Annotated in this window: 57 protein-coding genes and 2 riboswitches (2 of these 59 running past the window's edge); of the genes, 10 read left to right on the forward strand and 47 right to left on the reverse strand. The window is 40.6% G+C overall.

Features of this window, described 5'->3' with window-relative positions; translation table 11 throughout:
* The 3 genes from CSV75_RS05605 to CSV75_RS05615 all read right to left on the reverse strand — a co-directional run.
* Positions 1-212, reverse strand: the 5' portion of a protein-coding gene (locus CSV75_RS05605) for a hypothetical protein (protein ID WP_099631545.1). The gene continues 94 nt to the left of window position 1, outside the view; the window shows 212 of its 306 coding nt (coding positions 1-212); the start codon lies at positions 210-212; its stop codon lies beyond the left edge, outside the window.
* Positions 213-360: 148 nt separating this feature from the next.
* Positions 361-1,800, reverse strand: a complete 1,440-nt coding sequence (locus CSV75_RS05610; protein WP_158231608.1) for a RecQ family ATP-dependent DNA helicase — start codon at positions 1,798-1,800, stop codon at positions 361-363.
* Complete coding sequence (locus tag CSV75_RS05615; protein ID WP_099675049.1) at positions 1,800-2,828, reverse strand: YpbB family protein; 1,029 nt, start codon at positions 2,826-2,828, stop codon at positions 1,800-1,802. Before CSV75_RS05615 ends, CSV75_RS05610 begins: the two co-directional genes overlap by 1 nt.
* A 113-nt stretch (positions 2,829-2,941) precedes the next feature.
* Here CSV75_RS05615 and CSV75_RS05620 point away from each other — a divergent pair, with 113 nt between their 5' ends.
* Entirely contained in the window at positions 2,942-3,199 is a 258-nt protein-coding gene (locus CSV75_RS05620) for a ferredoxin (protein ID WP_099675050.1), read from the forward strand.
* 372 nt (positions 3,200-3,571) lie between these two features.
* Here the strand turns inward: CSV75_RS05620 and CSV75_RS05625 are convergent, their stop codons facing one another.
* From CSV75_RS05625 to CSV75_RS05680, 12 genes are all read right to left on the reverse strand, one after another.
* Complete coding sequence (locus CSV75_RS05625) at positions 3,572-4,153, reverse strand: ECF transporter S component (RefSeq protein ID WP_099631541.1); 582 nt, start codon at positions 4,151-4,153, stop codon at positions 3,572-3,574.
* Positions 4,154-4,343: 190 nt separating this feature from the next.
* Positions 4,344-4,478: riboswitch (FMN riboswitch) on the reverse strand.
* A gap of 72 nt (positions 4,479-4,550) precedes the next feature.
* On the reverse strand, positions 4,551-5,750 hold the full coding sequence (locus tag CSV75_RS05630) for a GerMN domain-containing protein (RefSeq protein ID WP_099675051.1): 1,200 nt from the start codon (positions 5,748-5,750) through the stop codon (positions 4,551-4,553).
* Between the two features lies 1 nt (position 5,751).
* Positions 5,752-6,279, reverse strand: coding sequence for an RNA polymerase sigma factor SigX (locus CSV75_RS05635; RefSeq protein ID WP_099675052.1), 528 nt, complete (start codon positions 6,277-6,279; stop codon positions 5,752-5,754).
* A 45-nt stretch (positions 6,280-6,324) separates the two neighbouring features.
* Positions 6,325-8,115 carry an ATP-binding protein gene (locus CSV75_RS05640; protein ID WP_099675053.1) on the reverse strand — a complete coding sequence of 597 codons (1,791 nt, stop codon included), beginning with the start codon at positions 8,113-8,115 and terminating at the stop codon, positions 6,325-6,327.
* Positions 8,112-8,831, reverse strand: coding sequence for a response regulator transcription factor (locus tag CSV75_RS05645; RefSeq protein ID WP_085133365.1), 720 nt, complete (start codon positions 8,829-8,831; stop codon positions 8,112-8,114). The genes CSV75_RS05640 and CSV75_RS05645 overlap by 4 nt, the downstream gene beginning before the upstream one ends.
* Positions 8,832-8,935: 104 nt before the next feature.
* The gene (gene ccsB, locus CSV75_RS05650; RefSeq protein WP_099631537.1) at positions 8,936-10,120 is read right to left on the reverse strand and encodes a c-type cytochrome biogenesis protein CcsB; all 1,185 of its coding nucleotides are present in this window, start codon (positions 10,118-10,120) and stop codon (positions 8,936-8,938) included.
* The gene (gene resB, locus CSV75_RS05655; protein WP_099675054.1) at positions 10,111-11,769 is read right to left on the reverse strand and encodes a cytochrome c biogenesis protein ResB; all 1,659 of its coding nucleotides are present in this window, start codon (positions 11,767-11,769) and stop codon (positions 10,111-10,113) included. The genes ccsB and resB overlap by 10 nt, the downstream gene beginning before the upstream one ends.
* A 15-nt stretch (positions 11,770-11,784) precedes the next feature.
* Complete coding sequence (resA, locus tag CSV75_RS05660) at positions 11,785-12,246, reverse strand: thiol-disulfide oxidoreductase ResA (protein WP_233191617.1); 462 nt, start codon at positions 12,244-12,246, stop codon at positions 11,785-11,787.
* Between the two features lie 173 nt (positions 12,247-12,419).
* Positions 12,420-13,151, reverse strand: a complete 732-nt coding sequence (locus CSV75_RS05665) for a pseudouridine synthase (RefSeq protein ID WP_099636002.1) — start codon at positions 13,149-13,151, stop codon at positions 12,420-12,422.
* Positions 13,152-13,258: 107 nt separating this feature from the next.
* Entirely contained in the window at positions 13,259-14,263 is a 1,005-nt protein-coding gene (locus CSV75_RS05670) for a D-alanyl-D-alanine carboxypeptidase family protein (protein ID WP_233191592.1), read from the reverse strand.
* On the reverse strand, positions 14,260-14,871 hold the full coding sequence (gene scpB, locus CSV75_RS05675; protein ID WP_369802714.1) for an SMC-Scp complex subunit ScpB: 612 nt from the start codon (positions 14,869-14,871) through the stop codon (positions 14,260-14,262). Before scpB ends, CSV75_RS05670 begins: the two co-directional genes overlap by 4 nt.
* A gap of 13 nt (positions 14,872-14,884) precedes the next feature.
* On the reverse strand, positions 14,885-15,616 hold the full coding sequence (locus CSV75_RS05680) for a segregation/condensation protein A (RefSeq protein ID WP_099631532.1): 732 nt from the start codon (positions 15,614-15,616) through the stop codon (positions 14,885-14,887).
* 37 nt (positions 15,617-15,653) lie between these two features.
* Between CSV75_RS05680 and CSV75_RS05685 the strand changes: the two genes are divergently transcribed.
* Positions 15,654-16,163: a DUF309 domain-containing protein gene (locus CSV75_RS05685; protein ID WP_099675056.1), complete on the forward strand. Its 510-nt coding sequence runs from the start codon at positions 15,654-15,656 to the stop codon at positions 16,161-16,163.
* Here the strand turns inward: CSV75_RS05685 and CSV75_RS05690 are convergent.
* From CSV75_RS05690 to CSV75_RS05745, 12 genes are all read right to left on the reverse strand, one after another.
* Positions 16,160-16,534 carry a GNAT family N-acetyltransferase gene (locus CSV75_RS05690; RefSeq protein WP_099675057.1) on the reverse strand — a complete coding sequence of 125 codons (375 nt, stop codon included), beginning with the start codon at positions 16,532-16,534 and terminating at the stop codon, positions 16,160-16,162. The genes CSV75_RS05685 and CSV75_RS05690 overlap by 4 nt on opposite strands.
* 180 nt (positions 16,535-16,714) lie before the next feature.
* Positions 16,715-18,040 carry a diaminopimelate decarboxylase gene (gene lysA / locus CSV75_RS05695; RefSeq protein WP_099675058.1) on the reverse strand — a complete coding sequence of 442 codons (1,326 nt, stop codon included), beginning with the start codon at positions 18,038-18,040 and terminating at the stop codon, positions 16,715-16,717.
* Positions 18,041-18,126: 86 nt separating this feature from the next.
* A complete protein-coding gene (locus tag CSV75_RS05700; protein WP_099675059.1) occupies positions 18,127-19,584 on the reverse strand; it encodes a spore germination protein in 1,458 nt (485 codons plus the stop codon).
* Position 19,585: 1 nt separating this feature from the next.
* Entirely contained in the window at positions 19,586-20,374 is a 789-nt protein-coding gene (locus tag CSV75_RS05705) for a SigF/SigG family RNA polymerase sporulation sigma factor (RefSeq protein WP_099631528.1), read from the reverse strand.
* Positions 20,375-20,377: 3 nt separating this feature from the next.
* Entirely contained in the window at positions 20,378-20,824 is a 447-nt protein-coding gene (gene spoIIAB, locus CSV75_RS05710) for an anti-sigma F factor (protein ID WP_099631527.1), read from the reverse strand.
* Positions 20,814-21,167, reverse strand: coding sequence for an STAS domain-containing protein (locus CSV75_RS05715; RefSeq protein ID WP_233189525.1), 354 nt, complete (start codon positions 21,165-21,167; stop codon positions 20,814-20,816). Before CSV75_RS05715 ends, spoIIAB begins: the two co-directional genes overlap by 11 nt.
* A gap of 505 nt (positions 21,168-21,672) precedes the next feature.
* Positions 21,673-22,971 (reverse strand): pyrimidine-nucleoside phosphorylase, encoded by a 1,299-nt coding sequence (locus CSV75_RS05720; protein ID WP_099675342.1) that lies wholly within the window; start codon positions 22,969-22,971, stop codon positions 21,673-21,675.
* Between the two features lie 7 nt (positions 22,972-22,978).
* Positions 22,979-24,172 carry a phosphopentomutase gene (deoB, locus tag CSV75_RS05725; protein WP_099675061.1) on the reverse strand — a complete coding sequence of 398 codons (1,194 nt, stop codon included), beginning with the start codon at positions 24,170-24,172 and terminating at the stop codon, positions 22,979-22,981.
* A gap of 24 nt (positions 24,173-24,196) precedes the next feature.
* Positions 24,197-25,087: a site-specific tyrosine recombinase XerD gene (gene xerD, locus CSV75_RS05730; protein ID WP_099675062.1), complete on the reverse strand. Its 891-nt coding sequence runs from the start codon at positions 25,085-25,087 to the stop codon at positions 24,197-24,199.
* A 44-nt stretch (positions 25,088-25,131) separates the two neighbouring features.
* Positions 25,132-25,608, reverse strand: a complete 477-nt coding sequence (gene fur / locus CSV75_RS05735) for a ferric iron uptake transcriptional regulator (RefSeq protein ID WP_099631523.1) — start codon at positions 25,606-25,608, stop codon at positions 25,132-25,134.
* 96 nt (positions 25,609-25,704) lie between these two features.
* Positions 25,705-26,217: a hypothetical protein gene (locus CSV75_RS05740; RefSeq protein ID WP_099675063.1), complete on the reverse strand. Its 513-nt coding sequence runs from the start codon at positions 26,215-26,217 to the stop codon at positions 25,705-25,707.
* A 64-nt stretch (positions 26,218-26,281) separates the two neighbouring features.
* Positions 26,282-26,815 (reverse strand): NUDIX hydrolase, encoded by a 534-nt coding sequence (locus CSV75_RS05745; RefSeq protein WP_099631521.1) that lies wholly within the window; start codon positions 26,813-26,815, stop codon positions 26,282-26,284.
* Positions 26,816-26,887: 72 nt separating this feature from the next.
* Here CSV75_RS05745 and CSV75_RS05750 point away from each other — a divergent pair, with 72 nt between their 5' ends.
* Positions 26,888-27,787, forward strand: coding sequence for an aldo/keto reductase (locus CSV75_RS05750; protein WP_099675064.1), 900 nt, complete (start codon positions 26,888-26,890; stop codon positions 27,785-27,787).
* A gap of 44 nt (positions 27,788-27,831) precedes the next feature.
* Here CSV75_RS05750 and CSV75_RS05755 read toward each other — a convergent pair whose 3' ends face one another.
* From CSV75_RS05755 to CSV75_RS05765, 3 genes are all read right to left on the reverse strand, one after another.
* Complete coding sequence (locus CSV75_RS05755) at positions 27,832-29,187, reverse strand: nucleobase:cation symporter-2 family protein (protein ID WP_099675065.1); 1,356 nt, start codon at positions 29,185-29,187, stop codon at positions 27,832-27,834.
* Positions 29,184-29,771, reverse strand: a complete 588-nt coding sequence (locus CSV75_RS05760; RefSeq protein ID WP_099675066.1) for a xanthine phosphoribosyltransferase — start codon at positions 29,769-29,771, stop codon at positions 29,184-29,186. The genes CSV75_RS05755 and CSV75_RS05760 overlap by 4 nt, the downstream gene beginning before the upstream one ends.
* Before the next feature lie 130 nt (positions 29,772-29,901).
* A riboswitch (purine riboswitch) is annotated at positions 29,902-30,003 on the reverse strand.
* Between the two features lie 227 nt (positions 30,004-30,230).
* Positions 30,231-31,160: an AEC family transporter gene (locus CSV75_RS05765; RefSeq protein WP_099675067.1), complete on the reverse strand. Its 930-nt coding sequence runs from the start codon at positions 31,158-31,160 to the stop codon at positions 30,231-30,233.
* Positions 31,161-31,234: 74 nt separating this feature from the next.
* Here CSV75_RS05765 and CSV75_RS05770 point away from each other — a divergent pair, with 74 nt between their 5' ends.
* Entirely contained in the window at positions 31,235-32,464 is a 1,230-nt protein-coding gene (locus CSV75_RS05770; RefSeq protein WP_099675068.1) for a CynX/NimT family MFS transporter, read from the forward strand.
* 202 nt (positions 32,465-32,666) lie between these two features.
* Here CSV75_RS05770 and CSV75_RS05775 read toward each other — a convergent pair whose 3' ends face one another.
* Positions 32,667-33,512 carry a VOC family protein gene (locus CSV75_RS05775; protein ID WP_099675069.1) on the reverse strand — a complete coding sequence of 282 codons (846 nt, stop codon included), beginning with the start codon at positions 33,510-33,512 and terminating at the stop codon, positions 32,667-32,669.
* Between the two features lie 36 nt (positions 33,513-33,548).
* Positions 33,549-33,971, reverse strand: a complete 423-nt coding sequence (locus CSV75_RS05780) for a DoxX family protein (RefSeq protein WP_099675070.1) — start codon at positions 33,969-33,971, stop codon at positions 33,549-33,551.
* 1,079 nt (positions 33,972-35,050) lie between these two features.
* On the opposite strand from CSV75_RS05780, the gene CSV75_RS05785 reads away from it, so the two are divergent.
* Positions 35,051-35,581 carry a helix-turn-helix domain-containing protein gene (locus CSV75_RS05785; protein WP_099675071.1) on the forward strand — a complete coding sequence of 177 codons (531 nt, stop codon included), beginning with the start codon at positions 35,051-35,053 and terminating at the stop codon, positions 35,579-35,581.
* A gap of 169 nt (positions 35,582-35,750) precedes the next feature.
* Here the strand turns inward: CSV75_RS05785 and CSV75_RS05790 are convergent, their stop codons facing one another.
* The 3 genes from CSV75_RS05790 to CSV75_RS05800 all read right to left on the reverse strand — a co-directional run bounded on the left by CSV75_RS05790 (position 35,751) and on the right by CSV75_RS05800 (position 38,630).
* Positions 35,751-36,509, reverse strand: a complete 759-nt coding sequence (locus CSV75_RS05790; RefSeq protein ID WP_099675072.1) for an exodeoxyribonuclease III — start codon at positions 36,507-36,509, stop codon at positions 35,751-35,753.
* A gap of 20 nt (positions 36,510-36,529) precedes the next feature.
* Entirely contained in the window at positions 36,530-37,441 is a 912-nt protein-coding gene (locus CSV75_RS05795; RefSeq protein WP_099675073.1) for a pseudouridine-5'-phosphate glycosidase, read from the reverse strand.
* A gap of 64 nt (positions 37,442-37,505) precedes the next feature.
* Positions 37,506-38,630, reverse strand: a complete 1,125-nt coding sequence (locus CSV75_RS05800; protein ID WP_099675074.1) for an NAD(P)/FAD-dependent oxidoreductase — start codon at positions 38,628-38,630, stop codon at positions 37,506-37,508.
* Between the two features lie 130 nt (positions 38,631-38,760).
* Here CSV75_RS05800 and CSV75_RS05805 point away from each other — a divergent pair, with 130 nt between their 5' ends.
* Positions 38,761-39,861: a branched-chain amino acid aminotransferase gene (locus CSV75_RS05805; RefSeq protein ID WP_369802713.1), complete on the forward strand. Its 1,101-nt coding sequence runs from the start codon at positions 38,761-38,763 to the stop codon at positions 39,859-39,861.
* Positions 39,862-39,910: 49 nt separating this feature from the next.
* Here the strand turns inward: CSV75_RS05805 and CSV75_RS05810 are convergent, their stop codons facing one another.
* The 9 genes from CSV75_RS05810 to CSV75_RS05850 all read right to left on the reverse strand — a co-directional run bounded on the left by CSV75_RS05810 (position 39,911) and on the right by CSV75_RS05850 (position 50,320).
* The gene (locus CSV75_RS05810; protein WP_099631017.1) at positions 39,911-40,708 is read right to left on the reverse strand and encodes an ABC transporter ATP-binding protein; all 798 of its coding nucleotides are present in this window, start codon (positions 40,706-40,708) and stop codon (positions 39,911-39,913) included.
* A complete protein-coding gene (locus CSV75_RS05815) occupies positions 40,683-41,726 on the reverse strand; it encodes an ABC transporter permease (protein WP_099675075.1) in 1,044 nt (347 codons plus the stop codon). Before CSV75_RS05815 ends, CSV75_RS05810 begins: the two co-directional genes overlap by 26 nt.
* 21 nt (positions 41,727-41,747) lie before the next feature.
* Positions 41,748-42,758: an ABC transporter substrate-binding protein gene (locus CSV75_RS05820; RefSeq protein ID WP_099675076.1), complete on the reverse strand. Its 1,011-nt coding sequence runs from the start codon at positions 42,756-42,758 to the stop codon at positions 41,748-41,750.
* A gap of 243 nt (positions 42,759-43,001) precedes the next feature.
* Positions 43,002-43,751 carry an amino acid ABC transporter ATP-binding protein gene (locus CSV75_RS05825; RefSeq protein ID WP_099675077.1) on the reverse strand — a complete coding sequence of 250 codons (750 nt, stop codon included), beginning with the start codon at positions 43,749-43,751 and terminating at the stop codon, positions 43,002-43,004.
* Between the two features lie 12 nt (positions 43,752-43,763).
* Entirely contained in the window at positions 43,764-44,423 is a 660-nt protein-coding gene (locus CSV75_RS05830) for an amino acid ABC transporter permease (protein ID WP_099672021.1), read from the reverse strand.
* A 109-nt stretch (positions 44,424-44,532) separates the two neighbouring features.
* On the reverse strand, positions 44,533-45,336 hold the full coding sequence (locus tag CSV75_RS05835) for an amino acid ABC transporter substrate-binding protein (protein ID WP_099675078.1): 804 nt from the start codon (positions 45,334-45,336) through the stop codon (positions 44,533-44,535).
* 168 nt (positions 45,337-45,504) lie between these two features.
* Entirely contained in the window at positions 45,505-46,896 is a 1,392-nt protein-coding gene (locus CSV75_RS05840) for a SpoVR family protein (protein WP_099675079.1), read from the reverse strand.
* Positions 46,893-48,053 carry a sporulation protein YhbH gene (yhbH, locus tag CSV75_RS05845; protein ID WP_099631010.1) on the reverse strand — a complete coding sequence of 387 codons (1,161 nt, stop codon included), beginning with the start codon at positions 48,051-48,053 and terminating at the stop codon, positions 46,893-46,895. Before yhbH ends, CSV75_RS05840 begins: the two co-directional genes overlap by 4 nt.
* Before the next feature lie 368 nt (positions 48,054-48,421).
* Complete coding sequence (locus CSV75_RS05850) at positions 48,422-50,320, reverse strand: PrkA family serine protein kinase (protein WP_369825342.1); 1,899 nt, start codon at positions 50,318-50,320, stop codon at positions 48,422-48,424.
* Between the two features lie 160 nt (positions 50,321-50,480).
* Between CSV75_RS05850 and CSV75_RS05855 the strand changes: the two genes are divergently transcribed.
* A complete protein-coding gene (locus CSV75_RS05855; RefSeq protein ID WP_099675081.1) occupies positions 50,481-51,344 on the forward strand; it encodes a YitT family protein in 864 nt (287 codons plus the stop codon).
* A gap of 39 nt (positions 51,345-51,383) precedes the next feature.
* Here the strand turns inward: CSV75_RS05855 and purU are convergent, their stop codons facing one another.
* The 3 genes from purU to fdhF all read right to left on the reverse strand — a co-directional run bounded on the left by purU (position 51,384) and on the right by fdhF (position 55,842).
* Positions 51,384-52,292 (reverse strand): formyltetrahydrofolate deformylase, encoded by a 909-nt coding sequence (gene purU / locus CSV75_RS05860; protein ID WP_099675082.1) that lies wholly within the window; start codon positions 52,290-52,292, stop codon positions 51,384-51,386.
* 118 nt (positions 52,293-52,410) lie between these two features.
* Complete coding sequence (locus CSV75_RS05865; protein ID WP_099675083.1) at positions 52,411-52,899, reverse strand: helical membrane plugin domain-containing protein; 489 nt, start codon at positions 52,897-52,899, stop codon at positions 52,411-52,413.
* A gap of 18 nt (positions 52,900-52,917) precedes the next feature.
* Entirely contained in the window at positions 52,918-55,842 is a 2,925-nt protein-coding gene (fdhF, locus tag CSV75_RS05870; protein ID WP_099675084.1) for a formate dehydrogenase subunit alpha, read from the reverse strand.
* A 261-nt stretch (positions 55,843-56,103) separates the two neighbouring features.
* Between fdhF and CSV75_RS05875 the strand changes: the two genes are divergently transcribed.
* The 3 genes from CSV75_RS05875 to CSV75_RS05885 all read left to right on the forward strand — a co-directional run.
* The gene (locus tag CSV75_RS05875; protein WP_099631004.1) at positions 56,104-56,445 is read left to right on the forward strand and encodes a Na-translocating system protein MpsC family protein; all 342 of its coding nucleotides are present in this window, start codon (positions 56,104-56,106) and stop codon (positions 56,443-56,445) included.
* Between the two features lie 11 nt (positions 56,446-56,456).
* The gene (gene fdhD / locus CSV75_RS05880) at positions 56,457-57,275 is read left to right on the forward strand and encodes a formate dehydrogenase accessory sulfurtransferase FdhD (protein WP_099675085.1); all 819 of its coding nucleotides are present in this window, start codon (positions 56,457-56,459) and stop codon (positions 57,273-57,275) included.
* 205 nt (positions 57,276-57,480) lie between these two features.
* Positions 57,481-57,671, forward strand: partial view of an L-lactate MFS transporter gene (locus CSV75_RS05885; protein WP_099675086.1) — the 5' end (the start) only. Its footprint extends 1,090 nt past the window's final position; only the first 191 of its 1,281 coding nucleotides appear in the window; it begins with the start codon at positions 57,481-57,483; its stop codon lies off the right edge, out of view.

Here is a 57,671-nt window from a genome sequence, read left to right on the forward strand (position 1 = left end):
GAATAAAGATCCGATAATACATAGAGTAGTATAATAATAGGTATTAAAGTGAAAATCGCCAGAAAAATATTGATGACTTTCACACGGCCATATTTCTCTTCTTTCTTCTTTCCATGTACTTCTGCACGGGAAGGAAGTTTATCGACAGTCACTTTTTCTTTAATCTCTTTTCGCTGCTGTTCAAAATCCACTTTATACTGATCGTTTAACATATCTAATTTCTCCTTCACACCGCATAATGTCTGTTGCTATTATATGATGCAATTCCTCTATTCATCCGTGAAAAGTACGTCCGTTCACAAACTCATCTTCTTCTATTATGCCGAATTTTGTCTAGAATGTAAATACACACAGCCTGCTTCAACCTAATAACTGGTGCAGACGTTCATGCCATTGTAACGTTTCATTTTCTTGTTTAGTTGATGCTTCTGACTTAATTAGCCAGTCATCATCAAGATTTTGACAGTTTGAACAGCAATCCTTTTCTGCCGGAAAAATATTTTCACCGAAAAATTGTACCAATTTTTCACGCAAACAACTATCACTTTTTACATAGCTCTCCATTTCCGCAATTTGCTTCTCTTTCACTTGATATATTTGTTGGATTTGTCGAATAACATTTTCCACATCAAATTGCTCCAAATAATAATCAAGTAAACGACTAGCTATTTCCGATAGTCCAGCTTGCTCGGCAGCCAATTGACTCCCCGTACCTGATTGCAGTAAAGAATGATAATACAAGATTTGCTGTTCATCTGGCAGATCCTCATAAACTATGAACTTTACTTTCTGACTATCACGCTCACTATACAAAAGAGTGACCGCGGCTTTATCCCCGTCACGTCCTGCACGTCCTACTTCTTGAATGTATGCGCTTGGCGTAGCAGGTAGATGTTCATGAATAACTTGCCGGATATCATCTTTATGGATTCCCATACCAAATGCATTGGTAGCACAAATCCACTCGAGCTCACCTTGTATAAATTGTTCTTGAATAATGGATCGTTCATCCTGTTCTTTGCCGCCATGATAACTTGCTGTTGGGATTCCTCTCTCTCGAATTATGGCCGAAAGTTCATCCGCACGTTTTCGTGACGCCACATAAATAACGCCAGGCCCAATCGTCGTAGCTAGTCTTTCACTAATCCACTCAGTTTTTGCCGATTCATTATCCACATGCACAATACGATAGGATATAGCAGGACGATCCATCGGCTGTCGTTGTATGTGAGGATTTCTTAAGCGTAAGTAAGTGATGATGTCTTCTACTACCTTTTTATTCGCAGTAGCAGTTAATGCCAATACAGGTGCTCTTTCTGTGAATGAGAACAGTTCTTTTAGCCGTAAATAGTCTGGCCGAAAGTCAAACCCCCACTCCGAAATACAATGAGCTTCATCTACTACAAAAAAAGCAATCTGCAGTTGTCGAACTAGCTGTCGGACATGTTGTTGCATCATCATTTCAGGCGATAAGAAAATGAACTTATACTGCGCCATAGTAGAGAGCGCCAACTCCTTTTCCTTCCTAGATAAAAATGAATTGATAGCGACCACACGTTTTTCTTTATGTTTTCTCAAATTGGCCACTTGATCTTCCATCAACGCAACGAGCGGAGAGATGATGATCACTACTCCATCAAGCAAGTAGGCGGGTAATTGATAGCAAAGTGACTTCCCCATACCCGTTGGAAAAATTGCCACAGTATCTCGTCCAGCCAATAACTCCGTAATCACTTCTTGTTGGCCAGGTCGAAATGATTCATAACCAAACTTTTGATGCAATACTTTCTGAAGTTCCATCAGCTCTCTCTCCCTTCCATGATGATGATTAATCGCAGTTGAAAATACGACAATTCCGGGCATTGCTGTTTCAACAAACGCAATCGTTTAGTCTGCAACTGTTCAACATGACGCCAAACCGTAACCATTTGTTCTTTCGTTACAAATTCTTCATATGGAAAGTTATCCATATTGGCCGCTAATTCAATGAAATGATCCTCTATAGTACTCAATTTCAAATTTCGTAGTGAGGCAATTTGCTCCAGCGAATAGCCTCGCTCGAATAGTTTCCGTGTCCGTTCAGTAGATTGTGTCAAATATGTGTCCACTCTGCAGTCCGCTGCTAATTCTGTCAGCAATGGCATGTTCCGTTGCTGGAGTAGGAAATCGAGCAAGATATGTAATGCTTCTAAATAGTAAAGTTGTATAGTCTTAGCCGATACGTTTAGACTAGCCGTCAGCTGTTCCCAAGTAGATGCAGTAAGCCCGTATCCCGTCAATCGACTAGTCACTATCGTACGCTGCAAACCTGATAATGAGGAATGAATTAACGCGTGTTCCAATTCTTTTCGCAATGATGTGGATAGATTAGTCATGCTATTTGATTGATTACGTAAAAGTCCTTTAATAAATTGCTGGGTAGGCAACTCCTTTTGGATTGGCATGAACATCGTCTCACCGCTGCGTAAATTGGACAACGTCTGTACTAGCAAGGCCAACCGTCTTCCGAACTCTCTTTCACGTCCTCGGTAATTCCAGCCATTAAATCGCCACATTTCACTACCCGTCGCCATCTGACCTTTTGCTGTCACATAGACGAGTTCATTTATTAAGATTAGTCCGTCAGCTTGCATTCGCTCTAACGCTTGCTGGAATTCGCTTGCCGTCAATTGTGGCAACAATGCATAGTATGATTTAACTTGATAATATTCAACGTCTTGTAACGTCTGCCCTGACCGTTTTCCGCGAAGTATATGATAGACACCTTGCGCTGAACGCTCACCATGGAGGCGTTGAAAGATGGTTAATAAGATTGAATCCAAACTCATTTGCGCGCCCTCCTTGAAGAAATTGCGTATTTTTGTTGAAAAGTGATGAAAACAGCTTTAGAATAGAGTAGATACAAAATAGGTTGAGTGAATGGAAGAAGGGAGAAAGACAAATGTCTAGCAAAAAGTTTACGATTGTCGATCAGGATACGTGTATAGCCTGCGGGGCCTGCGGGGCTGCTGCGCCGGATATCTATGATTATGACGATGAGGGAATTGCATTTGTTATTTTAGATGATAACACGGGAAACACTGAAGTTCCAGAAGAACTGATGGAGGATCTCGAGGATGCATACGATGGTTGCCCTACAGATTCAATTAAAATTGCGGATGAAGCCTTCGAAGGCGATCCATTAAAATATGAAGATTGATTCAGTCCTCACAACACTTCCTCCCATATGGAAGTGTTGTTTTTTATTTGTTGAATAGAATATAGGTGCAACTAGTAAGCGAGTGCATAACAAATTCCCGTATATAGAATAAACTGACGGGATGTTGGGATCGGGATTTTCACTGAAATACGTTCAAAGAGCACAATGCGTAACCCACCGTAGAAAGTGAGTGCACTATGTCCATCCACTACAAACGTAAGTTTCGGTCAAAAAACTCGGTCGACCCCAGCTTGCTCTTTCGGAAAGCGTCCTCAGGTGGCGCTTTCACTCCTTCGTACTCACTTGCCAATCCTCTATTTACAGTAAAAACGCCAGCCTCCCATATATTCAGGATGACTGGCGTTTATTTGTTTAAAACGATAATTTCTTTTGTTGCTGATTAATCCACTTCTCCATGCTTCTATATAACATCAACGTGATGACTAATAGCATTACACCTTTGATTAAGTTGAACGGTAAGATCCCCAATACGATCATCTGATACAGCGAATCTCCTGTAACTGCTGGCATACCTAGGAAATATGTGTACATCGGCAAGAACACTAAGTAATTTAATATGCTCATACCTACTGCCATGGCTACTGTACCTGCGATCAAACCTGATGCAAGACCTTTAGCTGAACGATACTTCATAAAGATCCAGTAGATTGGCATGATAAATAATACACCTGTCACAAAGTTTGCGACTTCCCCTACCGGTACACCTGTTGGGCTTCCTGATAAGAACCAATGCATGACGTTCTTCAATAACTCTACGCCTATACCTGCAACAGGTCCCATTGTCATGATAGCCAGTACAGCAGGAATCTCACTGAAATCGATCTTCAAAAATCCAGGCATTGCCGGGATTGGAAAGTTGAACTGCATTAACACAGTTGAAATACTTCCCAAAATAGCCACCAAAATTAGCTTACGTAACTTCTTATTATTCATTTGTTCCTCTCTCCTTTTGCGATTCACTTCAAAAGAGGAAAGGCTGGCTCATCCATTGTTCCGCTAAAAATCCCTAAAGCAAATTATGCTTTAGGGAGAATAAAATGCACTGTTAAGAACAGATAAATCACACAAACTTATCCGTCAGGTAACAAGCACCACTTTTGCGTACACAAAAAGATGGCTGCACCTTCACCTTCTCCCATCCAGACTATACTGTCGGCTCCGGAATCTCACCAGAATCAGCTGTTAAGCTCGCGGGCTAAAAGTAGTATTCTACTTCATTTCCGCCGGTCGGGAATTACACCCTGCCCCGAAGATGAATCAATATTTAGTTATGAACCTATTATAACGCAAAAAAACTGTTTTGTAAACTTCACAAGTTTACAAAACAGAATTATTCGTTAATTAAATACTTTGGATTTACACCAATGGGTTTTTCCAATGGCTGAGTGAAATCAAATCCCATCCATTGTTCTTGTGCGACTCGTTCGAATTTTACGTAGTTATCGAAACTTGCCGCTGTCATCAAGATGCCTTCTATCAATTGCAGCGCTTCTTCTTGTTGCATCTTTTCTAAATCAAGTACTTCAGTGAATTTCACGTTGACCATATCTTTTTCTACTTTAACCGTGAAGTTAATTCCTTCAGGGACCACAGTCGAATACATATCATTCGGTGACTTTTTCATGTCAATCAATGCTTGCTCTACCGTAGGGGAAGTTTTGCCGAAATTAGTGGACAGTACTACTTCCCCATCTGACTTCATGTATCGATAGTATGCTTGATGCGAAACCGTACCTAACAAAGTGATCGGTTCCTTTACTTGACCTACTTGATCCAATGTAATTGCAGAAGCATCTTCTTGTAGCCACACGATTTCATCATACCCTTGAAACGTATCTAGTAGGGACAAATTTAACATCTCAAGTGTCGCACTCGACACGTCATAAGTATGATCTGTGGCAAACTTCATTTGAACTTGATGACCATGTGAAGAAATGATCGCTTTATAAGGATGATATTCTATAAATCCAAGCGCCTCTTCATCTATTTTATTTGCATACTCGTTATAAAGTGTCACTGCATCCGAAGAGCCCCCTAAGCGTTCATGCAAGCTTTCATTCGGTAGTAGGAACGTAACTGGAACAACGGTCGCCTGATCGGTAACCAGGCCAATATGAAACGCTGTGTGATCCACGACATTGGCAGGATAGGCCGCGTACGACAGTGGTGCTGTGACCTGTCTTGTAAACACAGATGCATCACTTGCTTCGCTCGATTGCATTTCTTCATTACTCTCCACCTTGATAGCATCAGCTGAATCTTCCGTCGGTGCTTTATCCATTGATACTTCATTACTCTGTTGAATGAATATCGGCAGGATGATGGTGAGCAATAAAATCGCTGCAACAATTGCAATAAGTGAAGACCATTTAGGTTTGAAAGGCTTTTTTATAGGCTGATTCGCTCCAGAAAGTCTTGAATCACTTTTTAACCGCTGCATAATCTCATCTTTGGAACGCTGATCTTTCACGACCGGCATGTCACGTAAACGTTTCTCGAGATTGTCTTCATTCCATTTATCTCTGCTCATGTCATCTATCCTCCCCGACCGAACGCGCTTCCAATTTCGCCTTTAATGCTTTGATTGCCCGATGTTGTGTTGTTTTCACTTTGCTTTCGGTCCAGCTTAAAACCTCAGCCGTTTCAGCAATCGATAGATCCTGGAAGAACCGCATAAGGATGACCATTTTCTGATCACCCGTACATGTGTGTAACGCTTCAAGCACTTGTTTCTGCTCTTCGCCCGCTTCAACTAAATGTTCGGGCGAGTGGTCTATTGAAATTAATTGCTCTGTTTCCCAATTGAAATGAATATTTGTATGTTTCCTGCTGGTCGATTGTTTTCGGAAAAAGTCGATGGAGACATTTTTCGCAATCGCAAATAACCAAGTTTTCTCAGAACTCTTCCCTTCAAAACGGCCGTATGATTTGAGAACACGCACATATACTTCGTGCATCAAATCTTCCGCTACCTCCCGATTGCGAGTCAAATAAGTGAGGAAGTTGAATACGTCACGGTTATAGTCTTCATATAATCGCTGAAAAACGGAGTCATCCATTCAATCCCCTCGCTCTATAGTAGTCGTTTCAATCTAAGAGAAGTTTCATGTGTTTAGTGCATCAAATGGTAGTGAACAAATAAAGATGGTTCCTTTTTCATCTCCACGTGTCGCTAAAATCGAACCGTTATGGGCTTCCATAATATTTTTTGCGATTGCCAAACCAAGTCCTGTACCGCCTTTTCCTCTTGTTCTAGCTTTATCCGCCTTATAGAAACGCTCAAAAACAAATGGCAAATCTTTTTCAGGAATACCGACACCTGTATCAGCTACTGTTATATCAAGCATTCCGGTAGACCGGTAGACGGATAGCGTCACGGCTCCACCGTCCGGAGTATGACGAATGGCATTGTCAATCAAATTAGTGAATACTTGCTCTAGACGATCTTCATCAGCCGTTATCATTAGGGTATTCAACTCATCTGTTTTCAAAGACAAGTCCACTTTCGCGTCTTTTGCCACTTGTGAGAACTTTGTCACTATACGTTCTAAAAACTCCACAATTGATAGGGGGCTTTTATTCAGTTGAATATAGCCTGACTCCATTCTTGCTAAATTCAACAAGTCCGTGACGAGGCGGCTCATACGCTTGGATTCATCATGAATAATCTGGACCATTTCCATACGTTCTTCTTCACTGCTCACTACATCATCTATGATGGCTTCACTGTATCCTTGCAACATCGAAATGGGTGTTCGTAATTCATGCGATACGTTAGCGATGAAATCCGAACGTAATTTATCCAGTTTATGTTGTTCCGTCATATCACGAAATACTGCCACCGCTCCCCGGATACTATTTTCACTGTATAAAGGGCTAATAGAGATCACATAAAACTGTCCGCCCAATTCCAACTCGTCTTCCACTTCCTCTGCGAATGAAATTGCATGCTCAAGCATATGGAAAACTTCTTTAGGCAATGGATGATGACTTTTCTGATTGTAACCATACCATTTCTTCAACAGTAACTCAGCTTGCGGGTTTTTCAAAAGAATTGAATAATCTTGATTAAACGTCACGACTGCATCTGTCATAGACGTAAGAATGCTAGAAAGCTGTTCTTTCTCCTGTTTAATCAATTCAATATTATATTTCAGTTGACGTCCCATCTGATTGAAAGCAGTTGCTAACTGACCAATTTCGTCTTTTTGCGCAACAGGTAAATGTGTATCGAAATTTCCTTTAGACAACTCAAACGCCGCTTGTTTCATCTTACGCAATGGCAATGTAATCCGCGTAGATAAGAAAAATGCAAAGAATGTAGTCAAAATAAACGCGATGAATGCGGAGAGGAAGACAATATTGGTTGTACTTTTCGTCGTACGGTGCACGGCATCGAGGCTTTGATACATGAGTACACTCGCTTGCTCACCGCTAGCTTGTTCGAATGGATAGGATAGAATCAAAAATTGCTCCATGACGTCTTGCTCAGTCAATGAAGGCAGTATCATTTCTTTCATTTTTTGCTTCCCAAGTTCCGGTAACTCATATAAACTGCTTTCGGACAGCAATTTATCTTCAATCTCCTCTTTACTTGGGGACGTATGAAATGAATACAAAATATCACCTTGTTGATCCACTACAATGGCATTCGTCTCCATGTCGAGAATATCCTCTATAATTTGGTGCATGGAATCGGCCGTTTGTCCGCTCTGATCATTGACAATTTTACTGATGGTGGCTGCTTCCCTTTGCAAAGATTCTTCTGCTTGTTTCGTATGGAAATTATCTAGAAACTCGAGTAGGAACAGTGTCACGATAAACAAGACAAAGGAAACGAGAAGCAATATGGTGGCCCATAGCTTCCCGACAATTGAATTCCATATTCTCATCATTCGTTTGGAACCTCGAACTTATATCCGACACCCCAAACGGTGACAATCATTTTCGCTGCCCTTTCTGAAACACGGCTCAACTTTTCACGTAGCCGTTTGACATGTGTATCCACTGTACGCAAATCTCCAAAGAATTCGTAATGCCATACTTCTTTTAGTAATTGTTCACGATCGAATACTTTGTCCGGTGATTTCGCTAGGAAATATAATAACTCATATTCTTTCGGTGTTAAATTAACTTCTTTACCTTCAGCTGTGACACGATGAGCGTCATGATCGATCGTCAGCTGCGGGAAGACGACTAAGTCTTTCGATGTTGTGTTAGACGATACATTCGGAAATGCAACTGAACGTCTGAGCATAGCTTTTACGCGTAAGACTACTTCTCTTGGGCTGAATGGTTTCACGATGTAATCATCTGCACCGCTTTCAAACCCGCTTACACGGTCTGCTTCTTCACCTTTTGCTGTCAATAAAATAACAGGTGTCATAATTTTATTTTCACGCAGTTCAGCTAATACTTCCATGCCATCTTTCTCAGGCATCATAACGTCGAGCAGTATACAATCGTATTGTCCAGCAAACACTTTTTCTAACGCATCGGCTCCATCGACCGCTTCTTCAATTTCATAACCTTCCCTAGATAAATACATATTCAACAGGCGACGAATGCGATCCTCGTCATCCACCACTAAGAGCTTCACAGTTTCTTCCACAATTCATTACCCCTTTCGACAACCTTCTAACACCATTGTACAATTACTGACCTATAAAAAGAAATAAAAAGACTGCATGACAATGAATGTCATGCAGTCGAAGATTATGCGTATGAGTGTAAACCTGCAATAATTAAATTTACAGCAATTAAGTTGAACATGATGATAACAAATCCGATGACAGCAAGCCATGCAGACTTTTTACCTTCCCAACCTTTTGATAAACGCAAGTGAAGGAATGCAGCATAGAACAACCATGTAATGAGTGCCCACACTTCTTTCGGATCCCAACCCCAGAATCGTGACCAGGCTTCATGTGCCCAAATCATGGCGAATATCAACGCACCGAGCGTAAAGACTGGAAAACCAATCAATACAGCACGATAGCCAATTTCATCCATCAGTTGAGAATTCGCCTTCTTCGCTAACGGTTGGAATACCGCGGCAAGAGGCTTGCGTGCAATTAGGCGTAATAATACGTAAAGCACTGACCCTACAGCTATAGACCAAACAAGAGAAGACAGTTTTTGTGCATTGATAATCGGAGGCAATTCAACCCAAGGTGTCATTTTCTCCGGTGTCATAGCTTCATACTCATTCATTCCGAATAATGGAGGTATGTGATACGTAATTTCCGCTGGTGCCTCATCTTTATCAATATACGTGAATTCTGCTTCATAGTTCATGACGTTGAAAGTCGTTGAAGATACAACAAAACCAAGAACTAGAACTAACGTATACATAACCGCTTCTATCCAAAAGCGTGATTTAGATTTTTTTGTCATATCGATATTCTTCACTAAGAATACAAGACCCGCTATCGCACTGATCGCCAGGATCGATTCACCAATAACCGTCGTAATTACGTGAATGAACAACCATTTACTTTGAAGTGCGGGAATTAGTGGGGTGACTTCCGTTGGGAACATCGTTGCATATGAAATAATAATAATCGCAACGGGCAACGCAAATAATCCAAGTGATGGTGTTCGGTAAATAATATATAACATGATGAATGCCCCTACGAGCATCATGCCGAACGCAGTTGTAAACTCGAACATATTACTAAGTGGTGCATGACCTGATGCAGCCCATCTTGTAAAGAAATAGCCCAAGTGAGAAAGGAACCCGATGATAGTAATAACTAAACCGATCGTTCCCCACTTACTATTATGATAAGCTTTTTCTGATTTCGACTTTTTTATAGCGCCCCCAAAAAAGAGCGTCGCTACTAAATAAGCAACAAATGAAACAAATAATAAGTTACTACTAATGGTAACTAAGTCCATATTTCCTCGTCCCCTTCCTGTTCTGGCTTGTCCAACTCAGGATCCTGACGATCTATATAAGCAGGCAAGTCTGCTGTTTCTCGTAATGTATCCAGCTCTTTACGCAATGAGAACCAGTTTTTATTCGTATGTGCAGCAATCAATAGATGTCCTTCTGTATCTTCTTGGATCCATACTCTGCGGTGTTGCCAGTACATACCTTGAATAACACCAATCATAAATACTAGACCACCGAGTAAGAGGATATATAAAGTTTTATCTTTGCGAATTGTTAAACCGGAAATGTTTCGAGTCTCTGCAGCTGCAAACTTAATCGCATAGTCGTTCTCTTCTACTTCTAGCGTTTGACGAATTGCAACGAAACTCTTTTCACCTTCTGGCTTATCCGGTGTGTTCATTTGAAAAATGAATGCTGGATTATTTGGAACAGGTGACTTTGAATAGGGTTCCCCGTCTTTAATTCCATCATAATCCGGATAAAAACCGAGCATATTGACAGTAGATCCATTTCCAAGATCATATACTTTCGCCGGATCACTTAAATTTACCGTGAATTCTCCCAGAGATTCTTCAGAAGATTTATTCACCAAATGAAATGTCATGTTTTTAAGCTCGTCCAGTTTATAATCCATCTGGAAAACATTGTATCCATCAAACTTCAATGGTTTGTTGACATTGATAGCGTAATCTTTCACTTTTTTAAGGCTTTCACTACCAGGTAGTGCTCCCTCATCTTGTTTATACAAAGTAACATCTGTTGTATACGATTTAGCAATCATACCGTTTTTATCCAACGCCTCACCGAATACTTCCGCTGCTTCTTCTTTTGTATAATTCTCTAACGTGAACTTTTTATTTTCAAGTACATAACCCGGTGCTCCAACGATATTACGTGTTTCTCCTTCACGAAGCCACATCGCTTCGTCAACATAAAAACCCGGAATTCCTCTAAGCAAAACACCCGAAATGAAAATAATTAATCCGACGTGGTTAACATATGGGCCCCAGCGTGAAAAACGATTTTTTTCAGCTAAAATTGCACCATTTTCTGTCTTCACATTGTATCGCATTGCTTTTAGTTTCTCTTCTGCTTTTGCAAGGGATTCTTTCGTATTTCGGACATCGCCTTCCCCGAAAATCCGTTGACGCTTCATAAAGGAAGGATGACGCCGTGTACGTTGCTTTTTAAGTGATTTATAAAGCGGAACCACACGGTCAATACTTGCGATGATAATAGACGTTGCAAGCATACCGACTAGGACTTTAAACCACCAGCTATTATACATATCATAAAATCCTAGCTCATAATAAAGCTTTCCTACCGTACCATACAGACGCTCATAGTATTCCAAATAGCCTTCCGGCGTAGTGGCAGGTACATAGAACTTCTGCGGAAAGATGGTTCCAATTGCTGACGCGATTAATACCGCTGCAATAATACTGACGCCAATCTTCACACTGGAGAAGAAGTTCCAAATTTTATCGATAATGGAACTCTTATAGGTTTGGGATCTCCTAGAAGATCCCTCGTAGCGCATATCTACAATATCACTTTTCTTTGCTTTTTCAGATAAGGGACGACCACACTTCTCACAAAGCTCTGTACCATAAGGATTTTCATGCCCGCATTGGCATTTGATTTTGCTCATTGAGTAACAATCTCCTTACTTTGGTTGAATGCTTTCTAAATACTCGTAAATTTGTTGCTCTGTCATTCCCTGTTTAATGACTTTCGTAATCTTTCCTTCTGAATTGATGAGGAAAGTTGTAGGTAATGGTTTGATATTATACAAATCCATAACGGTTTTGTTCTTATCCCATAACATCGGGAATGAAAGGTCCATGTCGTCTCTAAAAAGTTCAATTTTCACTTTCGGTTCTCCTACGTTGACAGTCAGGATATGTACACCCTTCGCTTCAAATTCTTTATAGAGATCCTCCATGTGAGGCATTTCCTTTTTACAAGGTGGACACCATGTGCCCCAGAAGTTCAGGAATACGCCTTGTCCTTTGTAATCCGACAACTGATGTTTATTTCCTTCTAAATCTATAAGCTCGAAATCAGGCGCTGTATCTCCTTCCGCCAAGACTTTTACTTTATCTTTTGAAGTAATTGCGTAGATCATAATCGCAGCTAAAATTAATAGAAGGGCTGTTCTGCTAATTAGCCTGACAGTCTTTTTATTTTTGGCCAATCATGTAACCTCCTGTCTAATTTATATTCCAACTGCTATTATAGCAAAACATAAAATCAGTTGGTCCGGCACTAGTGATAGGTTTGTGAACTTTTGACACTTTCTTAGCCGATCTTCCCTGTTTCTGCTAACACGCGTAGTTGTTTCAATTCATGCCTTGTTAGTTCACGCGCTTCTCCGGCATTCAATCCGCGAGTTGTCAAGTTAGCAAACTCTTCACGCTTTAATTTTTGCACAGGACAATTAATTGCATCGAACATTCTTCGGACTTGACGGTTACGCCCTTCATGGATTGTGATCTCGACAATCGCAGAATTCGTTTTTTTATCTGAGCTCGTCATTTTCACACGCGCAGGAGCAGTACTACCGTCTTCTAGTTCAATTCCCGTCTCCAACTTCTTAAGATCATCACGAGAAGGGATTCCTTTTACTTTAGCCACATATTTCTTTTTAATTTCGAATTTTGGATGAGTCATTAAATACGAGAAATCTCCATCGTTCGTCATCAGCAATACGCCTGATGTATCATAGTCCAGTCTACCAACCGGGAATATTCTCTGGCTGACTTCAGGTATTAGATCCATTACAGTTTTACGACCTTTTTCATCATCTACAGTCGAGATATAACCGCGTGGTTTATAAAGTAGATAATAGACAGGTGTTTCTTTTGTCAGTTGAACGCCTTCTACTTCAATTGTGTCCATTCTGCTAACTTTTGTGCCTAGTTCCGTTATGACTTTACCATTCACTTTAACTAAACCGTCCAATATTAGTTTTTCTGACTTTCTTCTTGATGCTACGCCGGCTTGTGCCAATACCTTTTGTAATCTTTCCATGGGTTCCTCCTTGATGTTACATACTGAAAAAATTATGTCACACTTTGGGGCAAATGAAAAGAAGACTGACCTGTGTAGGACAATCTTCGAAATAGTGTGTTTTCTATTCACTTTTCGGTCACGATATCTACCGCTACCGTCTTAATGGGTTCTGTACCTAAATAAATAGACCAATAGCCTTTTTTCTGTTGTTCATCTGCTTGTGGAATCTGTAACACATTGGACAACATTTTTTTCTCTTTTTTCGTTAGAAGTACTTTAACAGATTGATCTAACTTTGCGGTCATATGAGGAAATACTTGATACTTCCCTTTTTTCACTGCTGTATACGATTGATATTCGGAAAACACTTGCTGAGATAACTGTTTATGGACTTGCCAATCGTCTCCATTATTTAGCGTAACGACAATGACAGACTTTCCATCCTTTTCAAAATAAGTAGCCAATGTACGTCCCGCTGCTTTTGTGAAACCTGTTTTGCCTGCAACAGCAGTAGGTTCAGATAGCACTAGGCGATGTTTGTTTTGCCAACTGTTTTTACCATGTTCCGTTTCAAAAGGATAATTCTTTGTTGAAGCTATTTTACGGAATTCCGGATTCTTCATGGCAAAGTACAACATTTTAGCCGTGTCATATGCAGACGCCAGATGATGCTCACCGTGCAAACCGGACGGATTCATAAAATGCGTCTGCTCCAATCCGTGACTTTGCGCCAATTCATTCATTAAATAGACGAATCCTTCAAGTGAGCCACCTGCATGTTCAGCCAGTGCCGACGCTGCATCATTACCTGAACGAAGCATGAGGCCGTATAACAGATCTTTCGTCTTCATTACTTGACCCGTTTCGAGATAAATAGATGACCCTTCTGCCGTTGCGGCATCTGAGGAAATGACCGTCTCTTCTTCATGGGGCTTTAACTCCAAAAAAGTATAAGCCGTCCACATTTTAGTTAAACTTGCGATGGGTAGTGGTTCATGTTCATTTGATCCCATCAACAACCTACCATTCTCTCCATCTATCACTGCAAAAGACGAACCTGCCGCCTGACTACTTACGGGATTCATCAATAATCCAACTATCAGTAGAACGATGACCAAAATCTTTCTCAAGCATCATGTCCTCCTTCTTCTGTAATGGAAAATGCCTCTTGGAATTTTGTCATGAATAAATCCGTTTCCTCCGATGTTTCCTGTTCTTCGTCAAGTGACAGCGGGGGCATATCTTCGAGCGATGTCAGTCCAAAACGATCTAGGAAAAAAGTTGTCGTACCATATAAAATAGGCCGGCCAGGCCCATCCATGCGCCCTACTTCCTCTACGAAGCCTTTACCTGCCAATGAAGACAATGCACGCTCAGACTTTACACCACGTAAGTCATCGATCTCTACGCGCGTTACAGGTTGCTTGTAAGCAATGATGGCAAGCACCTCGAGTGCCGCTTGTGTAAACGTAGACGGTTTTGGATCTTCTAACATTCTTTTGATGTCATCTGCCCATTCACTCTTCGTCATTAAGCGGAAACTTCCGCCATAACTTTTTAACGTTATGCCACGTGTGTCATCTTCGTCATATGCCTCTTGTAACAAATTCAGTACTTGTTCTGCTTTTTGCTCTCCGCATTTTAACAATGTGGCTAACTGTGCAAGAGTTAACCCCTCTTCACCTGCAACGAATAAAAAACTTTCCGTCATCCCAATGAAACGGGTTTCGATGTCCATTCCTATCATCCCTTCAGATCAACGAGATTCGTAATTCTTCAAAATTATTACTTTGTCGTACTTTCACTTCTTGCAATTTCATTAGTTCGAGCAATGATAAAAATGTTAATACGAGCTCAGGTACAGTTGTCGTTTCAAAAAGTGCATGGAAATCACATTCTCCACCACATAGTTCTAACTTACTCATGATCGATGACATCTTATCCCCGACAGATTGTTCAGATTTTGTTATACTCGCTGTAAGAGGCAGCTTGAGTTTCTTTCTGTGTAGCATTTTCTGAAATGCACCAATCAAGTCAAAAACATTTAGCTGATCTTCCGTCTCGGTTACAAGCGGTTCACCATAATCCGTTAAGTCTTCAGGCTCCTTGGTGAAATGCTCATCACGATATGCTGCGGATTCACGAAGAGAGTTGGCCGCTTCTTTAAACTTTCGATATTCCATTAATCGAGCAATCAATTCTTCACGCGGGTCTTCCTCATAACCGAATTCTTCGATGAACGCTTCTTCTTCATTGACCGGCAACAGCATTTTGCTTTTTACTTCAAGCAACGTCGCTGCCAGAACAAGGTATTCACTTAATTCATCCAATCGAAGAACGCGCATGGCATGCAAATGTTCTATGTACTGCTGTGTTAGCTCCGCCATGGGGATGTCATAAATATCAATTTCGAGCCGATTGATCAAATGCAATAACAGATCAAGCGGTCCTTCGAAGACTTCGAGTTTTACACTATAACTCATTTTCACCAACCTACCTAACCAGAAAGGAATGATTCGGATGCACCCTTACTACCATCCTCTTTTTCTACAGTTTATTGTGTATTTCAATGACAATCAAGATTATTTCGAGTGCCATGAAGTGCTGGAGGAATATTGGAAAGAACAAGAGAACTTTTCAAAAGACCATCCGCTAACAGGCTATATTCTTATGGCTACTGGATTATATCATTGGCGCAGAGGAAATACAGCAGGTGCTTCGCGTACTTTAAACAAAGCCATCACACGTTTCCGCGAGATGCCTGTACAATTTGATAGCTATCTAGAAGAAGTGTCTATTGACGAACTTATCATGCAGCTAGAGCATTGCCTTACACGCATTGAATCGGGTAAAGATTTCTATACATTCCCACTTCCAATCTCACAACAGTTGGAAATTGAAGCAGAGAAATACAAGCCACAGATTGTATTACTACCTAAAAACAGTGCTTCAGTTATTCATAAGCATATGCAACGAGACAGGTCAGATATTCTTTTACAACGTGAAGAAAAGAAGAAGGGCAGCCGTTAAAGATCTGCGCCTTCTTCTTTTCTTAAACAACTTTGTATAAATGGCTCTGTAAAGTCCGTACTTTTACAGCCGTATCCTGGATAGATCTCCTGCAATTCCTTCACCATCTTAGAGGCAATTCCTTCTCCCCGAAAAGATGGATTGACGGAAATATGCTGAACAGTGTACATCTTGTCATTGTCGTTGACTTCTACCCCTATTAATCCGATGTAATCTTCTGCTTCTTTATATAGAAATAGCTGCCACTGTTCATCACATAGATATTGCTGAACAGTCTCTTGCAATTTGCATAACATCTTCTCACTAGGGATATAAGATAAAAAGCCCATAGCAATTTTTTCTTGTGCCTTCTTAAAACGAATAAGATTCAATAGTAACCCCTTCTTTTCAGAAATCCTTTGTACAGTTTACACCATTACACCGTTTACTTCAACTCGCGTATTATTTATAGCGCGGATCAATTACAGGAACAACAAAATACCAATAGATGACTCCCCAAATTATTGCCATCGCAACAATTGAAATGAAAAGAATGACATTTTTCTTTTTCATCAGAAACTCTCCTTCTCATCTAATTGCAACGGAAGGTCTAACTTCATGATGTCTTCATACGTTTCGCGTCTCACCACTAATTGATGTTGCCCATTTTCTACAAACACAACGGCAGGTCGAGGCAAACGGTTATAATTGCTAGCCATGGAGTACGTGTAGGCCCCTGTACAAAAGACAGCTAGTAAATCACCGGTTTCCACTTTGGGCAAATGGGCTTTTTCAATTAATTTATCACCTGACTCACAGCACTTTCCTGCAACTGTCCATTGCTGGTCATGTGGTTCGTTCATCCGGTTCGCAAGTGCACTAGAATAGTGCGCGTCATATAAAGCCGGGCGAATATTATCAGACATTCCGCCATCTACTGCTACGTATGTACGGACACCCGGCACAACCTTCGTGCTGCCAGCAGAATAAATGGTCGTTCCTGCATCTCCGACAAGCGAGCGGCCGGGTTCAATCCAAATTTCAGGAATTGGATATTCATATTCCTCTGCCATCTTTTTCACTACATCTGCCATTTCCTCTACATAGACAGCTGGCTCAAGCGGCGTATCTTCTTCAGTATAGCGAATACCAAATCCTCCACCCAGATTTAAGACCGGACAGATAAATTGATAATTTTTTCGCCACTCAACCATTCTTTCCATCAACACTTCTGCTGCGAATTTGAATGCATCGGTCTCAAAAATCTGCGAGCCTATATGACAATGCATGCCAAGAAAATGAATGTATAGATGATCGTGCAAAGCTAGGAATGCTTGATTCGTTTGGCCATTTTTCAAATCAAAACCAAACTTTGAATCTTCCTGGCCTGTCGTAATATAGTCGTGCGTATGTGCTTCAATGCCTGGTGTTACACGGATTAAGACATTCATTGTTTGCTTTCGCTCGTCCGCAATTTCTTTGATCATGTCGATTTCTAAGAAATTGTCGACTACGATGCATCCAATTTTCTCTTCAAATGCATATACTAGTTCTTCTCTGCTTTTATTATTGCCATGGAAATGAATCCGCTCACGTGGGAATCCTGCGGCTACAGCCGTATACAATTCCCCACCTGAAACAACATCAAGAGACAATCCTTGCTGTTCTGCCAGTTGATAAATCGCGATTGAAGAAAAGGCTTTACTCGCATACGCAACTTGTGCTTTAATATCTTTTTTCTCAAAAGTTTCTTTAAATGCCTGCGCACGCTCTTTGAATAACTCTGTATCATAGACCATAACCGGTGTTCCGTATTGTGTAGCCAGTTCTGAAACGTCCACTCCACCGATTGTCAGATGACCGTTTTCATTCACTGCCTGTGTTCCATAAAGATGCATGTCCCATACCCCTCCCGAATTCTCTCAGATAACTTTATCACAAAAAGACGGGAAGTGGCAACGACATGCGGAATGTCTAAATCGTCCTATGACATTCTATCACGGTTCGGCGATTCCGTGATAAACGGCCGTGGATCGTCGATTGTCATAGGGAAACGAATCAACACACGCAACAAAGCTTTCGGGAAGAATGGAGTGAACGGCCACAAATATGGCACATCCATCGGTTTTAATGAACATAAATAATAGTAAATTACAGCAAGTGCTATGAAAAAGCCCGGGGCCCCTAGTAACGCTGTGGAAACTAACAAGAAAACCCTGAACACTTTTGTCGTAATACTTAATTCAAATGACGGAATGGCAAATGTTAAAATAGCACTGACCGCCACGTATAAAACCACTTCCGAAGAGAACAAGCCTACGTCAATCGCCACTTGCCCAATGACGATAGCAGCAACGAGTCCCATCGCGGTCGACAGCGGTGTAGGTGTATGGATTGCGGCCATCCGCAACACTTCTATACCGACATCAGCTATTAACAATTGGACAAATAACGGAACTTCTCCCCATTCATTCGGACCGATATACTTGATTGCTTCTGGAACGAATTGATTTTCGACTGACATCAAATACCAAAACGGCAACATCACTAGACTTAAAAATGTCCCTATGAAGCGTACCATCCGGATGAAAGTACCGATCAAAGGCGCTTGTCTATATTCTTCCGCATGTTGCAGATGATGCACAAGCGTAACAGGTACTAAAATGACGGAAGGAGACGTATCCACGATGATCGCAATATGTCCTTCGAGTAAATGCGCCGCACATATATCCGCACGTTCCGTATACCGAACGAACGGCATCGGATGAAATCCTTGTTTAAATAGAAATTCCTCGAGTGATTTATCGGTCATCGTCAAGCCATCTGTTTTCAATGCATCCAGTCGCTCCCGCACAAAATTTAAATGACCTTCATTAGCGGCGCCTTTCATGAAGGCAATGGCAATGTCCGTTTTGCCTTTTACGGACGTCTCATGCATTTCAAATCGTAGTTCCGTTGTACGTAAACGTCTTCGAACTAATGCGGTGTTCGTCAGGATGTTTTCCGTAAAACCGTCTCTTGAGCCTCGTATGACTTTTTCCGTATCAGGTTCTTCAGGATTTCTGCCTGGGTATGACCGCACATCAAGTGCGAAAGTGAAACCATCTTTCATAATGAATACAGCTAACCCACTTAAAATAACTTTTGCGAGTTGATCTTCATCCTTGACGATTTCCACCGAATGATACGGAAAATAATCCATCATTGCACGGTCAATGTTTTCCACATCTTCACTTTTATATAAATCATTACGATACTGCATTTCTGTCATTAAGGTTGTTAAGACCTCACCATCCACTAAACCGTTCATATACAGAAGAAGTATTTCTTTATCCCATAGGTGGATCAACCGTTTAGTCGCATCATATGTTTCGTCTTTGCCAAACTGGTTGATGAACCACCTTTCCCCTTCTCTTATGGACGTAAATAGTGTATCGGTCAAATTACGGTCTCCTCACCTTCTCGAGCGCTTCTTCGGCATCTGCGCCCATCCATGTTTTCATTTGAGCTAGAATTTTCTTTTCCAACCGTGATACTTGTACTTGTGATATTCCAATACGTTTCGCAATATCACTTTGTGTGTAATCTAAATAATAGCGCATATAAATGATCGTCTGATCACGTTTATTCAACCGAGTAATGACATCCCGTAACGGAATATGGTCGAATACCCTCTCTGATCTATCGTCTCGCAGTTGATCCATTAACGTCAGGCTATCTCCGTCACTCTCATACAGTTGTTCATGCAACGAGGCAGGATCACGGAGCGCATCAGAGGCTAGGATAATATCTTCTTGTTTTACTTCTAATATTTCTGCCATTTCTGAAATGGAGGGTGAACGTCCATTTTTCTTAAAGAAATCATCGGTTGCATGACGAATTTTATAACTTAACTCACGAATGGTACGGCCTACTTTCACCATTCCATCATCACGTAAATAACGTTGTATTTCTCCCACAATCATCGGTACCGCATACGTTGAAAACTTCACCTCATAGGATAAATCGAACTTATCTATTGATTTCATCAAGCCAATACAGCCTATTTGAAATAAATCTTCTAAATCCGCACCACGCGAAGCAAAGCGTTGAACGATAGACCACACAAGTCTTGTATTGCCTTCTACCATCATTCGCCTAGCTTCTTTGTCACCCGCTTGTGATTCTTTGATGAGTTCTCGCATTTTTTCTTGTGACAATAGAGCGTGTTGCTTCTCAACAGATGCTTCCATACGTCACCTCATTCTACTTACTTCTGTGACCGGAGAAAAATTCTTCTCAAATGTCACGATTGTCCCATTTCCAAGGGTAGAATCTACACGGATACCGTCCGAGAAACTTTCCATAATCGTAAAGCCCATACCGGAGCGCTCCATTTGTGGTTTGGTCGTAAACATCGGCTCCATTGCTTGCTCAATGTCAAAGATACCCATTCCCTCATCTGTGACCGTCATTTTAACTGAGCGGTCATCAATTGACGCATGGATCTTCACCATACTTTTACCATCGCATTCGTAACCGTGGATAATAGCATTCGTAACAGCTTCCGAAACAATTGTTTTAAATTCCGAAATTTCTTCCAGTGTCGGATCCAATGGTGCAATAAAACAGGTGAGTGCCATTCTGGCAAGTGCTTCATTTTGTTCTATCGCTAGAAACGACAAGGTCATTTCATTTTTCATGTACAACCCCTCCGATTTCGTCGATTGCTTCTTCGACTGTACATATTCTGACGACATCACCAAGACCCGAAAATTGAAATAGTTTCTGCATTGTCGGAGATGGATTCAATATGAGCGTTTCTCCGTTAACAGGAACTAGATCGCGCATTCTTCCGAGAATAAGTCCGATCCCTGCGCTGTCCATGAAGCCTAGTTGGTAGAGGTCCCAGATGATTGCACGCGTCTTTCCCGTGAATATAGCGGTAGATACTTCTTCTCTAATTTGATTGGCTTCGTGGTTATCGAGTTCTCCTGCTAGCGTGATTAAGACAATGCCATTTTCCAGTTGTGTAATAGTTGACATTTGTAGATACGCCTCCTTCATGAAGGCATTGTCGCACATTTAGAACGGTCATCCTTTAGTTTTGACAAAACTAGTCAGCTGTCCCTAAAACTTCTTACGTTGTGACAGAAATTAAATGGGCCGGTAAGTATCAATCAACGTTCCAAGCGGACCCTTCCATAGGTTCACAGCGTTCAAGCTAACCTCTCTAAAACGCTGTCACAAAGAACGGCATCTTGGAGAAAATGCGAAGCAGTTAGATCTCTTCTATGCACTCGCTGTCTTTCACTTACTAGCAACTGAAGTGCCGCGTTTAATTGGAATAACACGAATATACATTCTTCACTGGCTAGCTAAAGATACCCGTTAGCCTTGCACTGAATTCACAGCGAGCCTCTCCTACGCTCCTACCTCGAGCTACACAAGAGTATGTACAGTTGAATTTGTTTTTACACATGAACGACAAAAAAGCCATGCGCCCTGGAAGAACCAATTTCTTGGTGTGCTTCAGGCACATGGCTTTTATTCAGTATAAGGAATGTATAAGCGGTGGTGCTTCAGTTTTTTCCTTTGTGATATGCATATGAGTTTGCAGTAATTTGATCGAGTCATCCACTTGTTCCGTGTTTGCATGGAGAATAGCAAGTGTCTCCCCAACTTCTACAAAGTCACCTATTTTCTTGCGCAGTACAATCCCAACCGCAAGATCTATGACGTCTTCTTTTGTTGCACGACCGGCGCCAAGAAGCATGGCAGCTACGCCTATTTCATCGGCATCGATCATGGATACATAGCCACTTTTACTAGCCGGAACTTCAATTTGATACTGTGCTTGCGGCAATAGATTGGTATTCTCTATAATTTTTTCGTTGCCGCCTTGTGCTTTGATTAACTCGCCGAACAAGCGCAGTGCGTCACCATTTTCTACGACGTTCTGCAGTTGTTTGCGTGCGTCTTCTTCAGTTTCTGCTTTGTTCGCTGCAAGCAACATCTTGCTACCAAGAACTACACACAACTCCGTTAGATCGGCTGGACCTTTTCCTTGTAGTGTATCAATAGCTTCCCTTACTTCAAGTGCATTACCTATAGCAAATCCTAGTGGTTGGCTCATATCAGAAATAACAGCACTTGTGTTTCTTCCCACTTCATTTCCGATCGCAGTCATGGCATCTGCCAGTCGTTTTGATTCTTCTACTGTTTTCATAAAAGCTCCCGCGCCTGTCTTGACGTCTAATACGATAGCATCTGCGCCCGCCGCTAGCTTTTTACTCATGATAGAGCTTGCAATCAGCGGAATGCTATTGACGGTCGCTGTGACATCTCGTAACGCATATAGTTTTTTATCAGCTGGCGTCAAATTACCACTTTGGCCAATTACAGCGATCTTCAAATCATTGACCTGTTGAATAAATTGTTCCGTTGAAATCTCTACGTGGAAGCCGTCTATTGCTTCTAGCTTATCCAGTGTGCCACCTGTATGGCCTAGTCCTCGACCACTCATTTTAGCAACCGGTACACCGCACGCTGCGACAAGTGGTGCTAAGATCAATGTCGTAGTATCTCCTACTCCGCCCGTTGAGTGTTTGTCTACCTTCACTCCTTCAATTGCAGATAAATCGATTTGATCACCAGACTCCGCCATGGCCATCGTTAAATAGCCTTGTTCTTCTGTAGTCATCCCCTTAAAGTAAATGGCCATCAAGAAAGCACTCGCCTGATAATCAGGGATTGAGCCATCTGTATAACCCGTCACAAAAAACTCAATCTGTTCTTTAGTTAGTTCTTTTCCGTCTCGCTTGTTTTCAATGATATCTACCATGCGCAGCATACAATTAGTCCTCCTTCACCAATGCAGACAAGAAACTCTCACCATGTTCAGGCATTTCTACTTGGAAGTTCTCGGCAATTGTCGCTCCGACGTCAGAGAACGTTTTACGGATGGGCAATTGCCCTGCTCCTTTATTTGAAGAGGAATAGACGAGTAACGGTACATATTCTCTTGTATGATCCGTTCCTTCATGAACCGGGTCATTCCCGTGGTCTGCTGTGATGATCAGTAAATCGTCTGGTTGCATGGCATCGATAATTTCAGGCAAACGTGCATCAAATTCTTCAAGTGCCTTACCGTAACCAATCGGATCGCGACGGTGACCATATAATGCATCAAAGTCTACGAGATTAACGAAACTGAGGCCTTCAAACTCTTTTTCCATCACCGAAACTAGCTTATCTACACCGTCCATGTTTCCTGTTGTCCGGACTGCTTCCGTCACGCCCTCACCATTGTAAATATCGGCAATTTTACCGATGGCGATTACGTCAAAGCCTTTATCCTGCAATTCATTCATTACCGTTTTCCCAAATGGCTTCAATGCATAATCATGACGATTTGTAGTTCGTGTGAATGTACCCGGTTCCCCAATAAACGGACGCGCAATCACGCGACCTACTAAAAATTCGGGTTGCAACGTAAGTTCTCTTGCGATTTCACAAATCCGATATTGCTCTTCAATTGGAATAATTTCTTCATGTGCTGCAATTTGCAGTACAGGGTCACCAGACGTGTAAACGATGAGAGCGCCCGTCTTCATATGCTCTTCGCCTAGTTCTTCAATAATTTCCGTACCGCTTGCCGGTTTATTTCCGATAACTTTTCTACCCGTTTTCAATTCCAATTCATCTATTAATTCTTTTGGAAAACCATTCGGATACACTTTGAATGCATCATCGATACGCAAGCCCATGATTTCCCAGTGGCCTGTCATCGTATCTTTACCGACAGATGCTTCTTGCATTTTTGTGTAATATCCTTGCGCTTCTTTTTGAGGCGCAAGTCCTTTAATCGGTGCAATATTCGCAAGACCGAGACGTTCCAAGTTCGGTAGTTTTAGTCCGTTCATCTCTTCACCGATATGTCCAAGCGTATTAGATCCAACATCACCAAAAGCTTCAGCATCAGGTGCTTCACCGATCCCTACTGAGTCAAGTACGATTAAATGAATACGGTTATAACGAAATTTCTTCATATGAAAACCTCCAGTAATAGTAGTTTACGCTCTAGGATGATATTGACTGTAGACATCTTTCAAGCGTTTTTTGCTGACATGCGTATAAAGTTGCGTTGTGGAAATATCGGCATGTCCGAGCATTTCCTGAACAGCACGCAAGTCAGCCCCATTTTCGATCAAATGTGTGGCAAATGAGTGACGCAATAAATGCGGTGAAATGACTTTCTGAATTCCTGCTTTCACTCCTGCTTCTTTCAAGATCTTCCAACAGCCTTGTCTCGTCAGTCGTCTGCCATGCATGTTGAGGAACAAAGCTTCCGTATCACTGATGAACTTAGGACGCCCCTCATTTAAATACAACGTACAGGCATCGATTGCAGAACGTCCAAGTGGTACTATTCGCTCTTTGCTACCTTTTCCAAACACCCGCACAAAACCCATGGTCAAATGAAGATCAGCCAAATCAATCGCTATCAATTCACTTACCCGCATTCCAGTCCCATATAACAATTCAAGCAATGCAATATCGCGCATACCTTGTGAAGTATTGCCATCAACGGCCTGGATCAATCGTTCAATTTCGGGTACAGAGAGGACATCCGGCAACTTTTGTTCGATTTTAGGCAATTCGATATGAATCGTGCAATCATGTGTCGTGATTTGTTCTCTCACTAAAAATTGATGGAATGAACGAATGGAGGAAATGTGCCGGGAAAGGGTACGACTAGATTTACCACTATCTTTCAACTTCTGCAAATACTGTAGAACCATCGCGCGTTCGATAGAATTAACAGTTTCTAAGTTTAAACTTGCGATGAAACGTATATAGGCTATCAGGTCGCGTTGATACGACTTCACCGTATTTTGGGCTAATTGTCTTTCAACTGTTAAAAAGTGCACATAATCTTCTAACGCAAACTGCGCATCTTTCATAGACTTTCCTCCTTTCTTTTGTAAAAAGTAAAAAAGGACAGCGCTTAGGCCATCCCATTGTCTTCTTGTTCCTTCTCTTCGTCTTTCGTTTTACAACGTTTACAAATTCCATGGAACGTCAGCCAATGATCTTTGACTGTAAAACCATATCGACCTTCCACGACTTTTTCTACTTCGCCGAGCAAATCTTCCTGAATTTCATCAACCGTTCCACATTCCAGACAAATTAAGTGATGGTGGAACCTTGCAGCACCTTCTTCACGTAAATCATAACGTGCTACCCCATCGCCAAAATTAATTTTATCGACAACTTTTAGTTCAGTTAATAATTCTAATGTACGATATACAGTCGCCAGACCAATATCTGGAGCTTTTTCTTTTACTAGCAAAAATACATCTTCTGCACTTAAATGGTCTTCTTCATTTTCCAGAAGAACTGCTACAGTCGCTTCACGCTGAGGCGTCAACTTGTAGCTGGCCCCGTGCAATTGCTTCTTGATTCGTTCGATTCGGCTTTCCATACGACGCCCCCCTCAAATTGTTTCCATTATACCAAACTGTCGTTCCAGATGACAATAGAAAGGAAAGGTTCAGTTCATTATAGTGTGTAGTGGATATTACTTAATAAAATGAAAGATCGATAGTTCCAGTATCTGAGTGATTAATAATAATGCAATTAATGGAGGCACAGCAGTTAATGGACGATCTTTCTTGCTGGCCGGTGTAGCGAAAAATGGCGGGTTCAACACCGAACATAAAATCAAAAACAACAAACAGCTGATTAATTGAAATGGAAACCACCAAATCGTATAGGATACCATTTTTAAGCCTGTCGACAATAAATATGTGGATGACAGACCAAAAAAAGCACATTTAATTGCACCGAGAAACATAGTGATAAAACGGACTCTTTTATATTTAGACAGAATGATGGCTAACAGAATAAAGCTCAATGTCACCACAACAGGCGACCACAAAGCCGCTTCAGATCCCTTCACCACACGTTGATCATATAAACCAATGACCTGCTCTAGTGACGTGATCGGCCACTCTCTGAATAATAAAGCCCCTCCTATATAACTAATTGCGAGTATAACGAATAAATATACAAAAGACAATGATCGAGCCATAAATAGGACACCTCCGCATCGTTTCTATAACATATGCTTGTCCGTCCAGAAATAGCTCAATCCTTTATAGGTTTTTTACATACCAGACAGCCGCAACCGTCTTGGCATCATAAATTCGTTCATTCGCAATCAATTCCTCTGCCTCTTCAACGGTTACTTCCAGTACTTCAATGAATTCATCTTCATCCCCTGTCGCAGGCTGTTCTACTTTCTCAAGCTCTTTTGCCACATATAAATGAATGATTTCATCCGCGAAGCCTGGTGAAGTTGAGAAAGTCTGCAAATATTCGAATGAATTAGCACGGTAACCTGTCTCTTCTTCCAGTTCACGAATTGCCGTCAGTTTAGGTTCTTCCCCAAGCTCAATCTTTCCCGCAGGTATTTCTAGCATCGTTCGTTCCAAAGGCTTTCTGTACTGTTCAACTAACACGAGCTTTTTATCTTCAGTCAAGGCGATAATCGCCACGGCTCCTGGATGTTTTACTAATTCTCTTTTTGCTAGTTTTCCATCAGGCAATTCTACTTCGTCTACTTGCACCGAAATGATTTTACCTGTAAAAATTTGTTCTGTTGAGAGGGTAATTTCTTCAAACTTCATCCAGCACTCAACCCTTTCCATTGGTTTTATATCCCGTTTTCATTGTACCATGAAACCAAAGGAGTGAAGCACATGAAGAAGCGAACAATAGGTTCTAGTAATTTACTTGTTTCCGAACTTGGATTAGGGTGCATGTCATTACCGACTGAACTTGAAGCGGCTCGTTCCGTACTCGATGAAGCAGTGGATCATGGCATCAACTATTTCGATACAGCCGATCTGTATGATAGAGGAATAAATGAAGAACTTATAGGAAAAGTATTGAAAGAAAAACGTCAAGAGTTGATCATCGCAACGAAAGTCGGTAACAAGTGGAATGGGGAAGATTCATGGACATGGGATCCTTCAAAAACCCATATAATGAACGCTGTAAAACAAAGTTTACGACGTTTACAACTCGATTATATCGACTTGTACCAACTTCACGGTGGTACGATGGAAGATGATGCTGAAGAAACAATCGAGGCATTTGAAACATTAAAAAAAGAAGGCATTATACGTGAATACGGGATCTCAAGTATCCGCCCCACTGTCATCGAACGTTTCTTGAATACTAGCCATGCAGTTTCTGTCATGATGCAGTATAGCTTGCTCGATCGACGTCCTGAAGAATATTTTTCTATGATTACGGAAAAAGGTGCATCTGTTGTCACGAGAGGAACACTAGCAAAAGGTCTATTGACGAATAAAGGCGTGGACCGTGCGAAGAAAATGAGTGGCTTCGTTTCTTACACATCGTCTGAGTTACAGCAGACAATTCAATCGCTTTCGGAGGAAACAAGCGACTTACATGCATACGCCCTTGCCTTTGCACTTAAAGAGCCCGCTGTGGCCTCTGCTTTGATTGGTGCAAGAACACAACAACAGCTTCGAGAGTCATTAAGAGCTTATGACACGCCAATCGACCGACAATTGCTGACGATAGTAACAAACAAAACAGAGCAACATCTATATGATCAGCATCGCGTATAAAATAAGCAAAAAGAGCAACTGCTTTTTTGCAGTTGCTCTTTTTGTTATTTATGATTAGCTGTTGCACTAACCAAGACAGAAGATGATCCTTCTTTAATACTACGTGACGTAGTCTCCGCTTGACGTGCTTGTTCGACCGCTTGCTTCTTTTTTGAAGGCAGCATATTGAAAATGATATTTAAGAAGATAGCCGTAATACTTCCGAGTACAATCCCATTACTTGTTAAGATCTGTACACTTTCCGGCAATTCCTTGAATAGATCCGGTACAACCGAAACGCCAAGTCCGATCCCGATAGAACACGCTACGATCATTGCATTATCTTGAGTTTTTGAAATAACAGGACTCAACATCTTAATTCCTTGAGAAACAACCATTCCGAACATAGCAACCATAGCCCCCCCAAGTACTGCCGCAGGGATAATCGTTGCAAGAGCGGCTACTTTCGGCAAGAATCCTAAAGAAATCAGCATGATCGCGGTAACCAATATTACACGGCGTGACTTCACACCAGATAATTGCATTAAACCCACGTTTTGTGAAAATGTCGTGTAAGGAAATGCGTTGAAAATACCTCCAATAATGGAAGCTAAACCTTCTGCACGATAGCCTTTTTCCAACATTTTTTGATCGATTTCTTTTTCACAAATATCACCGAGCGCAAAGTATACTCCAGTGGATTCTACGAGTGACACCATCGCAACCAATGTCATAATGGCAATCGGTAGCAAATGGAACGTAGGTGTTGCTAGATAAAACGGCATGACCATATGAACATAAGAAGCATCTTGTACGTTGGAAAAATCTACGATGCCGAGGAATATCGCCGCGATCGTACCCACGACTAATCCCAACAAAATAGCAATAGACTGCATAAAACCTGAAGTGAATCGGAACAGTAAGACAATGAATAATAACGTTCCAAATGAAAGTAAAATATTTGTCATTGAGCCAAAGTCTTCAGCCCCTTGTCCGCCACCCATATTATTGATCGCAACAGGAATCAATGTGATTCCAATAATTGTTACGACAGAACCGGTAACGATTGGAGGGAAGAATTTCACAAGACTCCCGAAGAAGCGGCTAATGAAGAAAATGATTACGCCCGAAGCAATAACTGCACCGTAAATGGCCGAAATTCCATAATCATTGCCTATCAAAATCATAGGGCCTACAGCTGTGAACGTACACCCAAGGACGACAGGTAGACCAACACCAAAATATTTATTACGTGAAATTTGCAACAATGTAGCGATACCACACATTAAAATATCAATTGAAACAAGATATGTCAGCTGTGTGGGAGTTAACCCTATGGCATTCCCCACAATAAGCGGTACCAATACCGCGCCTGCATACATAGCTAGTAAATGCTGAAAACCTAGCAGTGTTGTTTTCATCCGTTATTTTCCTCCCCGACGAATTGGACTTGACCGTTTTTCAGTGACTGAAGCTCAGCCAGTGACTCTAAACGTACGCCTTCTTTACGAATCAAATCTCCACCTGGTTGGAAGCATTTTTCGATGACAATTCCAACACCAGCGATAGTCGCACCTGCTTGTTTTGCGATATCTATGAGTCCGAGTGCAGCTTGTCCATTCGCAAGGAAATCATCAATGAGTAAAACCGTATCTTCATTTGAAATAAAATCTTTAGAAACCGAAATATCATTCGATTCTTTCTTAGTGAAAGAATACACTTTCGCGGAGTATAAATGATCCGTCAATGTAAGTGATTTACGTTTTCTGGCAAACACTACCGGAACGCCCAATATCATTCCCGCCATTGTCGCTGGAGCAATACCTGAAGATTCAATCGTGATGATTCTCGTGATGTTTTGATCGCTAAATCGTTTAACAAATTCTTTTCCGATTTCCTGCATCAGTAATGGATCGATTTGATGATTCAAAAACGAATCTACTTTTAATACCTCTTCCGATAATACTTTACCTTCTAGTCGAATCTTGTTTTTTAACAACTCCACGCCGTTGTGCTCCCTTCATTTTTCCGAATAAAAAAAGCGTATATGCCATACTCCCATATAACAACTATGAGAGAGCGGCATGTACGCTTTTAAAAATGAAAAAGCAATTTCTTGTCGAACGACAAAGAAAGCTGCTTTTCATTCTCCCCATAGTCGGTCTATTTTCGGTAAACCGGTAGAAACTTACGGGCCATATCCCCGTGATTATATGAGTTTTATTTAACTGAATGCTAACAGTATAGCATGATTCGACAAATTTTCAATACGAATATTTGCCAATTAGTTTGATAGCTTCAAGCTGGCAAGCACATGGACATATTCTTGACAAAAAGTCGGCGTGAATTGGGATAAATAGTTATTTCAAGAGAAGGCATTGCATTGAAGCGTCCCCTCAGTAGTGCCAATCGCTTACCAACACCCACGCCAGACTCTCTTTGTAATAAACTCCCCGTTTTTTACTTACCCGAAAAATAGTGAGGAAAGATAAATTACTACGCCTACTGTAAAGCTACTAGCTACGGTATTGAACAGGACGATCTGGGCTGCTAGCTCCGACTCTACATCATATTCCAATGCCAGCGTTGAGCTGTTTCTTGACGTTGGAAATGAGCTGGCGATCCAGAGTGACTGAGCCGTGACACCGTCTATCTTCAACAGTAAAATCAACAGCAACGCCACAGTTGGTGAAATAATGAGTCTGCCGATAGCGCTGAGGTAGATCAAACGGTTCCATAGCGTTTTCACCTTAATCTGCGCTAACTGCGCGCCTAGTGTAATGAGCGCAATGGCGATAAAAGCATCCGATAAATGACTAATCGGCAACTCGATAAATTGTGGTAACTGGATATTTGCTAAATTAAGCACAGCACCTAGCCACAATGCATGAATAATCGGCATTCGAAGAAATTGCTTCACGATGTCTTTTCCCGATTGCGTGGAAGACACGAGATTATACAATCCATACGAGTATGTTAGTAAGTTCTGATAGACAATCAACACGATCTGAATGGACACTCCGAGTGGATTGGCATGAAAGACTAGCTGACTAACGGGTAAGCCATAGTTTCCAGAGTTGATCAACACAATACTGTTTTTCATTACGGCGGTTTGCTGGCGGTTTAGACGCAAGAATTTACTAAATATATGGCCAGTAATTATTAAAGCGGATGTGAATAATACGACAAACATTAATACATCGAGTAGGATGTCTATATCAATAACAGTATGATATAAGTTCATGAACACAGCGGCAGGAATTAGACAGTATGTTAGAATATTCCCTAACGCCTTAACATTAAAAGTAAACTTTATTTGTAAAAACACGCCAATTGCTAATAAAATAAGCATCGGTGTGATAACATTTACAAAGACTATGAGTAAGTACTCCATAAAGGAATCTCCTTTCTGCTGATTCAGCGATATACTTCTCAGAACAATCTTCAAGGAATACAGGAGGCTTCATGATGGAAACAGAACGACCAAGCAAACATTTACATTTCCCTAAGAGTCAATGGATGCTGTTAGTGGGTATTTTATTTTTAGCTGCTACCATCCGTTCTCCACTAACTTCTGTTGGACCTATTATTGGAAATATTCGCGACCAACTGCAAATCTCCAATTCATTGGCTGGATTTCTAACAACAATCCCACTACTGGCATTTGCCATTGTATCACCTTTTACACCACGCATTGCAAAACGGTTTGGCATGTCGCGAACACTTTTCTATGCAATGATTATTTTACTAATAGGAATCGTCATGCGTTCTGTCGGCAATAGTATCTTGCTACTGATCGGCACATTTTTAATTGGTGTCGGAATTGCCTTTGCAAACGTCTTATTACCAAGCCTTCTTAAACTGAGCTTTCCTTTCCATATTGGATTAATGACAGGGTTGTACTCTGTCTCTATGAGTATATCTGCAACGCTAGCTTCGGGTATCGCTTCTCCAATCGCCAATGAAACTGTCTACGGCTGGCAAGGTGCTCTAGGAATTTGGGGAGTCATTACATTGTTAGCTATTATCGTATGGATTCCTCAAATACGTAAAAAGAAAGAGGTTATCAAAACAGTTCAGAAAAACAAGAAGACGGGACCTGCTCGGCCTATTTGGCGCTCGCCACTAGCCTGGAGCATCACAGTTTTCATGGGACTGCAATCGTTCCTATTTTATACGACAGCTTCTTGGATTCCAGTTGTGTTGCAATCAAATGGCATGACTGCTGATGCCGCGGGATGGATGTTAGCGCTTGTCCAACTCGCACAATTGCCTATGATGTTTATCATACCAGTGGTTGCGGATAAAGTACGTGATCAACGTGTTCTGGTCGTAGCTGTTTTCGCTTGTTATGTAATTGGCTATGGTGGTGTACAATTCGGAAGCGAAAGCCTGACTGCACTTTGGATGATTTTCATCGGACTAGGAGGCGGTTCAGCGTTCGGCCTCGCTATGATGTTCTTCACTTTACGTACCCATACACCAGACCAGGCAGCTTCAATTTCCGGAATGGCGCAGTCGATTGGCTATTTACTCGCGTCTATTGGTCCTGTGTTGTTCGGTATTCTTCATGACTTTACTGGTTCATGGACAGCGCCACTATATACCTTCATCGTTGTCGCAACGATACTATTTATAAGTGGAATGTACGCAGGTAAAAAGCATTTTATTTCGCTTGATTTAAATCAGAACGTGTAATAAAAAAGCACATGCTGGAGGTTAACCTCTTTAGTTTATGCATACAAAAACATATATCAACAATAAAACGAAGAGCCCCAATTCATATTGGGGCTCTTCGTTTTTACCTACGTATAAACTTGTAAATATAAAATGCAAGCAGTTTTAAAATTAATAAAACCCCGCCCATTCTACCGGTTTCAGGCAGAATGGGCGGGTATAATTACACGGTTAATCGAATTTTATTTCCCGATGGATCTTCAATTACAAACAATTCATCTTCAACCACGTACGAATAGTCTAGATTCTGTAATTGTTCAATTACTTTTACTATCGCTTCTTCATTTGGGAAAACAAGGGTATACCAGTTTATACCAACACTGTTTTTCCGCGGTTTCGGAGCACCTACTCCTTGCCATGTATTCAAGGCAATATGATGATGATAGTCGCCAGTTGAAATAAAAATCGCTTGAGGATAATGGCTTACAACTGTAAAACCAAGTCCCTTCGTGTAAAACTCTTCTGCTTTCTGAAGATCGGCAACATGCAAATGAACGTGGCCCATTATCGTATCAGCTGGCAACCCGTTCCATTCCAAATCGCTGACTGCTAGAAGACTTTCTCCATCTAATGGATCCGATACCATCTTGACTTCTCCATTAGACCAGGTCCATTCAGTAGATGGCCGATCTATATACACTTCAATGCCATTTCCATCTGGATCTGTAATGTATAGTGCTTCACTAACAAGGTGATCCGATGCTCCGAATCGATAGCCTGTCCCGGATAAATGACGTAAAAAGACAGATAAGTCAGCCCTTGTTGGTAGCAGAAGTGCAAAGTGAAATAAACCAGATCTCCTTTCCTCTTTTGGTAGTACATCAGCAGGTTGTTCAATCGTTAATAATCCTATTTTACCATCCGCTGTTAAAACCGCTTTTCGATTTGTTTGCTCCAATACTTGAAATCCGAGAACCTGTTGGTAAAATTCAAGCGATGAATTAAGATTTGTTACATTTATATTAACCTGTCCAACAAATATATTAGGTCTTTGATGAAAGTTTCTCATTTTTGCAATCAGCCTCACTTATATTTTATTTTGTTTTTATTGTCCGTGATTTGAGTTTTCCTTATTTTTATTAACTATAACTTGGTCAACTGCCCAAATCTTACTTCCATTTACCGATAAAAATATGGCGATTACTAAAAGTAATAGGTCTAGTTCGTAGCCAACACTTTCCGCTGTCCCTAAGAATCCAACGGAGATTTTAACCTTTAGTATCGCACCAACCATGATTATAGCGAGCAATGCAGAAACAACTCTCGTCCCTAGGCCCAAAATAAGTGCTATACCGCCTATTACTTCCACAGCTCCTACAAAGTATGCTAAAAATCCTGGAATTCCGATACTCTCAAACCAACCTGCGGTATTTCCTATTCCACCTTGGAATTTCACGAATCCGTGCACAAAAAAACTAATCCCTACCATTATTCTTAATAAAAATATGCTTATCTCTTTTTTCTTCATCTTCATTTCCTCCTAGTTTTAATATCATTATTCTGTTGCATTATTTTACAACGTATTCACATCAATAGAGTTCCCGTTAGAAACATGTCCATCTGAATATGCACTGAATGCCGAAGAGGTTTCTTGTTTGAAAATACTTCTGCGTCCACTCCCCATTCAAACTGAAGGACTTGGACTTAATCTTGATTACCATGCCAAATGAATGAAGACACTTTATTTAATGGTTGAATATCATATTGTTCATTTATAAAGTTCAGAAGTTAACCGCTCAAGGTACTGATTCTTCTGATATAGATTCCAATGTTCGGCTCCAAGAGTTATAGACAAAATCGCCTTCGGGCTGAATCTCATCAATTAATTCACGTTCATATCGAACTGATAATTTTCAAACGAATACTCAATAGAGCTTTCTAATCTCTTTATAGCTCCGTCATCCATATCGCAATGAAACATAGCGAATCCTACATCATAAAAAAATAAGCAGCTGTTCTAAAGATCATCATGTACCTATAACAAACAGTTCATTCCTGATTAACGGAAAACGGAAAAAGTATTCTATTTATTATGAAAATCGCTGGATCATTCTCCACATTCAATGAGTTCCAGGTTTCGAAGATCATAAAAAGCTGTCTGTCATCATATCGATCTTTTATTATCTCAAAGAGAATATTATTTCTATATAGGTGAACATCGTTTGTAAAAAAATAAATAACCTTCTCTTTTCAATTAATTTCCAGTAGAGTATACAGTTTTAGGAATCTACTAAACCAAAACATGGCTAGACTTCAATTGAATGTTCAATTTTTCTAACAGCTCTGTCTTTTTGCATCGTTAAACATCTGATTAATAAATTTCTCCACCTTTCTCAAACACTAATATATCCCTAGGATTATTTTTGCTTTCTAAAACGTAATAACTGTTCGTGAAAAACATCAATAGATTTATTGTTAGTATATAATTTAACAATAAGTATTCCTAGGTGAATATCAATTCACTATATGATAACATTATGTGGAAGATAGCGTCAAGATATTTGTGCTATTATATAAATACACAACAATGTACTTGGAGGGATCCATATGGAAATCGGCTCAAAAATACGAGATATACGGAAGAGAAAGAAAATAACCATCGCACAGATGAGCGAAAAAATAGGACTCTCAAAAGGGTTTATAAGCAACATCGAAAATGATAATACATCCCCCTCCCTTAATACGTTGCAAGAAATCGCTCGCTTTCTAGACGTCCCGCTTCCTTATTTGCTACTAGAGAAAAAGAAGCATATGAAAGTCATTAGGAAAGCTGAACGGGTATATACAACGTTTAACGGAATAAAAATTGAACATATTACTACGCAAAGTGGTCTGCGAATGATGCACGTTGAATTACCGCCTGGTACATCGACCGGTGAAGCGATTGCCCACGAAGGTGAAGAGAGCCATGTCGTACTAAAAGGCACGGTCCTTGCTGAACAAGGCGAAGATTCTGTTATTGCAAAGGAAGGCGATTCATTTAGTTGGAATGCTAGCGTGCCTCACTTTGTAAAAAACATCGGAGAAAATGAGGCAGTCTTACTTATCGCTGTCTACTCCGAGGATAAAAGTACATGACACCATTCCGTTCCCTCTCCGGCACACTTTTCCTAATTCAATCATGTACGGGCAACTGGAATGGATTTAATTAATAAATCGCATCACAAGATAAACTTGTGATGCGATTTTTATTGTTTCAGCTAATGTACCACTTAACAGAACAACTTAACCCGAGAGGTACTTGCTCTCATTTTAGATCTAATTCTGTAGAAATCGGACAATGATCACTGCCCATGATTTCTGAATGAATGGCTGTTGTTTGCAGGACCGACTGGAGACGCTTTGAAATAATAATGTAATCGATACGCCAGCCGATATTTCGTGCCCGTACATCGCGCATATAAGACCACCATGTAAAGTTATCTTTTAGATCCGGATTCATAAAGCGAAACGTATCAATGAATCCAGCATCTAACAACCGCGTCATTTTCCCGCGTTCTTCATTCGTAAATCCCGAATTGCCAATATTGGATTTAACGTTACGAATATCAATTTCTTCATGTGCCACGTTCAAATCTCCGCAATAGACAACGGGCTTGATAGCATCCAATGACTGCAGATGGTCAAGTAAATCATCTTCCCATGCCAATCGAAATGATAATCGCGCTAAGTCCCGTTGTGAATTGGGCGTATAACAATTAACGAGAAAGAACTCTTCAAATTCTAGCGTTAGCACTCGTCCTTCTACTTCGTGGTCTAGATCATTCAATCCATAGCGTACAGAAAGAGGTGTTTTTTTCGTAAAGACTGCGGTACCTGAATATCCCTTTTTCTCTGCATAGTTCCAGTAGGATTCATACCCATCGAAAGAAAGGTCGATTTGTCCTTCTTGACATTTGATCTCTTGGACACAGAATATATCTGCCTGTACTTGTTCAAAAAAGTCATTAAAACCTTTTTTTACGCATGCCCTAATACCGTTCACGTTCCAAGATACTACTTTCAATTTTACACAACCTATCTCTATTAATTGCCGTTAAAACTCACTGCCAGTTTTGCTGCAAGTTCAGCGTTTGACTTCACTAAGGCGATATTGGCCTCCAGACTTTTACCGTCTGTCATTTCCTGAACCTTTTTTAACATATGTGGTGTAAGATACTTTCCGCTAATACCCATTTGTTCAGCTTCTTTAAGAGCATCTGAAACCAATCCATCCATATACTCCTGATCCATTGCATATTCTTCAGGAATAGGATTCGCGATAATTGCGCTACCCTCCAAGCCTAAATTCCATTTAACGCGCAACATTTCTGCCATCATATCAATTTCATCTATCCGGTAGTCTACATGATGTGCGCTGCTTCTTGTGTAGAAGGCGGGGAATATATCTGTTTGATACCCCATGACTGGAACACCTTTCGTTTCCAAATACTCAAGTGTTTTACCGAGATCCAAAATAGATTTCGCTCCTGAACAAACAACAGCTACATTTGTGCGTGCGAACTCTTCAAGATCTGCAGAAATATCCATCGTTTGTTCCACACCTCTATGCACACCGCCAATGGCCCCAGTCGTGAATACGCGTATTCTCGCTAAGTCAGCAAAGAACATCGATGCAGCAACCGTCGTTGCACCCGGTTTTTTAGTAGCAATTAAGTAACTAATATCGCGTCTAGAAGCTTTGACAACACCTTTGCTATCTCCGAACCGTTCTAGCTCTTCATCAGATAGACCTATTTTTATTTTACCGTCCATAATTGCGATTGTTGCCGGAACCGCACCATGATCGCGCACAATCTGCTGAACCTCCCGTGCAGCTTTCACATTTTCAGGATATGGCATGCCATACGTAATAATTGTGGATTCCAATGCGACTAGCGGCTTGCCATATTTCATCGCTTCTTTCACTTCTTCTGAATACGAAACATATCTTCTCATTATGAATCTTCCCCTTTACCGTTCAATCGCTATATATTCATAATAATCATTATACGCACTTTATTCAATGTTCGTCGGCAATTATTTGGTTAATAGAGTAGCTTTCTAAGTCCCATCCGGTCTCCCCGCCTAGTACTAGCTGGGATAAAAGTTTGCCGAGAAGAGGTCCTACTGTTAAACCAGATGAACCAAGACCGTTAGCCATCCAAACTTGCGGGTGATCAGGTAGTTGACCGATGACCGGCATAAAATTCGGTGTATGTGGACGAATACCCACACGGACTTCAGCCAGTACTGCTTCGCTCAGTAAAGGTGCAATGGGTAGAGCATTCGACAACACCTGCAGTATCCCACCAGTGGTCGGTTGAATATTGAAATCATCTGTATCCTCGTGTGTTGCGCCCGCAACGAATCTGCCATCTCGGAATGGCACGAGGTACTGAGTACCAGGTGGCATGATGACTGGCCATTCCCCTGACGCTACATGATTTGATTGTAAATGGAGTATTTGTGCTTTCTGTCCTGTCACTTGCAGCTTCTTACCTAAGGGCTCTGTAAATTCACTAGCCCAGGCACCTGACGCTACGATGATTTGATCTCCCTCAATAATTTGCCCCTCGACCATAACACCACAGACTTTTCCTTCTTTTATGTACGGCGATGCAGAGCCTTTTATACTTTGAACACCACGTTGAACTGCCACACGCTCCATTGCTTTAAGTAGTTGATCCCCTTCTACTTTGGCAGCACCTGAAATACGAACAGCTGAATATTCCTCAGATAAAATCGGAAAATAGCTAGCGAGCTGTATTGTATCCAGTAATTCCACTTCCCCGATCTCAGGAGATTGTTCTTTCCTTATATTTAACAACTCGACTTTCTTCTCCAAACGATCTAACTCAGTATGAATCGCCAAGGCACCCACTTTCTTATATCCTGTTTCCACTTCGCCATGCTTTTCTAATGACCGAATGAATTCAGGATAATACGCAGCACCAGCTGATGCTAGGGCATACCATGCTTTATTTCGTCTTTGAGATGCCCACGGACAAATAATGCCTGCTGCGGCTTTTGTAGCCTGTCCTGGCTCTTGCCTATCGATTAGTACGACTTCTGCTTGTTGGTCGGATAAATGATAAGCAGCGGAAGCACCAACGATACCCCCGCCTATAATTAATACTTTTCTCATGAAAATTTGCTCCTTTATATAATAGTTTTTAAAATCGACAAACTTTTCACTTTATTTTTTCTGAAAAAGCAGTATAATTACACTATTCGGAATTGAACTTTCGGAATATTCTATATCTTGAGGAGTTTTGATGATTATGACGAGATTACCTATGCAAATTCAACTAGCACAAAATAAAAAAGAAAAGCCAGATCCTAGCACTTTAGTTTTTGGGAAAACATTTACAGACCACATGCTCATTATAGACTATGAGGAAGGCAAAGGTTGGCATAATCATCGCATTACTCCTTACGCACCTTTAACACTCGATCCAGCTGCAATCGTTTTACATTACGGTCAAACGGTTTTTGAAGGAATGAAGGCATATCGTTCAGAAGATGGAACCATTCGTTTGTTCCGTCCAGATCAAAATATGAAGCGTTTGAATTATTCGCTCGATCGTCTATGTATGCCACGGATCGATGAAAAGAACGCATTGTACGCGCTGAACCAATTGTTGCAAATCGAGCAGGATTGGATTCCTACACTAGAAGGAACATCATTATATATCCGCCCATTTGTCATTGCAACAGAAGCCTTCCTAGGTGTAGCGCCAGCTAAAAAATATCAATTTTTCATGATTCTGTCCCCTGTTGGCTCGTACTATAAAGAAGGGATTCATCCAGTTAAAATCCTCGTCGAAAATGAATTCGTCCGTGCTGCAAAAGGCGGAACGGGTAGCGCTAAAACTGCTGGCAACTACGCAGCGGCTTTAAAGGCACAGGAGACAGCAGACAAACAAGGCTACTCACAAGTTTTATGGCTCGATAGTGTCGAGCGTAAATACGTGGAAGAAGTAGGAAGTATGAATATCTTTTTCAAGATCAACGGTGAAATTGTAACGCCTGCAATCAACGGCAGTATTCTTGAGGGAATTACACGAAAATCCATTTTACAGTTGCTAAGACATTGGAATATGCCAGTTGCAGAGCGTCAAATCTCAATGGATGAAATCCGATCTGCCTATGAAAGCGGTGAACTTGAAGAAGTATTCGGTACAGGCACAGCTGCTGTTATTTCTCCAGTCGGCGAACTGAATTGGGATGGTTATAAAATGATCATTGGCAACGGTGAAACAGGGGAACTATCTACTCGTCTATATAACACGTTAACGAATATCCAAACAGGCAAAGAACAAGATCCATTTGGTTGGGTATATGAAATTAAGAAACGTATGGCACGGCTTGCTTAAGACATTGAAAAGCCCCCGTTTTCCACAACTGGAAAGCGGGGGCTGTTGTTTATACAGAAAGTAAAGCTGCATCATTCGTAAGTTGTTCTCCACGAATACGCTGAAATTCATCCATCAATTTCGCAATAGTTAAATGCTGTTTCTGTTCTTCTTCTACCTCAAGAATAATTTGGCCTTTATCCATCATAATTAAGCGATTTCCAAGGTCAAGTGCCTGTTGCATGTTATGCGTTACCATTAACGTCGTCAGCCGATCCTTCTCAACTAATCGTTTCGTTAAATCGGTGATTAACTCTGCGCGGGACGGATCGAGTGCTGCGGTATGCTCATCCAACAACAAAATAGAAGGTTGCGTAAAGGTCGCCATCAATAATGACAACGCTTGACGTTCACCACCGGACAATAGTCCAACATTCGCTGTCATCCGGTTTTCAAGATTCAAATGCAATGTTTCCAGTGAGGTTCGGAATAAGTCTTTCCGTTTCTTATCTACTCCGCGATGCAATGAACGCCGTCGATTGCGAGAATAAGCCATCGCCAAATTTTCTTCAATCGTCATCGTCGGTGCTGTACCCGACATCGGATCTTGGAATACTCGTCCTATCATTTTGGATCGTTTGAACTCTGCCAAACGTGTAACATCTTTGTTATTGATATAAATAGAACCAAAATCCGGTGTCAATGCGCCAGATATCATATTCATCATGGTAGATTTTCCTGCACCGTTACTCCCTATGACTGTTACGAAATCACCCGGTTGTAAATGTAAGTTAATTTGGTCCAGCGCTACTTTCTCATCCGGAGTCGATTCATTAAATACTTTATTGACTTGATCCAGTTTCAACAACGCTATGACCTCCTTGTGATGATTTCATCGCCATTCGTTCAAATTGTCTTTTCGCTTTACGCGCTTTTTCCCGTCTTTTTTCGAGAATCTGCGGAATAATTAATGCCGCAATTACGATGACTGCAGTAATTAATTTCATATCACCTGAATCGAGAATCTTCACTTTCAATGATAGTCCGAGTACGATTCTATAGATTACGGCACCAATGACGACGGCCATTGTTGTACGGAAAATGGTTTTCGTCCCGAATATCGCTTCACCGATAATAACAGAAGCTAATCCGATGATGATCATACCAATTCCCATTCCATTATCAGCGAATTTTCCATACTGTGCAATCAATGAACCTGCGAAAGCAACTAGTGCATTGGAAATTCCTAATCCGAGAATAACAAGAGTATCTGTATTGGCAGAGAAACTACGAATCATTTTTTTATTATCACCAGTTGCACGGATGGCTAAACCAACTTCGGTTTGCAAAAACCAGTCCGCTATGAATTTAATGAGAACCACAACTAGGATCATCAAAACTAATGTTCCCCAAGTCGATGGTAAATGTTCCAAGCCAAGTCCCAATAGAAAACCATTGATGGTTTCATCAATTCCAAGAGTACTCCAGAAACCTTGGAACTTACTGAAAATCGTTTCTGAATTTAAAAGCGGAATATTTGGACGACCTACTGAATTTTCTGTCGTCAGTCCCATTATCCGAAGGTTTATCGAGTAAAGAGCTATCATCATGAGGATTCCGGATAGAAGTGGATTGATTTTTCCTTTGGTATGTAATAAACCAGTTATACACCCAGCAAAAAAGCCAACCAGGATTGCGGTAAGTGTTGCAACAAGTGGATGATAATCAAATACAATCATCGTAGCCGCTACTGCTGCGCCTGTTACAAAACTTCCGTCCACTGTTAAATCTGGAAAATCAAGCACCCGGAATGTTAGATACACTCCGAGTGCCATGATCGCATAGATGATACCCTGCTCAACTGAGCCAAATACAGCTGAAAACATGCAAGATCATCTCCTATTTTTTTATTTTGCAATCTCGGCATTCCACTCATCTTGAATCTTCAAACCGATTGCGTCTGCAGTCTCTTCATTCATCACTAGCTTCAAGTTCTGTGGTAATTGGACAGGTAATGATTCAGGCGTTTCTTCACCTTTTAGAATCTTTACTGCCATTTCACCCGCTTCATATCCGATATCGTAGTACTCAAAGCCGTATGCTCCAAGTCCACCACGTTTCACAGAATCAAATTCACCCACCATCATCGGAATCTTATTGTCATTCGCAACAGAGATGACTGATTCAAGTGCTGATACTACAGTGTTATCCGTAATGATATAAAATGAATCTACTGAACCAATCAAAGATTCGGCTGCTTGCTTTACATCTGCTGAAGTTGCAACGGATGCTTCTACAACTTCCATATCCATATCTGCAAGAATTCCTTTTACATGATCCACTTGTAGGCGAGAGTTTTGCTCCCCTGAGTTAAATATCATTCCTACTTTTTTTGCACCCACGTTTTCTTTCAAGAACTTCATTGTGTTTGGAATGGCATCAGGATGATTATCAGTAGTGCCTGTAACATTGCCGCCTGGCTCTTCATTGGATGCAACAAGTTCCGCTGCTACTGCATCTGTAACTGATGTGAAGATAATCGGAATGTCTTGTGTCGCGCTAGCTGCCGCTTGTGCACTTGGTGTAGAGTTAGCAAATATTAAATCGACGCCTGCGCCTGCCAAGTTGTTTGCAATGGTTGAGTTGGAACTATTATCATTTTGCGCATTTTGCTTATCGAATTCTACATTCAATCCAGCATCTTCAATTGCCTTTTGAAACCCTTCAAACGCCGCATCTAAAGACGGGTGTTCAACAATTTGTGTCACACCAATTATGTATTTTTCTTCAGTGCTTGCTTTATCATTATTCTTATCATCTGCTACAGGATCAGATGACTCCCCTTTTCCACCACACGCAGCGAGAATGAGCACAATACTAAATAGTGCTGCTGCATAAGTCACCCAATGTTTCTTCATGTAAATCCCCCTCGACTATGATCTATTACCCTTTCGATGTATGTAGAAAAGATAATAATTATACGTAATCGTACCCTTTACAATGTTATTCGTCAATGCATTATTCAATATTTTGTGTGAATTCTCAAAAGTTAATGAACTACCTGATATAATTCTCCATATATTAAGATAACTCGCAGGAAAACAAATTAATCTACATAAAAAATAGTGACGCGATTATACCATTCGCATCACTATTTTTGGTTATTTATTTAACTCGTAATTCAGGAATCTCTTTGTACGTAATTCTTTCGGTGATTTGATTACTTCATCTGGAGTACCCGCTTCAACGATCTTTCCATCGTCCATAAAGATCACATGATTAGCCACGTTGCTTGCGAATTCCATCTCATGCGTCACCACAATCATCGTCATATGCTCTTCCGCAAGATTTCTCATCACTTCCAATACTTCTTTCGTCAATTGCGGATCTAAAGCGGAAGTCGGTTCATCGAATAATAAAATATCCGGATTCATCATCAACGCTCTCGCAATCGCAACACGTTGTTTCTGACCACCCGAAAGTCTCGAAGGTAATTCATCAGCCTTTGAAGCCAACCCCACTTTTTCTAGCAATTCGATACTTCTATGCCCATAATCTTCGGCTTTTTCTTTCTTCACCAGTTTCGGTGCTAGTTCCAAGTTCTGCTTTACAGTTAAATGAGGAAATAGGTTAAATTGTTGAAATACCATTCCCATTTTGGAGTTGATCATTTTACTATCGGTAGGATTTGTGTAAATGCCATCTTTAACTAGGTAATCTCCATCCACGATAATACTACCGCCACCAACTTGCTCCAATTGAATTAGACTTCTTAACATTGTACTCTTTCCAGAACCCGAAGGTCCGATAATTGCCATGACATCATTTTTTTGAACATCAAACGATATATCCTTCAATACTTCCAATGGACCGAATGATTTCTGTAAGTTGCGTACTTCTATGAAAGACATAATTTCCTCTCCTCATTCGTATTGCAGCTTTCTTTCTAAATACTTGAAGACTACAGTCAATCCGAATGCAATCAGCAGGTAGATCCCAGCCGCAATGAAGAACGGTATGATTGTGAAGTCTCTGTTTACGACTGTTTGCGCATAGTGTAGAAGTTCTGGAACCGCTACCGCATATAATAGCGCCGTATCCTTTACTAAAGATACCGATTCATTCGCAATAGGTGGTAGCGTTACACGAAACATCTGTGGTAGGATGACGCGCACAGTCGTTTGCCATTTCGATAATCCAAGTACTTGCGAAGCTTCGTATTGCCCTTTATCAATGGAGATCAAACCACCTCGGAATATTTCAGCAAAGTAGGCTGAATAGTTCAAAATGAACGCTAGTGTAGCTGCTACAAAACGATCAAGAACTAAGTACTCACCAATTACCGGCAGAAGTGGTAAACCAAAAACAAAAAACAATAGCTGTAATAACAAAGGAGTCCCACGCATGACGTATATAAAAGTCTGCGCCAAATAAGAAATTGGTTTAATACTACTTCTTACGGCAAGTGTCAACAAGAATCCCAGTGGAATAGATAAGACAATCGCTATTACAAATAATAGTACAGTCGCTTTAGCCCCTTCCAACATAGGAATCAGCATAGACATAAAATATTCATAACTCATTAGTAAATTCCTCCGAAAAACCATTCAAGGTTTTATGTACTTCTCTTACAATACGCATACCAACGGAAGTCGCAAATGCAACTTCCGTTGACATAACTTATTCTACAACTCAACGAAGAACTTTGTCTTCTCCGAACCATTCTGTGGAGATTTCAGCTGAAGTACCATCTTCATTCATCGTATCCAATGCTTTTTGAAGATTTTCAAGCAATTCTTCATTGCCTTTCTTCACTCCAACGCCATATTCTTCCACTGCCAATGATCCGTCAAGTTTCGTAAAGACCCCTTCTTCTGTTGTCATATAGTAATCAATGACGACTTCATCAAGTACTACTGCATCTAGACGACCTGTTTTCAAATCTGTTAACGCTAGAACATTGTCTGCAAATTCTGTGATGTTTTTTATTTTTTCGTGGATTGGGTGACTTTCTAATGCTGGTCCGGCAGATGATAATGCTTGGACACCTACAGTTTTTCCATCTAGGTCTTCAATTGTTTTCACATCAGAATCTACTAACGTCACAACAACTTGATTATTATCCAAATAAGGCTTCGTGAATAATACTTTTTCTTGACGTTCTTTTGTGATGGTATAGCCGTTCCAAATTAAATCGATTCTTCCACTGCTAAGTTCTGTTTCCTTCGTTTTCCAGTCAATAGGCTGGAATTTTGCAGTAGCGCCCATATGCTCAGCCGCTGCTGTTGCCATGTCAATATCGAAACCTACTAAATTATTTTTATCGTCACGGAATCCCATAGGTGCAAATTTGTCATCTACACCGATGATAATTTCTTTCGTTTCTTTGTTATCTGCATCCGCGGGTGATTTGCCCCCCTCAGAAGACTTGTCCGAACATCCAGCCAGCAGTAGGAATAATGCTGCAAATAATAAAGCAATGGTTGTCTTTTTCATTATTTTTCCTCTTTTCTCAATTCTTTAGTACGTTAATGAGTTAGTATACTATAAAAATAACATTAGATGCACGAAATGAAAAGTAGTAAAATGAAAAAACTGAAGGTAATCTCCATATGTCTGGAGTTATCTTCAGTCTACGAATAATCTGTGTCTATTCTTTTTTCGTTATTTACTTCTCCTAAACACTTTGTGGCCATCGTATGAAAAGACCAAAGGTTTGTTCTCAAGTATTGTTTCGATATGCACGATACGTCCCCACAGTTGATGAATATGCGGTAAAACATGTTCCAAGTACGGGAGATCAAGTTCAGTGTCTTCATAGCGGTGAACAAGATACAATTCCCCATTTCGCATATAATCTCCATCGTCTACTACTATATAAGGAAAGCCACCGTTCACTCTCTGTCCAATTAGTTGATTCCGAACAGCGTCGGTCTGTTTATCAGAGATTTTGTATTGGTCTTCCTGCTTTTGGAACACGTACAGATCTTCTTGTTTGATCAGGTCATCGGTCAAATAATTTCGAATGAAGGATGTGTCATTTTCAATTTCACGCGCTTCAAATATTTTTTCACGTCCCGTCACCATCTCTTCACCACGTGAAATAGCTTCTTTAGCTAGTATATCGTACCGTTTCTCTATATCTTCATATATTTTGACGCCGAGGTAATATGGATTAATTGAAGTCTTGGAAGGCTGCAGAACACTAGCATTAAGTTTTGCGAACTCAATTGTCTCTGAAGGCGTTAAATCCATTTGTCGAAGAATCGTTTGATGCCAATAAGATGCCCACCCTTCATTCATGATTTTCGTTTCCAACTGTGGCCAAAAATAAAGCATCTCTTCGCGTAACATCGTCAGAATGTCCGCTTGCCATTCCGTTAGATTACGACTGTTTTCAAGAATAAATAATAGGATGTCTTTTTCTGGTTCTTTCGGATTCTTTTTGTGCATTTCAATCGCTTGTTGTCCGGGAATTTTCCGTTGATCAAGGTCCCATAAATCTTCATATGCGCTTCTTCGGGGTTGTTGGTCAATAAAAGATGACGGAATGATGTCTCGCATCATACTTGGATCCACATGTTCTTGAATGGCTAATACCGCGTCAAGAAATGTTTCCACACATTTCTTACCGTAGCGTACTTCATAGTCCGCAATTCGTTCGGCTGTAGCTGCCATGCTTTCAACCATGTCTTTACGTGTTTTTGAAAAATAGGTATTATTTTTGAAGAAATCACAATGCGCCAATACATGCGCAATGATTAATTTATTTTGAATTAAACTATTTGTATTCAATAAAAATGCGTAACACGGATTTGAATTGATAACGAGCTCATATATCTTGCTTAATCCGATATCATATTGCAATTTCATCTTATGGAACTGCTTACCAAAACTCCAATGTGTAAAACGCGTAGGCATTCCATAGGCACCAAATGTATACAGTATATCTGCTGGACAAATCTCATACCTCATCGGATAAAAGTCGAGTCCAAATCCACTGGCAATCTCCGTGATCTCATCAATTGCATAATATAATGCCTGTTGATCAGTCAGCGTAATCCCTCCGTTCGCTTTTCGAAGAACTTCTTGAGCGCAAAGTAGACATCGCGGTTTTTTTGCAAAATATAATAATTGAATTTGGGATGTTCAATTGATTTATACGCGGACATCAACGTGGACATTCTACGATGCTCATTGACTTCGGCATAACCAAACATATTCGATATCGCCAATAATTCATCCACGTGTTCCAAACATTTCTTATTGTCACTTGTCATATTTTCCCCGTCCGAAAAGTGGACAGGATAGATATTATAACTAGTGGGTGGATAAAATTCTTTAATAACTTCCAATGCTTTACTATAAGCTGATGAACATCTGGTTCCGCCACTTTCCCCTTTGTTGAAGAAATTTTCCTCAGATACTACTTTCGCTTCCGTATGGTGCGCAATGAATTCGATTTCTACCGTCTCATACTTTGTCCGTAAAAACTTCGTCATCCAAAAGAAGAAACTTCGTGCCATATATTTCTCAAATTTGCCCATTGAACCACTCGTGTCCATCATGGCGATGACAACCGCTTTAGACTGTGGTTTCTCTACGGGATTCCATGTTTTAAATCGTAGATCGTCTTCCAGAATCGGCGCGACCTCAGCTTTCCCATTTATCGCATTACGTTTAATGGCAGATAACAATGTCCGTTTTTTATCAATATTACCGATTAATCCTTTTTTACGAATGTCTGTGAAATCAATGTCTTCAAGCGTTGTTACCGATTGTTCTTTCTGCTCTAAGTCCGGTAGCTCCAATTCTTTAAAGAACATCTCTTCCAACTCTTCTATCGAGACCTCTGTTTCATAGATATCTTGCCCTGGTTGATCACCCGCTTCTTTTCCTTCACCTGGCTGTGCTTTCTTTTCTCCTTGCGCCACTACGTCCCCTACCGCACTGTCGCCATCACCTTGGCCAACATGCTTGGACTTGTCGTGGTTGTAGCGAATTTTAAATTCATCTAATGAGCGAATTGGTATTTTGACCATGTCTTTTCCATTTGATAGTATAATATTCTCTTCACTGATTAAGTCAGGTAAGTTACTTTTTAGTACTTCATTTATTTTATCTAGGTGGCGTTGCTGATCTTGGTGGCCTTTGCGATGGAGAGACCAATTTTCTTCAGTGACAACGAATCGACTTTTCTGGTTTTCTTCCACTCGTATCCCCGCCTATCTCTCGAACAATTTGTTTCCTTATCATATGCGGCAGCTGATTGAATATTTACAAAACGGCAACAAAACTAAAAAGAGACCTCGTGTATTGAGGTCTCTGAATTCAAGATTCACTAGCTAGAATTAGTCTTAGGCAGTGGATTTGAGTAATAATTTATTGATGTGTATTAAAGCTAGGCTTGTGTTCGTTTTCCGACTTAAACTTAGACATGACGTGAAATAAGTATAGTCACAACAAAAATACACACTACCTATGATGACTAGTTTAAGTCATTACGCCGAGCGGCAAGCTTTTCAAGCTGTAGTTGCAACCCCAACGTAGACATTAATTCTATTCATATTTCCTATTCGGCTTACCGATTTAACAAACTTCCAACGTAACGCAGAAGATCGTTTGCGGAGACGGAATTGTAGCCATGTTCGTCTACTAGGCGCGCTACGACTTCATTCATCTTCTTCAATTGTGTCTCGTCGGGTGTAGTAGATGTTGTAGTAATCTTCACGACGTCCTTTAGATCGGTGAATAATTTTTTCTGAATTGCTTCACGCAAGCGGTCATGGGAACGGTAGTCAAAGCGCTGGTGTTTTCTAGCGTATGCGGAGATACGAATAAGGATTTCTTCACGGAATGCCTTTTTCGCATTTTCCGAAATTCCTATCTGCTCTTCTAACGAACGCATCAACTTTTCATCAGGGTTAATTTCCTCTCCCGTCAGCGTGTCGCGTAGTTTATTTTTATTGCAGTATGCTTCGACGTTATCCAAGTAATTATCCATTAAAGTTTTTGCAGACTCTTCATAAGAATAAACAAAAGCTTTCTGAACTTCTTTTTTCGCGATTTCGTCATACTCTTTACGCGCCATTGAAATATAATTCATATACGTGTCACGGTCCTCACTTGAAATGGAGGCGTGTTGATCGAAGCCGTCTTTTAACGCACGTAATACGTCTAGTGCATTGATACTTGGGACTTCTTTTCGGATAATCGCTGAAGAAATACGATTGATGACGTAGCGTGGATCGATTCCGTCCATACCTTCATCTATAAATTCGTTCTTCAGTTCTTCCGCATCTGCATCGTTAAACCCTTCAACATTCTGTCCATCATACAGGCGCAATTTCTTTAATCGATCGATGCCTTGTTTTTTCGACGCTTTCAAACGTGTCAAAACAGAAAAAATAGCAGCCACTCGCAATGCATGCGGCGCAATGTGGACGTGAGCCATATCACTGTCACGAATCATTTTTTCATAAATCTTTTCTTCTGCACTTACTTTCAGATTGTATGGAACTGGAATGACGATCAATCTTGAATGAAGTGCTTCGTTCTTTTTATTACTAATAAATGAACGATATTCCGTTTCATTTGTATGGGCAACGATTAGTTCATCTGCACTAATCAGCGCAAATCTTCCTGCTTTAAAATTCCCTTCTTGTGTTAAGGATAATAAGTGCCAAAGAAACTTTTCATCGAGCTTCAACATCTCTTGGAATTCCATCATGCCACGATTCGCTTTATTCAATTCCCCATCAAATCGGTATGCACGTGGATCTGACTCTGAACCATATTCAGCAATTGTGGAGAAGTCTATACTTCCGGTTAAATCAGCAATGTCTTGTGACTTCGGATCGGATGGTGTAAATGTTCCAATCCCAACACGGCGATCTTCCGAGAACAGAATGCGTTCCACTAGTACATTTTCAATTTTACCTTCAAATTCTTCTTCCAGTCGCAATTGATTTAGAGGTGATAAACTGCCTTCAATTCGTATACCATACTCTTCAAAGAATGACTTCCTTAAAGTTTCCGGAATCAAATGTAAAGGGTCTTCATGCATTGGACACCCCTTGATGGCATAAACCGCTCCTTCATCCGTTCGAGAATAGGCTTCTAGCCCACGTTTTAACATCGTCACGATAGTAGATTTACCACCACTTACAGGTCCCATCAATAACAATACTCGCTTCTTTACATCCAAACGCTTTGCTGCTGGATGAAAATATTCTTCTACTAAACGTTCGATAGACTCTTCCAGACCAAATAACTCTTCATCAAAGAAATTATAAATTTTCTTGCCGTCTCTTTTTTCAATTCCTGCACTTTTTATCATTTCATAAATACGAGAATGAGCGGTCTGTGCAACTTCTTTCCGTTCTTTTATTAATTCCAGATATTCCAAAAATGTACCTTCCCACTTCAACTGATTTTCTTCTTTGCGATAATTATGCAACTGACGAATGATATCCAACATATCTCCTCCAATTAGGCTATGATGTATTATCTTATGTTCATGAAGTGTAAAAGATTCATCACGTACATTGGAAGAAAAATTGAAAAGCTTATATTGCCACTACTTTCTTTTTTAAAATTCCGTTAAGATAGAATAAACATGTTTGTAAAAGGGGAGTTTTATGAGCAAACAACATAAAAAGGAAACTGTAGGACATATACTTAGACGCTACTTATTCATCTCAATTGGTGTCGTAATTACAGCAGTTGCGTTAGATTTATTTTTAATCCCTAACTCCGTAATTGACGGTGGCATCATCGGGATCGCACTCATATTGAATTTCATCTCTGGAGTACCTTTTGGGATTTTGATTTTGATCTTAAACTTGCCTTTCTTATTTTTCGGGTATAAACATATCGGCAAGAACTTCTTCTTCTCCTCTTCCTATTCGATTGCTTTGCTTGCCATTGTGGAATTCCCACTTAAAACTCTAGGTCCATTTGTAACAGACTCACTGTTAGCTACAGTCTTTGGAGGATTGTTGCTAGGGGCAGGTGTCGGAACCATCATACGGAATGGCGGGGCGCTTGACGGAACGGAGATTCTCGGCATTTTACTTACAAAAAAAATCCCCTACAGTGTTGGGGAATTCGTGATGTTCTTCAACCTCTTCATCTTTGGATGGGCAGGCTTTGTACTCGGACCAGAAAAAGCGATGTACTCGATCATTACATACTATATCGCTTCAAAAGCGATCGACATTGTGATCCAAGGCTTAGACGAAACCAAGGCTGTCTTTATTATTTCCGATGAATACCATGAGCTTAAGGAGGCGATTCGTCTGCGACTTGGCCGCAGCATTACCATGTTGCACGGTCGCGGCGGCTATACAGACAATGAAAAAGACGTAATCTATGTAGTCGTGACAAGGCTAGAAATTTCCAAGCTTAAACAAATTACTACTGATATAGACCCTAATGCTTTTCTGACCATCATGAATACACATGAAACGCATGGAGCGACCTTCAAATCACCTATACATTAAAAGAAACCGCCACTCATTCGAGTGGCGGTTTCGTGTCTCTTAATGAAAGACAATGGTTTTATTGTTCTCTACAATTACTCGATCTTCAAGATGCCACTTTACTGCACGTGCAAGAACACGTCGTTCGATAGTGCGGCCAATCTTCTTCAATTGAACAATATCGTCCCGGTGATCCACACGCTCGATATCTTGTTCAATGATTGGACCTTCATCTAAGTCATTCGTTACATAATGTGACGTTGCCCCAATTAGTTTTACACCACGTCCAAATGCTCTTTCATAAGGACGTGCACCGATGAAGGCTGGTAAGAAGGAATGATGGATATTGATAATCTGATTCGGGAAGTGACGGACGAATTCAGGTGTAAGTATTTGCATATAGCGTGCTAACACGAGTACATCTACGTCGTATTCTTCCATTAACTTCACTTGCTGTCTCTCTACATCTTGACGTATGTCCTTGTTCGCTGGGATGTAATGGAAAGGTATACCAAGCGCTTCAACCATTCCGCGCGCATCTTCATGGTTACTGATCACTACAACGATATCAGTATTTAAATCACCATTCTGCCATTCCCATAGTAATTCCATTAAACAATACGGTTCTTTGGAAACGAAAATGGCCGTCCGCTTTAGTTCCACTGCGTATGAAAAGCGATAGTCCATCTCATGTTGTTGCGCAATGTACTTGAAATCCTCTTCTATTTCTTCTTTTTTATCCAATAAATTGTCTAAATGGAAGGCGATACGTAGATAGAACGTGCCACCCTCCGGATCCGTTGAGTATTGGCTAGATTCTACGATATTGGCTTCGTATTGCAGCAAAAATGTTGAGACTGCGGATACAATTCCTGGTTTATCGGGGCATTGTATAAGCAGTCTTCCGATGTTTTTCTGTGCTGTTGATTGTTCTTCTAAATGTGTTGCAATTTTACTTTGGGCTGACATGTTTTCATCTCCTACAAATAATGTTACTGAAAGAATAAGTTCCCCAGCCAGAATGGCCAGGGATCGGGTGAACTCTTCTAATACAGTATGAAGCAAAGTGACGCTTTTCGCAAAAATCTTATTCCACTGGTTTTTCTAAACCTCTGCCCATCCCTTTTAGGAAGTTCATACCGAATGTTAACGCCCGATTGATATCAGGATCGTGAATGGATTTCATCAGTTGTAAAACACCTGTTTTCTGACCTTCTTCATTTGCTTGCTCGGCTTCAGACAATCCGTTTTGAACACTTTTTGAGAGTTGCTGAATTGTAGCTGGATCTAATGCCGTTAGAATTCCCGCACCCGCCATTAAATTATTGAGCATGTTTGTAACAGGTTCTCTTGATACTTGGTCTAACGCTATGCCCGTAATCTTTTCCTTTGAATGAAGCATTGCTTGTAGTGCGTCTAACGCACCAATCTTATTCAATTCACCCGTGATCTCCATAATTTTCTGCAAAGACTCTTCCTGTTCAGCAATTTTTTTCTGCAGTTCATCCAACTTATCTTGCTGTATTTCCAGTTCGGATCGTTCTGTTCTTTTAATAGAAGTTATGGGTGCCGCCATTGATCTTCACCTCACTAATTATTGATCTGTTAATTGGACATATCCCGGTCGATTCCATTTCCGCTCCACTTCTACACCGTTTTGCGGATGACGTTTCTTATCACGGTGGTTACTCTTAGGTAGCGGATTACCCCCTTGCTTCTCAAGTACTTCCATGCGAACCTTTGTCTGCTTGTAAGCCGGTGTATTCGTGCGCTCATCTGTAGCAGGCCCTGTTAAGAAGTTGATCGCCGATTGCTTCTCTACTGAGTTCATCGGTAAGAATAATTCATTTTTTCGTACTCTGTCCGTGACAAGTGCGGGTAATTTCAATGCACCATATGGAGAAATGAGTCTTACATAAGTACCTGTGACTACACCACGTTCTTTTGCTAATTCAGGAGAAATCTCTACAAATATATTGGGGACTTTCTCTTGAATACCATCTGATTTATTCGTCATATTTCCTTCATGGAAATGTTCAAGCATACGACCATTATTGATATGAAGATCAAACTCTGCAGGGAATTTTACTGGTTCAACCCAATCCGATAATGCAAAGCGCGCTTTCTTATCTGGGAAATTAAAGCCGTCCGTATAAAGAAGTGGTGTACTAATCCCTTCTAGACTTCCCCAAAGGAAACTACCCCAACCTTCCAACATGTCGTAAGAAGCTTCTTTGAAAATAGGACTCAAACTTGCCATCTCAGCAAAGATGTCCCCTGGGTGTGTGTAATTCCAATTAGCGCCTAAGCGATTTGCAACTTCTTGGATGATCCACCAATCTTGGCGGGAGTCACCTTTATTCGGTAATGCCTTATAAAGTCGTTGAACACGACGTTCTGTATTTGTAAATGTACCATCTTTTTCAAGTGAAGGCACTGCAGGTAAAATGACGTCTGCGTATTGTGCTGTACGTGAGAAGAAAATATCTTGGACAACTAGGAAATCGAGCTTCGACAGTACATCATGTACATAGTTTGCATTCGAGTCCACTAGTGCCATATCTTCCCCTACAATATACATACCCTTCATAACCCCATCATCAATCGAATGAAGCATTTGAATATTATCAAGCCCCGGCTTACCCTCTATCTCTACACCATAAGCGCGCTCAAATTTTTCGCGTGCGGCATTGTCTGTAATATGCTGATAGCCAGGTAACCACCCCGGCAAACTTCCCATATCGCATGCACCTTGTACGTTGTTATGACCACGTAACGGATAAGCACCAGCGCCTGGACGGCGGTAATTTCCTGATGCCAGTAATAAATTGGATATGACAGCTGAAGTGTCTGAACCTCCTGTATTTTGTGTAACTCCCATTCCCCATAAGATACATGTACCATCCGCATCACGAATCATTTCAGCTGTTTGAATCAATACTTCTTTTGAAACACCTGTTACTTGTTCTGCATATTCGAGTGTATAGCGTTTCAATACTTCATTAAAGTCATCAAAATGAAGGACATTCTCCTCAATAAACTGCTGATCATGCCAACCTTGGTCGATTAAGTATTTGGTCACTGCCATAAGCCATACTTGATCGGTTCCTTGTTGTGGTGTCATAAAGATATCTGCACGTTCAGCCATTTCATGCTTTCTGAGATCAGCTACGATTAACTTTTGACCGTGTAGCTTATGTGCGCGCTTTACACGCGTCGCGAGAACGGGATGACCTTCTGCGGGATTGGCACCTACAATGATGACCAATCCTGCTTCAGCAATATCTTTAATCGTTCCAGCGTCACCACCCATTCCAACAGTACGGAATAACCCATCTGTCGCAGGTGACTGACAGTAGCGGGAACAATTGTCCACGTTATTTGTACCGAACACTTGTCGAGCAAATTTTTGAATGACATAGTTCTCTTCATTGGTAATTTTGGATGAGGAGATGACACCAATTCCATCTTTGCCATGCTCGTCACGGATTTGACCTAGATTTTTCGCGACTAGGTCTAACGCTTCTTGCCATGATGCTTCAACAAAATCGTCACCTTTACGAATAAGAGGCGTTGTAATTCGTTCTTCACTGTTCACGAAATCCCAACCGAACTTCCCTTTGACACAAGTAGAAATCTGGTTGACAGGTGCCTCGGAAACCGGTTGAATTTTTAATATCGTACGATCTTTCGTCCAGACTTCGAAAGAACAACCTACTCCACAAAATGTGCAGACTGTTTTGGTTTTATTGATTGTGGATTCTCTCATCGCGGATTCAACATCGGAAATCGCCATGATACTGCTATAACCTGGTTCTACATCCTTAATCAAATCAACCATAGGCTCCATCAATTCGTCACTCATCTTCGTCATAAATCCAGCTTCACCTAGCATCGTTTTTTCCATCAAGGCATTGCATGGACAAACCGTAATACAATGACCGCAGCCTACGCAAGAAGAATCATTAATCTTCGCACCGCCATCCCATAGAACAATCGGACGATCCCGTTCCCAGTCGATTGAAAGCGTCTCATTTACTTGTAAGTTTTGACATACTTCCACGCACTGTCCGCATGCAATACATTGATTTGGATCGTAACGATAGAACGGATGTGTGAAATCCACCGCATCTTTTGAACATTTCGGTTCGTAGGGATATTTTTGTTCTTCCACTTCCAAAAGTGCCACGGTATTATGTACTTTACAGTTTCCATTATTGTTATCGCAAACCGTACAATATAGTAAATGATTTTCTAATATCCGATCCATTGCTTCCGTCTGCGCTTCCTTTGCACGCGGAGACGCTAATTTGACATCCATGCCGTCGACGGCTTGTGTTGAACAAGCACGTGTTAATTGGCCATTCACTTCGACGATGCACGTATCACACGTTTGTATCGGGTCGACTTCCGGCAAATAACATATTTGAGGGTGCTCAATCTTATTTGCATTGATGATTTGAATAAGCGTCGACCCTGGTTCGAAATTATACATCTTATTATTGATTGAAATTGACATACAGGCGTCCTCCTTCTCAAATAAAAAAATCCACCATAAAAAAACCGTCAAGACGGTATTTTCTATGGTGGAATAGTTTCTTAACAGGACTTGCTAAAGAACCAATCCATACTTACTATTACATGTAGGTTGATGAACATCTAGCAATCACATACTAGATTTCCATCTATTATGTATTTAGTATAAAGTAATAAAGCGTATAATACAATGACTACATTAAAATAATTTGACTATTCTGCAAATGAAAAGAGGAAGTGCCCTATGAAAAAAGTTCATGAGTTTAATGATATCATCCGTAAATTACGAAAAGACTTATTCGGAAAAGGTCCCGAACGAATTCATACAATATTTATAGATAATATGGTGGTCTCTACTCTCTATGGTAATTTGACTCCCACTGAAAAGTTCATAGCGGGAACGCCAGAGGGAAAAGAAATGGTGCATCGTGCACGAACTAGCATGATTCAGGCAGTATATGCAAAAGAACCACCTGTAGCATTGGAAGAATTAGTCGAGGCGAAGTTTCTGCATTTATTCAGCGATTTTAAAATTGATGATGATATCGCAGTTTCAGTATTTTTATTCGATCGATCGATTGACTGAAGGGAGAAAAGATGATGAAACAGCAACAACAACGATCCATTATTCGATTTCAGGATGGAAAAGTTTTTGAAAAAGCAGATCAAGTCGCTGTTGAATATGCAATCACAATTAAACTAAACCACAAAGAATTTGCGACGATCGTATGTACTCCCGAATATATTGAGGATATGACTGTTGGTTTCTTGGCTTCAGAAGGAATCGTACCTAAGCGGGAACAAATCAATGATATTCGACTTGATCTTGAAAATGGCTTCATTTATGTCAATACAGATAAAGTCTACCCTTTCTTTGAACAATTGCAGAATAAACGGTATATCACATCTTGTTGCGGCATGAGCAGACAAGGGTACATCTTTGCAAATGATGCACTAACAGCAAAAAAGATGGATAGTATTTCTGTTCAACTGATCCCTTCACAAATATTTTCCTTGATGCATCAAATGGAAGAACAAGCGGAAATGTTCCGCCATACTGGTGGTGTACACAATGCTGCTTTGTGCGCTCCAGATCAATTATTATTATCCCGTATGGATATCGGCCGCCATAATGCGTTAGATAAAATTTATGGACACTGTCTGAGGAACGATATTTCTGTGCGAGATAAAATCATTGTGTTCAGCGGACGAATCTCCTCCGAAATATTACTTAAAGTCGCTAAAATTGGTTGTGAAATTGTATTATCAAAGTCCGCACCTACTGAATTAGCTTTACGTTTAGCAGAGGATCTAGGAATAACGACGATCGGATTCATTCGTGGAAGATCTTTTAACGTGTACACACATCCTGAAAGGATCGTTATGGATTCTACGACTCTTTTATCGACTACATGAAAAAGCAATATTGACAATTTTATGAATTGCTAATAATATACTCCTTAATCCTAACTTACATTCCAGTAATTGTTTAATCGGCTTCCTTTTATTGTCATATGATGACGGAATAGTATGACAACTATTCTTTTACAATACCGATTAGTCAAGGTTTTAGGTACTGGAATTAGAGTTTTGGAATTTTTTAAAAAAGGGAGGATTACGGATGAAAAAAACGAAGAACAGATGGCTGATTGCATTATCTGCAGTAGGTATTCACATTTCTATCGGATCTGTTTATGCCTGGAGTAACTTCACTAATCCACTCATTGAAGAGTTTGGATGGACCACAAGCCAAGTACAGCTGACGTTTAGTATAGCCATTTTATTTCTTGGTTTATCAGCTGCTTTTTTAGG

Source organism: Sporosarcina sp. P18a, assembly GCF_002743135.1.
Classification (GTDB): domain Bacteria; phylum Bacillota; class Bacilli; order Bacillales_A; family Planococcaceae; genus Sporosarcina.

Bases quoted from the DNA above. Each gene is read 5' to 3' on its own strand.
- CSV75_RS05610 (WP_158231608.1), bottom strand. From the start codon at position 1,800: ATGGAACTTCAGAAAGTATTGCATCAAAAGTTTGGTTATGAATCATTT.
- CSV75_RS05615 (WP_099675049.1), bottom strand. From the start codon at position 2,828: ATGAGTTTGGATTCAATCTTATTAACCATCTTTCAACGCCTCCATGGT.
- CSV75_RS05620 (WP_099675050.1), top strand. From the start codon at position 2,942: ATGTCTAGCAAAAAGTTTACGATTGTCGATCAGGATACGTGTATAGCC.
- CSV75_RS05625 (WP_099631541.1), bottom strand. From the start codon at position 4,153: ATGAATAATAAGAAGTTACGTAAGCTAATTTTGGTGGCTATTTTGGGA.
- CSV75_RS05630 (WP_099675051.1), bottom strand. From the start codon at position 5,750: ATGAGCAGAGATAAATGGAATGAAGACAATCTCGAGAAACGTTTACGT.
- CSV75_RS05635 (WP_099675052.1), bottom strand. From the start codon at position 6,279: ATGGATGACTCCGTTTTTCAGCGATTATATGAAGACTATAACCGTGAC.
- CSV75_RS05640 (WP_099675053.1), bottom strand. From the start codon at position 8,115: ATGATGAGAATATGGAATTCAATTGTCGGGAAGCTATGGGCCACCATA.
- ccsB (WP_099631537.1), bottom strand. From the start codon at position 10,120: ATGGACTTAGTTACCATTAGTAGTAACTTATTATTTGTTTCATTTGTT.
- resB (WP_099675054.1), bottom strand. From the start codon at position 11,769: ATGAGCAAAATCAAATGCCAATGCGGGCATGAAAATCCTTATGGTACA.
- resA (WP_233191617.1), bottom strand. From the start codon at position 12,246: ATGATCTACGCAATTACTTCAAAAGATAAAGTAAAAGTCTTGGCGGAA.
- CSV75_RS05665 (WP_099636002.1), bottom strand. From the start codon at position 13,151: ATGGAAAGATTACAAAAGGTATTGGCACAAGCCGGCGTAGCATCAAGA.
- scpB (WP_369802714.1), bottom strand. From the start codon at position 14,871: ATGGACATCGAAACCCGTTTCATTGGGATGACGGAAAGTTTTTTATTC.
- CSV75_RS05680 (WP_099631532.1), bottom strand. From the start codon at position 15,616: ATGAGTTATAGTGTAAAACTCGAAGTCTTCGAAGGACCGCTTGATCTG.
- CSV75_RS05685 (WP_099675056.1), top strand. From the start codon at position 15,654: ATGCACCCTTACTACCATCCTCTTTTTCTACAGTTTATTGTGTATTTC.
- lysA (WP_099675058.1), bottom strand. From the start codon at position 18,040: ATGCATCTTTATGGAACACAGGCAGTGAATGAAAACGGTCATCTGACA.
- CSV75_RS05705 (WP_099631528.1), bottom strand. From the start codon at position 20,374: ATGGAAGCATCTGTTGAGAAGCAACACGCTCTATTGTCACAAGAAAAA.
- spoIIAB (WP_099631527.1), bottom strand. From the start codon at position 20,824: ATGAAAAATGAAATGACCTTGTCGTTTCTAGCGATAGAACAAAATGAA.
- CSV75_RS05715 (WP_233189525.1), bottom strand. From the start codon at position 21,167: ATGTCAACTATTACACAACTGGAAAATGGCATTGTCTTAATCACGCTA.
- deoB (WP_099675061.1), bottom strand. From the start codon at position 24,172: ATGAAGAAATTTCGTTATAACCGTATTCATTTAATCGTACTTGACTCA.
- xerD (WP_099675062.1), bottom strand. From the start codon at position 25,087: ATGAAAGATGCGCAGTTTGCGTTAGAAGATTATGTGCACTTTTTAACA.
- fur (WP_099631523.1), bottom strand. From the start codon at position 25,608: ATGGAAAGCCGAATCGAACGAATCAAGAAGCAATTGCACGGGGCCAGC.
- CSV75_RS05740 (WP_099675063.1), bottom strand. From the start codon at position 26,217: ATGGCTCGATCATTGTCTTTTGTATATTTATTCGTTATACTCGCAATT.
- CSV75_RS05745 (WP_099631521.1), bottom strand. From the start codon at position 26,815: ATGAAGTTTGAAGAAATTACCCTCTCAACAGAACAAATTTTTACAGGT.
- CSV75_RS05750 (WP_099675064.1), top strand. From the start codon at position 26,888: ATGAAGAAGCGAACAATAGGTTCTAGTAATTTACTTGTTTCCGAACTT.
- CSV75_RS05755 (WP_099675065.1), bottom strand. From the start codon at position 29,187: ATGAAAACAACACTGCTAGGTTTTCAGCATTTACTAGCTATGTATGCA.
- CSV75_RS05765 (WP_099675067.1), bottom strand. From the start codon at position 31,160: ATGGAGTACTTACTCATAGTCTTTGTAAATGTTATCACACCGATGCTT.
- CSV75_RS05770 (WP_099675068.1), top strand. From the start codon at position 31,235: ATGGAAACAGAACGACCAAGCAAACATTTACATTTCCCTAAGAGTCAA.
- CSV75_RS05775 (WP_099675069.1), bottom strand. From the start codon at position 33,512: ATGAGAAACTTTCATCAAAGACCTAATATATTTGTTGGACAGGTTAAT.
- CSV75_RS05780 (WP_099675070.1), bottom strand. From the start codon at position 33,971: ATGAAGAAAAAAGAGATAAGCATATTTTTATTAAGAATAATGGTAGGG.
- CSV75_RS05785 (WP_099675071.1), top strand. From the start codon at position 35,051: ATGGAAATCGGCTCAAAAATACGAGATATACGGAAGAGAAAGAAAATA.
- CSV75_RS05795 (WP_099675073.1), bottom strand. From the start codon at position 37,441: ATGAGAAGATATGTTTCGTATTCAGAAGAAGTGAAAGAAGCGATGAAA.
- CSV75_RS05800 (WP_099675074.1), bottom strand. From the start codon at position 38,630: ATGAGAAAAGTATTAATTATAGGCGGGGGTATCGTTGGTGCTTCCGCT.
- CSV75_RS05805 (WP_369802713.1), top strand. From the start codon at position 38,761: ATGATTATGACGAGATTACCTATGCAAATTCAACTAGCACAAAATAAA.
- CSV75_RS05815 (WP_099675075.1), bottom strand. From the start codon at position 41,726: ATGTTTTCAGCTGTATTTGGCTCAGTTGAGCAGGGTATCATCTATGCG.
- CSV75_RS05820 (WP_099675076.1), bottom strand. From the start codon at position 42,758: ATGAAGAAACATTGGGTGACTTATGCAGCAGCACTATTTAGTATTGTG.
- CSV75_RS05825 (WP_099675077.1), bottom strand. From the start codon at position 43,751: ATGTCTTTCATAGAAGTACGCAACTTACAGAAATCATTCGGTCCATTG.
- CSV75_RS05830 (WP_099672021.1), bottom strand. From the start codon at position 44,423: ATGAGTTATGAATATTTTATGTCTATGCTGATTCCTATGTTGGAAGGG.
- CSV75_RS05835 (WP_099675078.1), bottom strand. From the start codon at position 45,336: ATGAAAAAGACAACCATTGCTTTATTATTTGCAGCATTATTCCTACTG.
- CSV75_RS05850 (WP_369825342.1), bottom strand. From the start codon at position 50,320: ATGTTGGATATCATTCGTCAGTTGCATAATTATCGCAAAGAAGAAAAT.
- CSV75_RS05855 (WP_099675081.1), top strand. From the start codon at position 50,481: ATGAGCAAACAACATAAAAAGGAAACTGTAGGACATATACTTAGACGC.
- purU (WP_099675082.1), bottom strand. From the start codon at position 52,292: ATGTCAGCCCAAAGTAAAATTGCAACACATTTAGAAGAACAATCAACA.
- CSV75_RS05865 (WP_099675083.1), bottom strand. From the start codon at position 52,899: ATGGCGGCACCCATAACTTCTATTAAAAGAACAGAACGATCCGAACTG.
- fdhF (WP_099675084.1), bottom strand. From the start codon at position 55,842: ATGTCAATTTCAATCAATAATAAGATGTATAATTTCGAACCAGGGTCG.
- CSV75_RS05875 (WP_099631004.1), top strand. From the start codon at position 56,104: ATGAAAAAAGTTCATGAGTTTAATGATATCATCCGTAAATTACGAAAA.
- fdhD (WP_099675085.1), top strand. From the start codon at position 56,457: ATGATGAAACAGCAACAACAACGATCCATTATTCGATTTCAGGATGGA.